A 57,671-nucleotide genomic window follows, 5' to 3' on the forward strand; every position below is an offset into this window, starting at 1 on the left:
GAAGCCGACCCAGCTACCGTTTGAAGCGACGGCAGTTGTGACGGTGTATAGCATCCACCGTTCCCGATTTCAGGAGGGCATTCATGTCCCTGTTCGTGTACTGGAAGACCGCAAGGGCAGACATGTGGTAGTTAAAGGAACGGTGGAGTATCCGTAAGCACTACAATCCTTTTGAAAATGGAGATGACGAGATGATCGATTTTCAATACATTCATCATGCCAGTTTGGCGGTGCGCGATATAGAAGTGTCGCGGCAGTTTTATTCAGATGTGCTGCAATTACAGGAGATACAGCGTCCACCGTTTGATTCGGTCGGGATCTGGTATGCGTTGGGCAGTCAGCAGCTACATTTGATACAACAGCCGCAAGGAGAGACGCTACGCAACGGCGGGATTGATTCGACAGATGGGCATGTGGCGATCTGGGTGGGAAGTTATCGCGGAACGCTGGAATGGCTGGATGCGCAGGGTGTGTATTATGAAGCAAGACCAAATAGTGTCGCAGGATTTGCTCAGATTTATATTTTGGACCCGGATCGGAATATTATTGAACTGGACGCTGCGTATGAGGAATGAACATAGATTACATGATGCAGTAGCAGTCATTATGTGATGGATCGTCCGCTAGCAAGATGTAGAATGAGCTGAGATTTTGTCCAGTATAGGCAAAAGAAGCGATCACATAGCAAACAGCCCCTTGATCATGTAAAGGGCTGTTTGCATAGAAACCAGATTGATCGTAGCATGGTCTGTTTTGGTCTATTCGAATAGTACTCTTATTACTCTGCTTTAACGGTAGACAGTGAAGTGGAGAGTTGCAGTCCAATCGTACCGGCATCTTCACTTTCAGGAATTATCGTGTGGAAAATATAACCGTTCTCGCCTTCCGGTTCCCAAACGATATAGTTGTACGTACCCTTCTCATTACTTACCTGTAACAATAGACGAGCCTGACTCATCGGACTTTCAGCCAGCTGATCGCCGCTGTATTCCTTGACTTCGCCATATTTTTGCAGCTCGGCTTTACCTTGTTTGCGTAGCTCATCCAGATTGAAATCGGCTGGCAAAGGCTCGATGGTTGCTGTGTTTTTGGGCTTATCTGTCAGCATCAATTGATTGGCACTGCTATCAAAAGTAAATCCGTCAAATACATACAAGGAATAACTGCTTCCTTTTTTCAAAGTGGCAGGGTATTTCTTCAGTTCTCCGGTTGCCATCAGTTCAAACGATTGAGATTCCGGGCGGTTGTCCATAGAACCGGCAGTACCGGAGCTAGTTGAACTTTCATTGTCCGTCGATGCGGGCGTGTCTGTACCTTCGCTCGTGGCAGGGGCATCGCCAGTGCCAGAGTTAGTTTCTGGAGACGTTGGTTCAGTCGTTGTAGCTGGTGTTGTAGTCGATTGCGGCGCTGTACTGTTGTTGGCGGTATCGCTACAGGCACCGAGCAACAATCCTAGTAGTACAGTTGCAGTCAGCGTCATGATTTTGCGGTTGGTTTCCATGTTGATACACTCCTTCGTATTGGAATCGTGGATAAGCATAGGACAACACGCCTTGTATGTATAGACGGGATGAACCTGTAAATGGTTACGGTTTCAGCCAAATTCATTGCATCAACATGAAAAAAGCCCGATTTGGTGCGCTTGTTCATGTTGGGGGCATGACACAAGCGAACGACCAATCGGGCAAGACATGTAAGGAAATCCGGGTGATACAACATCATTCAAACGAGCATGTTACGGCAGAAGGAATGACCAAGTGCAAGAAGCAAAAAAAGGTAATTCAGCGAGTGTAAAGCATGATCTCCATATGATACCGCGGCCTGTTGTCAGTAGTCGGTAAGTGGCAAGCACTCTTACCCCGACTGTGCCTGATCTTTTTTGCCAAATAACAGACTGGTCACATACTTGCGTGCATCGGCAGTCAGCAGTTGCAGCTGAGTGCTTTCCTTAGAGTTACCATTGCGGGCAAACAGGATCATCGCGCCGTCCAGAGTTTCACGGATAGCGAGTACCATATATCCCTGTGCCATCACTTCGTCGATCTGCATCTTTTCCTTTTCAAATTCGGCAAAAGCAGACATCAGATCACCCCTCCGCTCAGTTCTGTTTCCGGCATCGTCTTCAGCTCGGTTGTGGCAGGTGCTTCAAAGCGATTCCGGTGCAAATATTGTCCGCTACCCGGTGTGCCAACAAATGTCTTATCCCGAATCACAAATTCACCGCGGCTTAATACTGACACCGGTTCGCCAGTCACTTCCATGCCTTCAAAGGCACTGTAATCTACCTTCATATGATGCGTGGCAGCAGACAGCGTCCGCTTCACAGTCGGATCGAAAATGACGATATCCGCATCGCTGCCGATCGACAGTGTGCCCTTTTGCGGGAACATACCGAACAGCTTGGCGCTGGTCGTCGAGACCATGGATACAAATTGATTGAGTGAAATACGACCTTTGGCAACGCCCTCGGAATAGAGGATACTGAAGCGATCTTCAATGATCGGACCACCATTTGGGATTTTGGAAAAGTCGCCGCGTCCCAGTTCCTTTTGTCCTTTGAAGTCAAAGGAGCATTGATCTGAGCCGATCGTTTGCAGACTGCCATTCCACAGACAATCCCACAGCACATCTTGATTCCATTTTTCCCGCAGCGGTGGCGACCAGACATATTTGGCACCTTCAAAATCTGGCTTTTCCAGATCGGTCTGATCCAGTACGAGATATTGTGGGCAGGTTTCGCCGTAGATGCGCAGCCCTTGCTTGCGTCCTTCGGCGATTTTCAGCGCGGCATCAGCGCAGGTCACATGCACAACATATAGCTGCGAATCGGTTAGTCCAGTTAAAGAAATCGCGCGTCCGGTTGCTTCGCCTTCCAGCTCTGGTGGGCGAGTGAGCGCATGGTAGATCGGGTCGGTCTGTCCGGCAGCAAGCGCCTGCTCGATCAGGAATTCGATCACATCACCATTTTCGGCATGTACCATAACAAGTGCGCCTTCGCGGCGCGCGGTTTGCAGTGTTTTATACAGGGTGCCGTCATCCGCTTGAAAGCTGTTTTTGTACGCCATGAATACTTTGAATGATGTGATGCCTTCATGTTCCATGATGACTGGTAATTCGGTCAGCACCTCGTCATTGATCTCGGAGATCATCAGATGGAAGCTGTAATCAATCACCGCTTTATCCTGCGATTTGGCGTGCCACGTATCGACCGCACTTTGCAGACTTTTGCCTTTATTGGTCAGACAGAAATCGATAATGGTCGTGGTACCACCGAAGGCAGCTGCCTTTGTACCAGATTCAAAATCGTCCACAGTGGTCGTTCCGCCAAATGGCATATCCAGATGAGTATGCGGATCAATGCCGCCGGGGAAAATGTAACAGCCGGAAGCGTCGATGATCTCGGCGTCCGGCGCATCCAGCTGTACAGCAATGGTAGTGATGATACCGTTCTCGATCATCATATCGGCAGTATACGTTTCGGCTGCGGTAACAATGGTTCCGTTTTTGATGATTTTTTTCATCATATAACCTCCACGGTGTGAGAATCGTTGAGCGAGGCAATCGTGCGTTGACGTTCGTTCCACGTCATCGGCGGCAAGCCACTATCGATAGCAACCATATCAATCGCATCATCGACCGGACAGACGATCGAGCAGAGATTACAGCCAACGCAATCTTCTTCACGTACCTGCACGATGCTCTTACCTTCGGCATTGGTCAGCATATCGATACATTGATGCGACGAATCTTCGCACGCAATATGGCATTTGTTGCAATTGATACAGTTGTCCTGATTGATACGGGCAACGACTTGATAGTTGAGGTTGAGATCGCCCCAGTTGGAATATTTCTGCACCGAGCGTCCGACTAGCTCGGATACCGATGACAATCCTTTTTCGTCCAAATAATTGCTCAGTCCGTCGATCATATCCTCGACAATGCGGAAGCCGTGGTGCATGGCAGCGGTACACACCTGAATGCCTGTAGAACCCATTAGCATGAATTCGACTACATCCTGCCACGTACCGATACCACCGATGCCCGAGATCGGTACATTGATCTCTGGATTACGCGCACATTCAGCAACCATATTCAGCGCAATCGGCTTCACTGCCGGACCGCAGTAACCGCCATGCGCACCCTGACCGCCAACGTGTGGAATTGTATTCCACGTATGAATATCGACGCCAGCGAGACTGTTGATCGTATTGATCATGCTGATCGCATCCGCACCACCGCGAACAGCATGGCGGGCAACGACCGTAATATCTGTAATATTGGGCGTCAGCTTGACGATGACCGGAGTGGTCGCAACCTCTTTTGCCCAGTAGGTTTGTTTTTCGACCAGATCGGGCTGCTGCCCGGATGCTGCACCCATACCGCGCTCTGCCATACCGTGTGGACAGCCGAAGTTCAGTTCCAGCCCATCCACACCGACGTCTTCCACGCGCTTGACGATCTCGTGCCATTTCTCCTGATTTGGCTCCACCATCAGTGAAGCGATAATTGCATGATTGGGGAAACGCTTTTTCGTTTCATAGATTTCCTTCAAATTCACATCCAGCGGACGATCGGTAATCAGCTCGATATTGTTAAAGCCTGCAACCCGTTGACCGTTAAAGCTAACAGCCGCAAAGCGGGAAGAGGTGTTGATGATCGGATCGCCCAGCGTTTTCCAGACAGCACCGCCCCAACCCGCTTCAAAGGCGCGCTGCACCTGATAGCCGGTATTGGTCGGCGGCGCCGAAGCGAGCCAGAACGGATTCGGCGAACGGATACCTGCAAGATCAATACTCAAATCTGCCATAATGAAATCCCTCCAGTCATGTATAAGCCATTCCATACGGTCCTTGTTGTTGACAAAGATTACATTGCTGAGCCGATCACATGATCCTGCTGCGGCAACAATTGGCGAACGATCGCATGTGCCGCATCCTTGCCTTGTTGGGCAGCGGATACGACCATTGCTTCACCGCGTCCAGAACCGAAAATAATATCCCCGACAGCATATACTTTTGGATTGGATGTTTGATACGTTACATCGTCTACCTCCACCACGCCCCACGCATGATGCAGTCCGAATTGTTCAATCAGTCCTTTTTGCCGCTCCTGCCCAATCGCCGTTACGACGGCATCAACCGGTAATAGAAATTCCGAACCAGCAACCGGCATCGGAACGAGTCGTCCATCTTTGCCCGTTTCGCCAGTTAACGTCATCTGCACACATTCCAAATGAGTCACTTTACCGCTCTCATCGCCAACAATGCGCTTCGGTAAGGTTAGCCAGCGGAATTCCACGCCTTCCTGCTTGGCGAATTCATATTCAAAGTCGTATGCTGTCATCTCCTCGCGTGTGCGACGATAGATCATTTTTACATTGGCAGCGCCGAGACGAACCGAGCAGGTAGCGGCATCAATCGCCGTATTGCCTGCACCGATTACAGCGACATGTTGCCCGATCAGATTAACGGAGGGCAGACCGGTTTTGGTCTGTTCCACCAGCTTAATCGCATCGTACACACCATCCAGCTGTTCACCCTCGATGCCGATTGGCGGTACATAGCCCATACCAGCAGCCAGTACAATGGCATCATACTGCTCCAGCAATTCGTCGGCGCTAATATCGGTGCCGACACGGACGCCCGTTTTGATCTCTGCGCCCAGCTTCTGCACTTGCTCCACTTCCCATAAGGAGATGGATTGCGGCAGTCGGAAGGAGACGATGCCGTATGTATCCAATCCGCCCGCCAGATCGCGCGCTTCATAAATTACAACGTCAAAACCCTTTCTTGCTAGCTCACGAGCTGCCGATAGACCAGCAGGCCCGCCACCAACAACCGCAACTTTATAACCTGTACGTTGTCCCGGTTGGAACAACTCCGCATTGCTGGCAATTGCCCAGTCTGTCGCATAACGTTGCAACAATCCAATCTGAATCGGCGCAGAAGCATCGTTCAATACACATGCACCTTCGCACAATTCTTCGGTTGGACATACGCGTGCGCAGCTGGCGCCCACCGGATTCGATTCCATAATCGTCGTAGCGGCTCCGCGCAGATTATCTGTTGCAATTCTTTTTATAAAAGAAGGGATATTAATACTCGTCGGACACGCCTTGATGCAAGGTGCATCATAACAGTAGAGACAGCGATTCGATTCTTCCACCGCTCCTTTGCGCGATAAGCCTGGTTCAGCCTCGGCAAAATTATGCATAAACATATCCGGTGAAAATGCGGTAATAGGTGAAGAATGGTTCATCAGTCAGCCCCCTTGTACACAATATGAATCTGAAAAGTGATTTTTATGTTATTTATTATGACATTTATAAATGAATTCATGAAAAATAGTCATAAATAACGTCACATAAAATCACTTTATGTCCTATAATGAGAAAATAAAATATATAACGGATCAAATAAGTTATATATTCTAACATTTAATATACAAACTATAGTCAATTGTCGGTTTTATTACACTAGACAGACTGTCTAATTTCAAAAGTGTCTTTTTTGACGGGGTTGTGAACGCAGAAAGGGAACCATTCCGATTGATGGGGGGAACATACAATGAATGGACATCGCATGTTTACGCTGGAAGATGCTTTGCAACGACCATTGTTCGCGGAAGCACAGGTGGCAGGTGGAGCGCAAGGATTACATCGCACGATCCGCTGGGTGCATGTACTGGAGAGCGCCAACTTTGAGAGTCTGATTCATGGGGAAGAGATGATTTTGACAACAGGGCTTGGTTTTCATACAGACACCGAATCGGCGCTGGCTTTCATGCACAATCTGATTCAGAAGAAAGCAGCATGTCTCTGTATTGAGCTAGGCGACTACTTTCCCGATATTCCCGAAGCGATGGTAAAGCTGGCAGATGAGCATGATTTTCCCTTGATCGTATTTACAAAGACGGTCCGCTTTGTAGATATTACGCTCGATCTGCATTCGCTTATCATCAATCGCCACCACCGGATGTTGCAAGAGCTGGAGAGCATTTCGCGTGAATTTAATCGACTGACACTCAGTTCGCAAGGTACTGGCAAAGTGCTGCAATTGCTGCATAGAAGTACCGCGCATCAGCTCGTTTATTTGCAGCTGGATGGGAAACCGTTATTTTATCCGGCGCTATCACCGGAGCGTCAGCAGGAATTGCTAGAGCAGTTCACCCAGTTTAACGATGGAATGGATGGTGTGCCACATGATGCGGCTCCCTACTTTCGCCAGCTTGATACACGCACGCTTGTAATGAAGCCGGTCGGTGCACTGGATCAGACGTGGGCATATATTATGATGGTCTGTCCACATCGTCCGCAGGAATATGATTGTCTATTGCTCGATTCGGCGGCATTGTCGATTGCTCAGGAACTGCTGCGCACTCGGTATATGGAGGAACGCCGCCTCTTTTCTGAGAATTTGTGGGTAGAAGAATTGATCAACGGACGACTGGAAGATGAGAACCGACTCAAGGGGCTGGTCGGACCCGATTTTAATCTGATGAATGAGTTGTCTTACCGCGTCTGTCTGATTGAGATCGAGAATCCGCAGGATGTCCGCTGGAATAGCTCGGAGAATGAATGGGAATCGATCACCTTTCATCTGTCCATCGTGCTGCGCTCCATTCTTGAAAAATATATGTTCCATCCACTGATCACACTGAAAAATAACCGACTCACTGTGATCGCACTGGATCGCCAATCTCGCTTGCCGTCCAAGCCGCGTCTGGAGCAGGCGCTGCATGCTTTGCAGCATATTCGTTCAGACGATAAGCTCAAAGACCTCAATCTGATCATCGGCGTTAGCAAGCTGGGCAAATCGTTAAAAAACGCCTCCACCAGCTATCAGGAAGCGGTGCAGGCGTTGTATATGCACTCATGCTCACAGCATTCGTTGCTTTTTTATGAGGAGCTTGGTGTGTATCAATTGCTACTCAGTCTCAATGATGGCAAAATGCTGCAAACGTTCGTCCGCAACTATCTCGGTCCGCTCATCGATCATGACGAATCCAGAGGCAGTGAGTTGATGCTAACATTGCGCGTCTATCTAGATCACGATGGTTCCAAACAAATCGCCGCCCAGAAGCTGTTTATCGTGCGCCAGTCTCTATACTACCGATTGGATAAAATAACCGAGCTGCTGGGCGAGGATTTCATGTCACCGGAAAATCGCATTTCCATTCAAGTGGCGCTGCGTGCTTACCAACTGCTGTACCCGGACAAGCTGGCGCTACCTAATGTTCACTCATCACATGTTTGAAGGTGGAGATCAGGAAGTCCAGATCGTCGTCGGTGGACGAGAGTGGTGGGGCAAAGGTGAGCACATTGTTGAAGCCTGCGACCGTATCGCCATTTTTACCGATGATCAATCCGCGCCGCTTGCAGCCAGCGATGACGCTTTTGACAATATCGAGCGATGCAGGCTGACGGGTATCCTTGTCGGCAACCAGTTCTACGCCGCTCATCAGCCCGAAGCTGCGCACATCGCCGACGAGTGGATGCTCCAATAATTGAGATAACTCGTTATGCAGTCGTTGTCCCAATACGCGTGAGCGTTCGACCAATTGCTCATCTTCCATCAATTGCAGATTGCGCAGCGCCAACGCACATGCCGCCGGGTTACCGCCAAACGTATTCACATGGCGAAAATGCGAATACTCGTCCGATGAATCCTTGAATGCTTCATAAATATCCTTTCGTACCGCAGTTGCTGATAACGGCAAATATCCGCTTGTTAATCCTTTGGCAATCGTAACGATATCCGGCTTGATGCCGAAGTTATGGTGGCCGAACTTTTGCCCGGAACGTCCGAATCCGCAGATGACCTCGTCAATGATCAGCAGTACACCATATTTACGACAAATCTCCTGCACTTTATCCGTATAGACACGATGCGGTACAATGACACCCCCGCCGGTAATCGTAGGCTCCATAATGACCGCACCAATCGTCTCCGCACCTTCCCATATGATCATATCCTCAATCGCCTGCGCACATTGCAGATTAAATGCCTCTACCGATTGCCCGGCGGGACGACGATAGCTATCCGGTGGCGCTACGTGCAGGAAGCCTCCTGCCAGCGGTTCATACTTGTACTTGCGCTGCGCTTGCCCGGTCGCTGACAGCGCGCCAAAGGAATTCCCGTGATACCCACGATAGCGAGAGATGAATTTATGGCGATAATGCTGTCCGATCTGCTGATAATATTGCCGCACCATTTTAAAAGCCGCTTCATTCGCTTCCGACCCACTATTGGAAAAGAAGATCACATAATCGCCTTCCAGCCATTCATTCAACTTTTCCGCCAGCTGGATTGCGGGTAGATGACTTTGTGTTAGTGGGAAATAAGGCAATTGCAGCAATTGATGATATGCCGCTTCCGCCAGTTCTTTACGTCCATAGCCGACATTGACGCACCATAAGCCGGACATGCCATCCAGATAGCGCTGCCCATTCAGATCCGTTACCCATGAGCCTTGCCCGGATTCCACGATCATCGGCGGAGCGGATTCACTGTAAGGGGTAATGTTGTGCCATAGATACTGCCGATCCTTTTGCAGAGCGAGTTCATTTGCAGTTTCTGACTTGATCATGATGGGTATCCTCCTGGATTATTGGAATTTGGATCATTGCGATCATTTGGATTGAGTTGCCATATCCATAATTTCGTTTGTATACGCGGTTTGTGTATCAGCTGCCTTTTTGATGACACCGAATTGGAGAGCGATATCGGCAGTTTGCTTGAACATAGCATCATCGGTATAACCCATTTTCGATGCGTCAAAGCCTTCCGGCACGATCAGCTTGGACACTTCCTCCATCATTTTGAGCTGATGTTCTTTTGTCGTACTGCCGGATTCTGCTTGCTTCATCACAATATCCACGGCGCCTTCAGGATCTTTGATAGCATCCTGCCAGCCTTTCAGCGATGCACGTACAAATTTGGCGGCAGTCTCCTTGTTGTCCTGTAACCATTCGCTATTAGCAAATAGATTGTCTTCCAGCATGGCGACGCCTTCTTTGTTCATATCGATCACATTCATATCATCCGCTTTGACGCCTGACTCCAGTGCGACTTGATATTCGTTGTACGTCATTGCTGAAGCCGCATCCAGCTCACCATTCAGAAATTGATCCATCGTAAAGCCCTGTTTTGTAAAGCTCAGGTCTTTGTTAGGATCGAGCTTGTACTTATCGAACAGCGCCAGCAATTCAAACTCATTGCCGCCCATCCAGTTGCCGACTTTTTTACCTTTCAGATCAGCAGGGGAGTTGATATTAGCAGACTTTTTGGAGATCAGCACCAGACCACTTTTTTGAAAAATCTGGGCAATTTGCACGAGCGGCATCTCCTGCTCCTGACTAGTTAACAGACTTGCAACCCAATCGACGCCGATATCAGCAGACCCACCAGCAACTTGCTGTTCCGGTACGATATCCGGCCCGCCTGGCAGAATTTCGACGTTTAACCCTTCATCCTTGTAATAGCCCTTGTCCAGCGCCACATAATATCCAGCAAACTGCGCCTGCGGCACCCATTTCAGTTGCAGCTTAACGGTCACTGGCTCTGACGAACTGCCAGCGCTCTCTGATCCGGCAGCACTGGAGCTTTCATTAGAGCCTCCACAGCCCGCCAATATCAATGCCATACACAACACAACTACACCCATCATACCTGTACGCTTTTTCCAGCTCATGATCTTCATATTTCCAAGCCCCCTGTATCGTTGGATATACTGCTCCTGACCGGAAGTGGTCGAGAATTGCCAAGATGGAACCAGATCAAGACGAGGAGAAAAGAGTTGAGTTGAAATGATCTAAGAAGATCTAGGATGATCTAAGACGATTTAAGACGACCTAGGACGACCTAGGACGACCTAGAGATATCTAAAAATATCCAAGAAGATGTGGCAATCCATCCACCGTTTTATGTTTCATGTATCATCCTATTCGTTGCGAGGAATGCCAGCGGATAAATACTTTCTCCAATCGTTCCACAATCAGATAAAAGAGTACGCCCGCCACCGCAGCCAGCACGATGCATGACCAACCGAGTGGCATCTTCGCAACCTTGACCGAATTGGATAGTAAATACCCAAGCCCCTGCGAAGAAAAGAAAAATTCGCCCACAATCGCCCCGATCATACTAGCAGTCGTATTGATCTTGAGTGCCGTGAATACAAATGGCAGACTGTTCTGGATGCGCAAGTACCGGAATACCGCCGGTTTCCTCGCTGCATACGAATGCATCAGATCAAGTGCCAATGGATCGACTGAACTCATGCCTTTGTAAGCATTGATCGCCATCGCTGCCATCGTCGTTACCGTCACAATCGCTACTCGCGAACCGATGCCATCGCCAAACCATAGATTCATCACCGGAGCGAGCGCCACAATCGGTACGGCATTGAGGGCGGCTACAATAATCAGACTCGCCCCGCCCCAGCGCGGCCAAGCTGTCGCCAGCAGCGCAATGACAAAACCAAGCGCTGAACCGCATATCATTCCAAGTACCGCCTCTGTCAGTGTATAGCCGGTATATGCTAACAACATGCTTCCGTTCTCCTGCATGGATTCCGCAATCGCAGAGGGGAGAGGGAGCTGATACTTTTTTAGATCAAACAAGGAATGGAATACTTCCAGTTGCCACATGACTAGAAATCCAATGCCCGCCAGGATCGGTAACCAAACGTTTGAACTGTTAACGAACATCCGTCGTAACGAGAATGTTCGTTGCGCATCAGAACTGCCCATTTCAGTAGGAGTAGACACAGTATGCATACCCGCCGAGCGATTGCCGCTGTCATATCTACTTTCCATTACCGATCACCTCCCGCCGAACGAAATTCCGGTTGCCACGGCGCGACTAGTCGTTCGATCAAGCCAATCACCCAGTAGCTGAGAATGCCGAGCAATGCACCGACAACGACAGTTGCCCAGAACATATATACGTGAGAAGGACCATAATATAGATTACGCAGCATAATGACGCCAATCCCATGCTGTGCCCCCATCAATTCCACCAGAATTGCTCCCGTTACTGCTAGCGGCGCAGCGATTTTTAGACCGCTGAACAGACTCGGTAGCGCAGCAGGCAAACGCAGCTTCCAATAAACCGTCCATGGACGAGCGGCATACGAGTGCATCAGCTCCAGCGAAGACGGATTCACACTGCGCAGTCCGCGTAGCATATTCAGTGCCACCGGAAAAAAGGTAATATACCCGGAGATGATAATGCGCGATATGTATTCATCTCGCACGATGCCGTAGATGATAGGAGCAAGTCCAAGAATCGGAATCATCTGCGAAGCAATCGCATACGGAAAGGTCAATCGCTCTACCCAACGCGACAAACTCATCAGAATCGCTAGCAATACGCCCGCCGCCGCCCCGATCACAAAGCCGATACCCGCATTGCCAAAAGTCGCTCTGCCTTCCCGCAGCAGTGTTCCGCTATATTGAATACTTGTCAGCAACACTTCATGCACATACGGAAGCTTGGACTGAGCAAGCGGCACCTGCGCAAGATGGAGTAGTGCCCACGATCCGGCTTCCCACAACAGCAAAATGAGTGCAATCCAGACCAGTATCGGCAGCATTCGATGCCGCATCAGTAGCAGATTCATTTTCATGCCTGTCCTCACACTCCTTCAAAGCTGTTGCGAATATTGGCAATCAATTCGAAAAATTCCGGGCTATTGCGCATCTCAGCCGTACGTGGACGAGGTAGCGGAATATCCACCACCGCCGATAATCGCCCCGGATGCGGAGACAGTACGAATACCCGATCTGATAGGAAGACCGACTCTGGAATGCTATGCGTAACAAATACAATCGTATTCTGCACCTTATTCCAAATGGACAGCAGCTCCTCATTGAGTCGTTCTCGCGAGAATTCATCCAGTGCAGAGAATGGTTCATCCATTAGCAGAATTTCTGGCTCCATTGCCAGCGCCCGTGCAATCGCCGCCCGTTGCTGCATCCCGCCACTCAATTGCCACGGATACTTGTCAGCAAATTTACCCAGACCGACTAGCTCCAGCAGTTCCATCACCTTTTCCTCACGTTCCTTGCGCGGCACATTCATCATTTCTAGCGGTAACGCTACATTGTGCTTCACCTTACGCCAGTCATATAACACCGGACTTTGAAATACAATCCCGTACTTCCGCGCCAACCGAGCTTCCCGCGCACTGTTCCCAGCAACCGTTAATTCACCGGATGTCGGCTCCAACAAATCCGCCATCAAACGCAGCAACGTCGTTTTCCCACAACCAGATGGACCAAGTAAGGATACAAACTCGCCCTTGGCAATATCCAGACTAACCTGATGCAAAGCCAGCACCTCATTAGTGCCAGTACGATAACGCATCTCTACATCCTTGAGAGAAATTTCTGGCGTATCCGTCAACACCATCGAAGCGGGCAATGATGCAGAGTCGACAACCGATGAACTGGAAGAGGATACAGGATCCGTAGGTGCAAGAGAAGAATCAGTAGAATGAAAGACATTAGACGAAGCAGAGATAGAAGTAGAAGTAGAAGTAGAAATGGATGTAGATATAGCTGTAGAGGTAATTTTAGATGTAGGAGTAATAGCAGAGTGCCCAGCTACCGACTTTTGTGTGGTAGCCCAAATTGTAGATTCGCTGACTTTAGGTTTAGATGAAAAACTGGACAACGATGACATACCGAACAACGCGTTTGTGAACAGGTTGGACATGCTAAATCTCCTCCTGAAAAGCAATATGCCAAACATAAAATAACAACATGCTGAACACAAAATACCAACTCACGAAATACCAACTCACGAAATACGAAGAGTCATTCCAGATCGGCATAATATCGTGCCACAGATCAGCATACATTAGAATTTGCTGATGATCCTCACACACCCACAATCAACCACAAGAATAGTGAAACCAAGAAAACAGTCATATAAACTCATGGAATGTTAATTAATATGACTTGATAAGTGTGATTTGAATGATTATGTCACTTTTTTAATCATGAACAAAACGAAATAAGCTTTTTGGTAACAGAAACAAACCTTTATCGTACTCAATATGTTCTATTGACTAACATCATACTTTGCGGTTTTAATATTATCACTAGACAAAAAGTAATATAGCTTACATAAAATTACGTCAGTTTGTCTATTTGACCGTTCAGGGAGAACGATATTGTCTTATTTTGCAAACCTGTTGACGAATTGCATCCAAATAGCGTGCAATTTGTAAAATTATTACCGAACATTAAGTGTGCGCTTACAATCTAACATTCGTATTTTTTGATTGACAACAATTAAAGCGTATCCTAGAATGTAACAGGTAAGTCATCTTTATATGACAAAAACAACACGAATGCGGATAAGCAATAAAGTTTTCGACAGCTGCAATTCTTTCGTATAATCCTGTGAATGGGCACAGGAGTCTCTACGTGATCACCGGAATGATCTCTCTACGGAATTCAGAATATGGCTTGTCTTTCCTGGTCTATGATTAAAAGTGGGTACGTGTATTCCATGCGCGCATTAGCTGTACAATCAGATCCGGGAAGGCGGTCCAATCTGACCGTGAGACCCCGATGAGTAATCGTACAATCGGGGTCTTTTGTCGTTTTCTTTATCTATTTTCCACAAGGGGGACAAGTATTCATTATGGAGCGTTTCTTTAAATTGCGGGAGCATGGTACCAATGTGAAGACAGAACTCATCGCAGGTCTGACTACCTTCGTTACCATGGCGTACATTCTGTTCGTCAACAATCTGTTCCTGGGACCTGATGGTGCAGGCATCCCTGCACAGGGCGTATTTTTTGCCACAGCTGTAGGTGCCGGTCTGGTTACTATTCTAATGGGACTGGTGGCTAACATTCCGGTTGCGCTTGCACCGGGTATGGGGTTGAATGCCTATTTCATGACGGTCGTATTAAGCTCCAACGGTATGATCACGTGGCAGGCTGCACTGGGTGCGGTATTCCTGTCCGGTATTATCTTTATCATTTTGACTATTACCAAAGTCCGACAGTTACTATTAGTCGCTGTACCACACTCGTTGAAAATGGCGATCACAGTCGGTATCGGATTGTTTGTTACTATTATTGGTTTGAAGCTCGGTAACGTCGTTTCCGTCTCCGCTACAGTAAGCGGTATAACAGATGTAGCCCAGCTGGCTGCTCCTGTTACTGTAAAAGGCGGCGATTTCCAGCTTGGACTTAGCGATTTCGTGCATAACAAAGATACATTGTTGTCGCTGATCGGTCTGTTCCTGATCGGTGTCCTAATGGTTATGCGCATTCGCGGCGCACTGCTGATCGGTATCATTGTACTGACCATCATCGGTATCCCGATGGGATTGACGGATGTAAGTAGCCTGTCTCATGCACAATGGTTGCCTTCGTTTGACAACCTGGCGGTTGGACAGCTCGACATCAAAGGCGCGATCGGACTTGGTCTGTTCGAGATTGTCTTCATCTTTACCTTTGTAGAACTGTTCGATACCTTTGGTACGCTGGTTGGTACAGCTGAACGTGCCGGACTGTTCAAAAACCGCAAAGAAGGCGAGAAAAAAGTCAGCAAAGCGATGCTCGTCGATGCAGTCGGCGTTAGTGCCGGTGCTGTACTCGGTACAAGTACCATCACTTCTTATGTAGAAAGTACTTCCGGTGTAGCTGCTGGTGGTCGTACAGGTCTGACTGCTGTAACGACAGGCGTACTGTTCATTCTGGCGTTGTTTATCGCTCCACTCGCATTGATGGTTCCATCCGCAGCAACTGCTCCAGCATTGGTTGTCGTTGGTGTACTGATGATGAGCCAGGTGCGTAACATCGTTTGGGATGACTTCATGCAAGCTTTCCCAGCATTCCTGACGATCATCTTCATGCCATTCACCAATGGTATTGCGAACGGTATTTCCGCAGGTATCATTGCTTACGTGCTGCTTGGTTTCTTCTCCAACACATTCACAGGCCACAAAGTAAAAGTTCATTGGCTGATGTGGGTTCTGGCAATTATCGTTATTTGCCGTTACGTGTTCCTTGGATCAGAGTAACCAAGAACATTCTGTGTAAATAACGTAAACGTATCATCCTATTGCACTTAGGTCTCGCCTATTTGCACAGCTTAGTTTTACAGAACATGTATGCACAAAGCATATAATCTGGAGCACATGCATCTTCATTGACCAATGTCATACACAATCCCAAAAAGGCAATTTGCAGCACATCATTGTGCCTGCAAATTGCCTTTTTCTCATCCTACTGTTTGTAGCTGATTCCTTAACCCGATATAGTCCGTAACAACAAGTGATAATAATTATCATTTACAAACAACAACAGAATGAAGCAAAACACAAATAGAAAATATACACAAGGAGCGAAAAATCATGAAAAACCTGTACATATCCAAATACATACGTTACCGCAGTTCGCTATTGTTAATCGTAATTATGTTTGTGATTGGAGGTTGCTCGTCCATACAACCAACCAATAACGATTCATCTGCCTCGTCTTCAGAAACGACATCGGAAGCCAATGGAGAAGATACCAGCTCCAAGACAAGAACCTTTACTCATAAAATGGGTACGATCCAAGTCCCCGAATATCCCAAGCGCGTTATCGGACTGTATGTAGAAGATCAGCTGCAAGCGCTTGGTGTAAAGCCAGTTATGCAATGGGGATCGGGCGGACAGACGCGTAGCTATTTGAATCTTCAGGATGTACCGGTACTCGATGTAAGCGGCGGCGTTAATTTTGAAGCCGTATTGTCTGCTGATCCGGACTTAATCATTTTGTTTAACGATAGTCTCGCTGTCAAAGGCGGATATGAACAATTTTCAGCAATTGCACCTACGTATGTATTTGATGATGCCAACGAGAATTGGCGCGAAAGCTTAACAACGATCGGCGATTTGCTGCAAATGTCCGACCAAGCAACCGAAGTGATCAAACAGTATGATCAACAAGCAGCCGATTCAGCTCGTACATTACAACAAGCCATCGGCAACGAAACTGTCGCTCTGCTGCGAATCGAACAAAAAGGAATGCTTCTATATGGAGGTCCTAGTAAAGGCTTTACTGGTCCAGTCTTATACGGCGATCTGCAATTGCAGCCAGATCCGCTTGTGCGCGAATTAGCATGGGAGGATTACAACAAACAAATCACAATGGAAACGATCTCCGAATTGACCTCTGACCACATATTCATCGTCGTTGGCAATCAGGCAGAAGAACAAGCAGAACAGCTATACACTAACCCACTATGGCAAAATATCCCGGCTGTTCAAAAGAACCATGTACATGAAGTGGATTTCCTAACTTGGATGAGCAGTGGCCCCATAGCCAATACCTTGAAAATAAAACAGGCAACAGAATTGCTCCAAAATAGGAATCTTCAATAGAATGACATCATAGAAGCATACCTATTTAAAATCAAAAGCATATGATAAACACAAATAAACCAAACGACAAAACACAACATTACAATTATCAAATCAAACGATCAGGTATGACTATAAACTATTCAACCATATTCAGATGACTATACACTTGCGCCGTACTTATTCCTCTAATCTACGAACATGTTCGATCCCTATACAAATGTACGAGACTTATATAATAGATAAAAGATAATCCAACGAAAACAAAAGAGCAGAAGAGCGAACTATGTTTCGCTTTTCTGCTCTTTTATACTTTACAAAGGTTTGAATAAGTATAATTGATCATCATATAACATTATTAGGATGCGGAAATAAAATAAAGATAAAACAAAAGGAATACAAAACAACAAGCATGATACAAGACATAACCACTGTAAAAGCCGATATTTGAATACTATCTACATTACTCATAATAATTTAACAAATGTGAATATAGAGATCATAAGCGTACCAGAAGGGATACTCACATCAATAATAAAGGAAAATTACTGTTTTACCCGCATTTCTTAGTGCTTGGTTTCCGTATCCTATAGTACTCTATCTATTAGAAATTAATACTTCATCTATGCAAAATAATGTATCGAAAGTAATAGATGCATGAAGTTATAATACTCATCAAATTGTATATAGATGTTACTTTGATAAAAGGGTTGCTTTTTAGAATGTATTCATGGTAAGATCTAATTCCGGTCAATAAATGACTGGTTATCACCTGAATATGAGCTTCTATGTCACTCAGCTCCCATCAAACGGACTGAAAAACAACTTCAAAAAAAGTTGTTGACAGTAAGCTAGCAAGGTGGTAAGATATAAGAGTTGCTGTGAGAGACAATGCAGCACACGAAAGAGTTTGATCTTTGAAAACTGAACAACGAGTGAGTGAAGAACTTTGGTTCTTCAAACAATAGAGAACAGCAATGTTCTCGCCAGCAAGAATTGAGCAAGTCAAACACTTTTATGGAGAGTTTGATCCTGGCTCAGGACGAACGCTGGCGGCGTGCCTAATACATGCAAGTCGAGCGGAATCGATGAGAAGCTTGCTTCTTTGAGATTTAGCGGCGGACGGGTGAGTAACACGTAGGCAACCTGCCCTTTAGCCTGGGATAACTACCGGAAACGGTAGCTAATACCGGATACGTTCGATGTCCGCATGGACGACGAACGAAAGACGGAGCAATCTGTCACTGAAGGATGGGCCTGCGGCGCATTAGCTAGTTGGTGGGGTAACGGCTCACCAAGGCGACGATGCGTAGCCGACCTGAGAGGGTGATCGGCCACACTGGGACTGAGACACGGCCCAGACTCCTACGGGAGGCAGCAGTAGGGAATCTTCCGCAATGGGCGAAAGCCTGACGGAGCAACGCCGCGTGAGTGATGAAGGTTTTCGGATCGTAAAGCTCTGTTGCCAGGGAAGAACGTTTTCTAGAGTAACTGCTAGAGAAGTGACGGTACCTGAGAAGAAAGCCCCGGCTAACTACGTGCCAGCAGCCGCGGTAATACGTAGGGGGCAAGCGTTGTCCGGAATTATTGGGCGTAAAGCGCGCGCAGGCGGTCATGTAAGTCTGGTGTTTAATCCCGAAGCTCAACTTCGGGTCGCATCGGAAACTGGGTGACTTGAGTGCAGAAGAGGAGAGTGGAATTCCACGTGTAGCGGTGAAATGCGTAGAGATGTGGAGGAACACCAGTGGCGGAGGCGACTCTCTGGGCTGTAACTGACGCTGAGGCGCGAAAGCGTGGGGAGCAAACAGGATTAGATACCCTGGTAGTCCACGCCGTAAACGATGAATGCTAGGTGTTAGGGGTTTCGATACCCTTGGTGCCGAAGTTAACACATTAAGCATTCCGCCTGGGGAGTACGGTCGCAAGACTGAAACTCAAAGGAATTGACGGGGACCCGCACAAGCAGTGGAGTATGTGGTTTAATTCGAAGCAACGCGAAGAACCTTACCAGGTCTTGACATCGGAATGACCGGTACAGAGATGTACCTTTTCTTCGGAACATTCCAGACAGGTGGTGCATGGTTGTCGTCAGCTCGTGTCGTGAGATGTTGGGTTAAGTCCCGCAACGAGCGCAACCCTTATGCTTAGTTGCCAGCACATCATGGTGGGCACTCTAAGCAGACTGCCGGTGACAAACCGGAGGAAGGTGGGGATGACGTCAAATCATCATGCCCCTTATGACCTGGGCTACACACGTACTACAATGGCCGGTACAACGGGAGGCGAAGCCGCGAGGTGGAGCGAATCCTAAAAAGCCGGTCTCAGTTCGGATTGCAGGCTGCAACTCGCCTGCATGAAGTCGGAATTGCTAGTAATCGCGGATCAGCATGCCGCGGTGAATACGTTCCCGGGTCTTGTACACACCGCCCGTCACACCACGAGAGTTTGCAACACCCGAAGTCGGTGGGGTAACCGCAAGGAGCCAGCCGCCGAAGGTGGGGTAGATGATTGGGGTGAAGTCGTAACAAGGTAGCCGTATCGGAAGGTGCGGCTGGATCACCTCCTTTCTATGGAGAATCGTCTTCTGCAACGAAGACATTCAAATACGAAGCGAAATGCTTCAACCCCTCTTCGCAAGAAGAGGACAAGCCGGTCGGCTTGGAACTCACTCGTTGTCAGTTTTGAAAGAGCAACCACTCTTTCATTGATCCTTGAAAACTGGATACCGAAACGAAACATCGCGTTTTAGAAAACTGTTCTTACTGGACACTGTGTAAACAGGATCGGTAACGAAGAGTAATGAATAGGTTCTTCTTTTCATAAGAAGACCACCAACTAGGTTAAGCTAGTAAGAGCACACGGTGGATGCCTAGGCGCTAGGAGCCGACGAAGGACGTGGCGAACAACGATAAGGCCTCGGGGAGCTGTAAGCAAGCTTTGATCCGGGGATGTCCGAATGGGGAAACCTCACTGGATTCATCTCCAGTGACTCACATCTGAATACATAGGATGTGCAGAGGCAGACGAGGGGAACTGAAACATCTAAGTACCCTCAGGAAGAGAAAACAAGAGTGATTCCGTCAGTAGCGGCGAGCGAACGCGGAACAGCCTAAACCAAGAAGCTTGCTTCTTGGGGTTGTGGGACGTCTCTTTGGAGTGACAAAGGAATATGGTAGATGAAGAGGTCTGGAACGGCCCGCCGTAGAAGGTGAAAGCCCTGTAGTTGAAAGCATATTCCCTCCGAGACGGATCCCGAGTAGTGCGGGGCACGTGAAACCCCGTATGAATCTGCCAGGACCATCTGGTAAGGCTAAATACTCCCTAGCGACCGATAGTGAAGCAGTACCGTGAGGGAAAGGTGAAAAGGACCCCGGAAGGGGAGTGAAATAGAACCTGAAACCGTGTGCTTACAAAAAGTCAGAGCCCGTTTTAGGGGTGATGGCGTGCCTTTTGTAGAATGAACCGGCGAGTTACGTTCCCGTGCAAGGTTAAGGTGAGAAGCCGGAGCCGCAGCGAAAGCGAGTCTGAATAGGGCGACTGTAGTACGTGGACGTAGACCCGAAACCGGGTGATCTACCCCTGTCCAGGATGAAGGTACGGTAACACGTACTGGAGGTCCGAACCCACGCACGTTGAAAAGTGCGGGGATGAGGTGGGGGTAGCGGAGAAATTCCAATCGAACCCGGAGATAGCTGGTTCTCCCCGAAATAGCTTTAGGGCTAGCCTCGGAAGATGAGTCGCGGAGGTAGAGCACTGATTGGATGCGGGGCCCGCAAGGGTTACCAAGTTCAGTCAAACTCCGAATGCCGCAGACTTTATTCCGGGAGTCAGACAGTGGGTGCTAAGGTCCATTGTCGAAAGGGAAACAGCCCAGACCATCAGCTAAGGTCCCGAAGTGTGTGTTAAGTGGGAAAGGATGTGGAGTTGCCCAGACAACCAGGATGTTGGCTTAGAAGCAGCCACCATTGAAAGAGTGCGTAATAGCTCACTGGTCGAGTGACTCTGCGCCGAAAATGTAACGGGGCTAAACACACCACCGAAGCTATGGCTTGATGCATCGCATCAGGGGTAGGGGAGCGTTGAATGAGGATTGAAGGTGTACCGCAAGGAGCGCTGGACATCATTCAAGTGAGAATGCCGGTATGAGTAACGAAAAGATCAGTGAGAATCTGATCCGCCGAAAACCTAAGGGTTCCTGGGAAGGCTCGTCCTCTCAGGGTAAGTCGGGACCTAAGGCGAGGCCGAAAGGCGTAGTCGACGGACAACAGGTTGAAATTCCTGTACCACCGAAAGCCGCTATGAGCAACGGGGTGACGCAGGAGGGTAGTGACGCAGGCTGATGGATGCCTGTCTAAGCAGTGAGACTTGTGTGTAGGTAAATCCGCACACTCCAAGGTCAAGCTGTGATGGGGAGCGAAATGTACAGTAGCGAAGGTCATGATCTCACACTGCCAAGAAAAGCCTCTAGCCAGGAAGCAGGTGCCCGTACCGTAAACCGACACAGGTAGGTGAGAAGAGAATTCTAAGGCGCGCGGAAGAACTCTCGTTAAGGAACTCGGCAAAATGACCCCGTAACTTCGGGAGAAGGGGTGCCCCGGTAGTGTGAATAGCACGAGGGGGCCGCAGTGAAAAGGCCCAAGCGACTGTTTAGCAAAAACACAGGTCTGTGCGAAGCCGCAAGGCGAAGTATACGGGCTGACGCCTGCCCGGTGCTGGAAGGTTAAGGGGAGTGGTTAGTCTTCGGGCGAAGCTATGAACCGAAGCCCCAGTAAACGGCGGCCGTAACTATAACGGTCCTAAGGTAGCGAAATTCCTTGTCAGGTAAATTCTGACCCGCACGAATGGCGTAACGATTTGGGCGCTGTCTCAACGAGAGATCCGGTGAAATTTTAATACCTGTGAAGATGCAGGTTACCCGCGACAAGACGGAAAGACCCCATGGAGCTTTACTGCAGCTTGATATTGAACTGGGGTGCGATTTGTACAGGATAGGTGGGAGCCTTGGAAGAGGGAGCGCAAGCTTCCTTGGAGGCGCCGTTGGGATACCACCCTGATCGCATCTGAGTTCTAACCTAGTACCGTGATCCGGTACGGGGACCGTGTCAGGTGGGCAGTTTGACTGGGGCGGTCGCCTCCTAAAATGTAACGGAGGCGCCCTAAGGTTCCCTCAGAATGGTTGGAAATCATTCGAAGAGTGCAAAGGCAAAAGGGAGCTTGACTGCGAGACCTACACGTCGAGCAGGGACGAAAGTCGGGCTTAGTGATCCGGTGGTACCGCATGGAAGGGCCATCGCTCAACGGATAAAAGCTACCCTGGGGATAACAGGCTTATCTCCCCCAAGAGTCCACATCGACGGGGAGGTTTGGCACCTCGATGTCGGCTCATCGCATCCTGGGGCTGAAGTAGGTCCCAAGGGTTGGGCTGTTCGCCCATTAAAGCGGTACGCGAGCTGGGTTCAGAACGTCGTGAGACAGTTCGGTCCCTATCTGTCGTGGGCGTAGGAAATTTGAGAGGAGCTGTCCTTAGTACGAGAGGACCGGGATGGACGCACCGCTGGTGTACCAGTTGTTCCGCCAGGAGCATCGCTGGGTAGCTACGTGCGGACGGGATAAGCGCTGAAAGCATCTAAGCGTGAAGCCCCCCTCAAGATGAGATTTCCCAAGTTTAGTAAGACCCCTTGAAGACGACGAGGTTGATAGGTTGGGGGTGGAAGTGCAGCAATGCATGGAGCTGACCAATACTAATCGGTCGAGGGCTTATCCAAGATTCTAAACACGCGATGAATCGTTTCGGATTCAGTTTTCAGGTGATGAACACATCTGCACGTTTGGTGATGATGGCGGAGGGGTTCCACACGTACCCATCCCGAACACGACCGTTAAGCCCTCCAGCGCCGATGGTACTTGGACCGCAGGGTCCTGGGAGAGTAGGACGTTGCCAAGCGAAACAGTAAGACAGAGAAGAAAGACGTTGTCTAACCGATAACGTCTTTCTTTGTTTTGTCGTATATTTTTTACCGGAGTTTTTTTACTGGGGTTTGATTGATTTTGGTTGTATTTTAGTTATATTTTGGTTGCGGTTTGTTTTATTTTACTTCTAGGCATCTAGAGTTATTGCACGTTTGGTGATGATGGCGGAGGGGTTCCATACGTACCCATCTTAATTCTAAATGTAGTTAAGTGAAATATTGTTAATAGAGTTTTCTTTTTCAGGACTTTTTTCTTTAACTTAAAACAGCGTATGATCCAATAATATAAAGGGATCATACGCTGTTTTATATTTATTATTTAATCGGTGGTAACGATTGTATTGGGAGCTTCCAGTTTTTGAAACTGATTTAGATACGGTCGTAGTGCGACAGGGATGTAAATACTGCCGTCTTCCTGTTGATGATTTTCTAACAATGGGATCAGAATTCGTGGCGAAGCTACAGCTGTATTGTTTAGGGTATGGCAGTATTTTAGTTCGCCTTCTGCTGTACGATATCGAATATTGGCGCGCCTGGCTTGGAAATCATGCAAGTTCGACGACGAATGAGTTTCACCGTAAGCTTGTCGTCCAGGCATCCACGTTTCGATGTCGTATTGTTTGTATGTTTTTTGCGACATGTCTCCGATACAGACGGCGACAACTTGATAAGGAAGCTCTAGCAGTTGCAGAAGTTCTTCAGCATTGGCTGTAATCTCCTCATGAATCTGTGATGATAATTCTGCATTCGCTTCGCAAAGAATAACCTGTTCCACTTTTGCAAATTGGTGGACACGGTATAACCCTCGCACATCTTTACCAGCCGAGCCGACTTCACTGCGGAAGCTTTGTGAAGCAGCTGCCAGCTTGATGGGACCACTTTTCCAATCAATGATTTCATTCTGGTAATACGATACCAATGCAACTTCCGATGTACCGGTAAGCCAATGATCTTCGTTCTCAATTTTGAAGGTTTGATCCACACCTAGTGGAAAGAAGCCCGTATTTTGCAGTGCAGCACTGCGTACCATCATCGGTACTTCGAGCGGCGTGTAGCCTTTAGCCATCAATAAGTCGAAAGCTAATTGCTGAACTGCGCGATGCAGCAGTACGCCCATACCGGTAAGGTAATAGTTACGGCTGCCGCTGACTTTGACTCCTCTTGTTGTATCGAACAGTTGATGTAGTTCGCCCAGTTCGACGTGGTCTTTTACTTTGTAGTCAAACGTTGGTAGTGTTCCATGTTGGCGGAGTACGATATTGTCTTCATCCGATTGTCCATCTGGTGTGTCTGGCGATACGTAGTTTGGCACCAATTGGAGCAATGTTTGATAATGGTGCTGAATACTATCTGCTTGTTGTTCTAGGTGCTGTAGTTGGCGATTGATTTCTTTTACTTTTACGCGTAGCTGATCTGGATTTAGATCATGTTTGTTTTTTATTGGCAGATCAGTTCGTAAAGGGTTGACATTGTCCGGTTCCATTTTCAATAATCGAAGTGTATCTGGTGTATCTGGTGTATCTGGTGTATCTGGTGTATCTGGTGTATCTGGTGTATCTGGTGTATCTGGTGTATCTGGTGTATCTGGTGTATCTGGTGTATCTGGTGTATCTGGTGTATCTGGTGTATCTGGTGTATCTGGTGTATCTGGTGTATCTGGTGTATCTGGTGTATCTGGTGTATCTGGTGTATCTGGTGTATCTGGTGTATCTGGTGTATCTGGTGTATCTGGTGTATCTGGTGCTTTTAGCTTGGTGCCGATTTGTCGGGTTAGTTGGTTGCGTTGTTGGCGTAATTGTTCAATATGCTGCATGAGTTGATTGCGCGACTTGTATTGAGTTAGTAGTTCTTCAATCGAGACTTGAATATGCTTTTTGTCGGCAATTCGTTGTAACTGTTCTGGATGTTGTTTAATGTACTGAATGTCTAGCATGATTAATTTGCTCCTTTGTGGATGGGCAGTGGCTGCCGATTATTTTTAAAAACACAAAGAGCGCTCCTCATCAACTTGGGACGAGGAGCGCTCTGCTCGCGGTGCCACCCAATTTAACCGGAGAATATACCATCTCCGATCCACTCAGGTTCCGCTATAACGGGCGAATACCGTTTGACTTAGGGAACATAGCTGTTACCGAACGTTATACGGAAATACAGCTATTCCTTGACGAAAACGCCTCTGGGTTGGATTCCCTTCATTGGCCGTTTCAAAATATTAATTTGTGCTAGTGTACTTGATTGCAGCAAGATCGTCAAGCTATGATAAATGGAATAAACGTAAATTATACAGTTATCATTAGGAATGTTGGATGGAAAGAGGGTTTCAGCATGTTGGAAATTATACATATTCAGGAAGAACCTTTGGAATGGATGTCTTACCTTTCACCGACTACGGGAAGTCAGTTTATTGAACATAAGCAATTGCCTATTTATAAAGGTACAATCAGAGGATTGTCGGAATCTGTGAAGGTACTTATCGTTACATCTGATTTACAGGGAATTGTCGAAGATATAGCAGGAAATTTGGTGCAAGATGAGAACGAGCGTTTAGTGAGGGGAATTCAGCCACGCCTTCTGGGGGAGGCATTACCGGAAATGTTAGAATTGTTATTGGAAATGGAGGTGCCGCACATTTCGAAACAACAGGTTATGATTCTGCTTTGCGGTGATCTGTATACAGATATATGGAAAAGGGGTTCTAGTGGCAGTCCGATTGCGGTTTGGCAAGCTTTTCAGCAAAAATTTGTGAATATTGCTGCCGTGTCGGGGAATCACGATATTTTTACAGATGAAGAGAAACGAGATTTGAACACCAGAGTTCAAGCGGCGTGGATGCTTCAGCCGCAACTGCACACTATATGTGGTTTACATGTCGCCGGGCTGGGTGGCATTACAGGTAGAGCAGATAAGCCCAATCGTATGTCAGAAGCCGATTTTTCAAAACAATTGAGTAGATTGCTGAAAAAGTCACCAGATGTATTGATGATGCATCAGGGACCAGATGATCCACTCAATAGTCGATCAGGACATGCAGGTGTACGAATGGAAGTGGAGAAATCTGATCCTGTATTATTGTGCTGCGGACATGTAGGTTGGGATACACACAAAGCACAAGAACACTATACTCGCTTACAAAATGGAACCCAGGTACTGAATGCAGACGGAAAAGTATTTATACTAATTGCTGAACATGAACATGAACATGAACATGAACATGAACATGAACATGAACAAGGATAAAGAAGGTTTGAACATGAGTGAAAATAAATAGACAGCTATGCTTTGAAACGTAGCTTATATACCATAACTGTTCTGCTCTTGGCAAAACGGGATTTTATGGTATAATACTATAAAGTCAAAGAAAGTCAAAGTCAGCGCACGCATACAGCAATGTATTATTCACGAAATGGATGTGATCCTGCCAAGAAACGTTGTTTTCACTTATTACGGGGATTATACAATATGTTCGTTTCTGACCATAAAAGATATGGTTAAGTGTTGTTTATGCAGACTTTGATATTAACATTGGCGAATTCATGTTTTAACTATACATGGAGGAGGATACAATGCGTAATATCTCCGACATTATCGAACAATATTTGAAACGCATGCTTCAGGAAGGTGAAGGTGCATTGGAGATCCAGCGTAATGATCTGGCTGATCAGTTTTCCTGCGTACCGTCGCAGATCAACTATGTAATCAGTACACGTTTTACGCTGGAAAAGGGCTATCTGGTGGAAAGTAAACGAGGTGGCGGTGGATATATCCGTATTCGCCGGATCGAACTTCCATCACACTCTACTATTCATACGCATATTCATGAAAGTATTGGTCAGGCGATGAGCCAGACGGCAGCGGAAGGATTGATCTATCAGCTGTTTGAGGCGCGTCTAATCTCCAAGCGCGAAGCTGAAATGATGCGTGCTGTGGTGTGCAGGGATGTGATTTCACTCAATCTTCCCTATCGGGATGAAGTCCGTGCACGAATGATGAAGGCCATGCTGATCTCATTGCTTGGGTCTTGATCATAGGGAAGAAGGGAGGCATAGCAATATGATTTGTCAGGAATGCCAGCAACGGCCGGCTACCCTTCATTTTACCAAGATCGTAAATGGCGAGAAAACTGAATTCCACATTTGCGAACACTGTGCCCGTGAAAAAGGGGAGTTGATTCCAGGCACTTCTGGAGGATTTTCCATTCATAATCTGTTATCTGGACTGATGGATTTTGATTCCAGTAATAAAGCAAAAGCGGCAGGAACACCTGCTCAACAGCTGCAATGTCCAGAATGTGGCATGACGTATGCTCAGTTCCGCAAGCTAGGACGTTTTGGATGCAGTTCTTGCTATCCTACGTTTGACCGTCAGCTTGATCCGTTACTGAAACGCGTGCATGGCAGTACCGCTCATGCGGGCAAGCTGCCTGAGCGTGTTGGAGGGCAGATTAAGGCAAGACGTCAGGTGCATGAGCTGCGTCATGAGTTGCAGCAGCGTATCGCTGAAGAAGAATTTGAACAGGCTGCCCAGTTGCGCGATCAGATTCGTGAGCTGGAAAAGCAAATTTCACAGGAGTCGTAAGGAGGAATGACGTATGCCGGGTCTCCGTTTTACTGAAAAGCCTTTGAGCGAATGGATGCAAAAGGGCGGAGATTATTCGGATGTTGTCATCAGTAGCAGGGTGCGTATCGCCCGAAATCTGGTGCATCAGCCATTCCCGATTGTGTCTTCCGTTGAACAGGCGGAGCAGGTACGCCAGCAGCTCACAGCTGCGCTGGAGGATGAAGGTGTACAAGCGCTTGGACCGTTCGAGCCGATCGTCCTAAACGAGCTGAATGATGTCGACAAGGAAGTGCTGATGGAGAAGCATTTGATCAGTCCTAGTTTGATCAATGATTCCAAAGCAGGTGCGGTACTGTTAACAGATGATGAGGCGGTCAGCATTATGCTGAACGAGGAAGATCATCTGCGCATTCAGTGTCTGTACCCAGGCTTTCAATTACAGGAGGCATGGCAACGGGCGTCACAGATCGATGATGCTTTTGAAAAGGTCGTCGATTATGCGTTTGATGATCGACGTGGTTATCTGACCAGCTGCCCAACCAATCTGGGAACAGGCTTACGCGCATCGGTTATGCTTCATCTGCCAGCGCTGGCGATTCTCAATCAGGTTGGTCGTATTTTATCGGCGGTATCGCAGGTAGGCTTGGCGATTCGTGGATTGTACGGCGAAGGCAGTGAAGCGATCGGGAATATCTTTCAAATTTCTAACCAGATTACACTTGGATTGTCTGAGGATGAGATTATCGACAATCTGCGCAGTGTAGTCATGCAGATTATTGAATATGAACAGCATGCACGCAGTCGGCTGTTAACTGAATCTAAGCTGCGTATTACGGATCGCATTATGCGCTCTTATGGCATTTTGTCTTATGCAACGATGATGGATGCCAAAGAAGCATTTCAGCGAATCTCCGATGTGCGGCTTGGCGTGGATCTCGGATTGATTGATCAAGCATCGGTCGTTCAAATGAACGAATTACTGATTATGACACAACCGGGTTTCCTTCAGAAAACGTTCGGTGTTAAAATGGGATCAGGAGAACGCGATATGTACAGGGCGCAGCTGATCCGCGATACATTGGGTAATGTACATGTAGAAGACTAAACCGTGGAGGTGCTTCAATATGATGTTTGGCAGATTTACGGAGCGAGCGCAAAAAGTCCTAGCATTGGCTCAGGAGGAAGCGGTTCGTCTCGGTCACAACAACATCGGTACAGAGCATATTTTGCTTGGATTGATTCGTGAAGGCGAAGGCATCGCTGCCAAAGCGCTGATCGGTCTGGGTCTTGGACTTGAGAAAATTCAGGATGAGGTAGAATCGCTGATTGGCCGCGGTCAAGAGCAACCTACTAATATCGCGTATACCCCGCGTGCGAAAAAAGTCATCGAGCTGTCGATGGACGAAGCGCGCAAACTTGGTCATACGTATGTTGGCACAGAGCATATCCTGCTCGGTCTGATCCGTGAGGGTGAAGGCGTTGCAGCTCGCGTATTGAACAATCTGGGCATTAGCTTGAACAAAGCGCGTCAACAAGTGTTGCAGCTGCTGGGCAGCAATGAGGCAGTATCTAGTCATCATGGTACACCTGCAAATGTCAGCACACCGACGCTGGACAGTCTGGCACGCGATCTGACGGCTATTGCCAAGGATAGCAATCTGGACCCAGTTATTGGACGTAGCAAAGAAATTGAACGCGTTATTCAAGTTCTGAGTCGCCGTACCAAGAATAATCCAGTATTGATCGGTGAACCAGGTGTTGGTAAAACAGCTATCGCCGAAGGTCTGGCACAAAAAATCATCAACAACGAAATTCCGGAAACACTGCGTGACAAACGCGTCATGACATTGGATATGGGTTCGGTTGTTGCCGGAACCAAATATCGCGGTGAGTTTGAAGACCGCCTCAAAAAAATTATGGACGAGATTCGTCAAGCGGGTAATATCGTACTGTTCATTGATGAGCTGCATACACTGATCGGTGCCGGTGGCGCAGAAGGTGCGATTGACGCATCTAACATTCTGAAGCCTGCACTGGCTCGTGGTGAGCTGCAATGTATCGGTGCGACTACGCTGGATGAATATCGTAAATATATTGAAAAAGATGCTGCTCTGGAACGTCGTTTCCAACCGATTACGGTGGATCAACCGTCGCCGGACGAAGCAGTTCAGATTCTGATGGGTCTGCGCGATCGTTACGAAGCGCATCACCGTGTAAAAATTACTGATGAAGCGATCGAACAGGCAGTTAAACTGTCGGATCGTTATATCACCGACCGCTTCCTGCCGGACAAAGCGATCGACTTGATCGACGAAGCAGGTTCCAAAGTACGACTGAATTCGTATACCATTCCGCCAAGCTTGAAACAACTGGAAAGCCGTCTCGAAGATATCCGCAAGGAAAAAGACGCGGCTGTACAAAGTCAGGAGTTTGAAAAAGCGGCAGCACTGCGCGATACCGAGCAAAAGATTCGCGAAGAGCTGGATACAACGAAGAACCAATGGAAAGAAAAACAAGGTCGTACTGATTCTGAAGTTACCCCGGAAGATATCGCTGATATCGTAGCGAACTGGACAGGTATTCCGGTAACGAAACTGAAAGAAGAAGAAACCGATCGTTTGCTCAATATGGAAAGCTTGCTGCATGAGCGTGTAATCGGTCAGGATGAAGCTGTCGTTGCTGTTAGCCGTGCGATTCGTCGTGCGCGTGCTGGACTGAAAGATCCGAAGCGTCCTATGGGTTCATTTATCTTCCTCGGCCCTACTGGTGTTGGTAAAACGGAGCTTGCTCGTGCGCTCGCAGAATCGATGTTTGGTGATGAAAATGCAATCATCCGCATCGATATGTCCGAGTACATGGAGAAACATTCGACTTCACGTCTGGTCGGTGCGCCTCCGGGATATGTAGGCTATGAAGAAGGCGGTCAATTGACCGAAAAAGTACGTCGTAAACCATATTCTGTTGTCCTGCTGGATGAGATCGAGAAAGCTCACCCGGAAGTGTTCAACATCCTGTTGCAAGTACTGGAAGATGGTCGTTTGACTGATTCCAAAGGTCGTGTTGTCGATTTCCGCAATACGCTGATCATTCTTACTTCCAACGTAGGTGCAGAAGCGATTCGTCGCAATACGACACTGGGCTTTACTGCAGCGGTTGATTCCGGTGCTGAGTACAACAACATGAAGGGCAAAGTGACTGACGAATTGAAACGTCACTTCCGTCCAGAGTTCTTGAACCGCATCGACGATGTGATCGTATTCCACTCGCTGGAAGAGAAGCACATTGCCGAGATCGTTACGCTCATGTCCGAAGAGCTGCGCAAGCGTCTGCGTGAATATGCAGTCGACTTCACACTCACGGATTCCGCAAAAGCATTCCTTGCCAAAGAAGGATTTGATCCTGCTTACGGTGCGCGTCCACTGCGTCGTGCTATTCAGAAGCATATTGAGGATCGTCTGTCCGAGGAGTTGCTCACTGGTAGCGTGAAAAAAGGCGATACCTTGCTGATCGACGAAAAAGAAGGTACGCTGTCTGTTGACAAGGTAACGCCTTCCGAAGAAAGCGATAGTGTTTCTGCAAACGAAGCGAAATCCTGATTGTACTGGATTGCAGCGTTTGATGGGAAATGGTAATGTTGGATTTTCCAACTTATCCTGCACTGAATATAGCAACTTTACCCGCTACCATGCGTATGTATAGACGCTGAGGCGATACGAAAGCATCGTTAAAATAAAGGTTGGTTCCAGAGGCAAATATGCCCTCGGAACCAGCCTTTTTAATGTTATAATGTAAATAGATTGCAAAATCCTGTCTGTTGCAGAACAGATGGTTCTCAAAATTCAACGTGATTGAGCGTATATATAGAAAGGGACGTCCATGGCAAAAGTAAAAACAAAATTTTTCTGTACCGACTGCGGCTATGAATCGCCCAAATGGTATGGCAAATGTCCGGGATGCCAATCCTGGAATACAATGGTGGAAGAAAAGGAAACGTCAGCTGTCAAAACACAAGGCATGAATTCCAGCCTGTTCCAAACGCCAACATCGGTGAAGCCGCAAGCGATTACCGAAGTAGAAGCAGGTCAGGAGCCGCGCATTCAAACCGGTATCCATGAGTTGAATCGTGTACTTGGTGGCGGTGTAGTGCCGGGTTCGCTCGTGCTGGTTGGCGGTGATCCGGGAATTGGTAAATCGACGCTGCTGCTGCAAACGTCGCATGCACTAGCGGTCAAAGGGCTGCGAGTGCTGTACATTTCCGGTGAGGAATCAGTACGCCAGACGAAGCTGCGTGCAGAGCGTCTTGGTGCGTTATCCAATGAATTGTTTGTATTGTGCGAAAGTAATATGGAGATTATCGAGGAAGCGATTGATAACCTCAATCCGAATTTCCTTGTCATTGACTCCATTCAGACGGTGTACCAGCCGGAAGTTACGAGCGCACCGGGTAGCGTGTCCCAAGTGCGTGAATGTACGTCACGCTTTATGCGGATTGCCAAAATTCGTGGTATCGCTACTGTGCTAGTTGGTCATGTGACCAAAGAAGGTGCAATTGCGGGACCGCGCATGCTAGAGCATATGGTAGACTGTGTACTTTATTTTGAGGGCGAGCGTCATCATACGTACCGGCTGCTGCGAGCGGTGAAGAACCGGTTTGGCTCAACGAATGAGATGGGTATTTTTGAAATGCACGAGGAAGGTCTGACCGAGGTATCCAATCCGTCGGAGCTGTTCTTGTCGGAACGGTCGGCAGGAGCGGCAGGTTCTACTGTTATCGCAAGTATGGAAGGCACAAGGCCGATGCTAGTAGAGATTCAGGCGCTGGTAGCGGCAACGCATTTTCCTTCACCACGCCGGATGGGTACGGGCATCGACAACAATCGGCTCGCGCTAATTATCGCTGTATTGGAAAAGCGCATGGGCTTGTTTTTGCAAAATCAGGATGCTTATCTGAATGTAGCTGGTGGTGTACGACTGGATGAACCGGCGGTCGATCTGGCAATTGCGGTCAGTCTGGCTTCCAGTTTCCGCGATGCACCAACCAAGCCAGAGGATGTTGTGTTTGGCGAGATTGGTCTGACTGGTGAGGTTCGCGGCGTATCGCGTGCAGAACAACGGGTCAAGGAAGCAGCGAAGCTAGGCTTCAAACGCGTCATCATGCCGGAGAAAAGTCTCAAAGGCTGGACACATCCAAAAGATATTAAGTTGATTGGAGTTAATACAATAGCGGAAGCATTAAAAGCTGCGTTGGACTAGGAGGAACAGTTGATGAAGGAGCTCAGCCAGGCTGAGAAAATTAATCGGTTATTGAAAATGGTTGCACCCGGCACCGCATTCCGCGACGGTCTGGAAAATGTGCTGCGTGCCAAAACGGGCGGACTGATCGTCGTCGGCTCAACATCGCAGGTCATGAATGTAGTCGATGGTGGATTTTCCATCGATTGCGAGTTCTCACCCAACTACTTGTATGAGCTGGCGAAGATGGATGGAGCGATCATTCTGAGTGATGATCTGAAGCGGATCTTGTATGCCAATACGCAGTTGATTCCTGATTCGTCTATCTCGTCGATTGAGACGGGGATTCGTCACCGGACAGCTGAACGTGTTGCCAAACAGACAGGGGAGCTGGTCATTTCCATTTCCCAGCGTCGCAATATCATTACATTGTACAAAGGTAATTTGCGGTATGCGCTCAAGGAAATCGGTGTGATTTTGACCAAAGCGAATCAAGCGATTCAGACGCTGGAGCGGTATCAAGTGGTGCTCAAGCAGGCGTTGACCAATCTGACAGCTTCTGAATTTGAGCAGATGGTGACGATTGCTGAGGTAATCGGCGTCGTACAGCGTGTCGAAATGGTACTACGTATTCAGACCGAAATCAGTCGCTATGTCACGGAACTCGGGGCGGAAGGTCGTCTGATCTCGATGCAGATGGATGAACTAGTTGGTAATACGGAAGAAGAATTCCGCTTACTGCTCAAAGATTATGGTCGCGATATTAGCGATGAGCGTTTGGACGAAATCGTTAACGGATTGAAGCGGATTACCGATAATGAACTAATGGACGTCAATCAAATCGTCAAAATGCTTGGCTACCCGATGGCGGCTGCTCAATCCGAGGAAGTGGTGCCATCGCGCGGCTATCGTGTGTTGAACAAGATTCCACGTTTGCCAAATGTGATCATCAACAATCTGGTAGAGCGTTTTGCTGCTTTGCATCATGTCATTTCCGCGAGCATTGACGAGCTGGATGAAGTGGACGGTATCGGTGAAGTACGCGCACGTACGATTCGTGCTGGTCTGGAACGCATCCAGGAGCAAGTATTTATTGACAGACAAATCTAAAAGCGATAGAATCGTAGAGTTAATTGGTTAATATATCCATCTTTGAGGTGACAAGACAAAATGATAACAAAATCAATTCCAAACCTGTGTACGCTGTTTAACCTGGGACTTGGAATGTTGGCTATTTTACTGGCGCTACACGATAACTATAGCCTTGCGGCAGTCATGGTTATTGTAGCGATGTTAATGGATGGTCTGGACGGACGGATGGCACGCGCGCTCAATGCGCAGAGCGAGTTGGGGAAGGAACTGGATTCCCTGTCTGACCTTGTTTCATTTGGTGTAGCTCCAATCGTCATCATGTACGATATGGTATTCAAAGACATTAACCCTGTTCTCGCGATCTCTGCTGCTCTGATTTTTCCGATGTGTGGAGCGATGCGACTAGCCAGATTTAATGTCAAAGCCGGTGTACCGGGTTATTTTACCGGATTGCCGATTCCAGCGGCTGGTGGCGTATTAGCAACGCTCTCGCTATTCCATAATGAAGTATCTACTCCTTATATGATTATCAGTACCTTTATGCTGTCGTATCTGATGGTCAGTCAGGTGAGATATCCGAATTTCAAAAAAGTCGGTATTCCCAAAAAAGCTCTCTGGCTCGCACCGATTGTAGTTGCTGCCGGTGTAGTTATTGCAATTATGTTCCCTGATCAGGTATCCAAACTGATCTTCGTACCGCTAGCAGCATATGCGCTGTATGGCTTCAAACAGAATATTCGAAGACTGATGCGCCGTCATGCCCGCCGTGATGATGAGAATCGCTCCAAGGAATCGCTTCGTTAAGCGGTTGACGGCTCAGCAGATAGATAATGAAAAAGCATTTATTTCTCTACTTCTAAAGGGGAATGAATGCTTTTTTTATGCACTTTATTACAACAAAGGGGATGGTCAGATGCTGGAACAATGGATGTCATGGATGGCAATAATAGGAGGGAAACCAGATAGTGTAGGGATGATGGCAATTCATATTGGGATCATTGTAGTAGCAGCGGTATTGTTATCATTGCTGCTTCGTCGTCTGCTGCTGTTGATTGAACGTCAACGCGTGCAAGTACTGGCATTACCAGCGGAAAAGGTGCTTGCCGCCTCGTTCGGCTTGCTCATCGGTTTGCTGATTGGCTGGCTGGGCGCGCTTGTCATTGCATGGTGGCCGAGTGTGTACGAGGTTGTCCGAACCTTTCTAATGCTTACGCTAGGTTATCTAGGGCTTCGTACTGGTTATGAACGTGCTGGCGAATTATTGTATACAGAACGTAACCACGTACGGCATCACGTTCAGCATCCGACACACAATTCTAATTATAATATGCCGGAAAGTAAGGAACAGACGGTCAAACCATTGCCGACTGATAAGAATCACGCAGATATGCTCATTTCCAGAATGCCAGCCATTAGCATAATGGATGCCAATATTGCTATTGATGGCAGAATCGAAGGGATTATCGCTTGCGGATTTATACAGGGAATCGTGATCGTACCTGATTTTATCGTACAGGAACTACAATTCATTGCCGATTCTGCGGATACACTACGTCGTCAACGAGGCAAAAAAGGGCTGGATACACTTACTCGTTTACGAGAGCAACCAGGAATTGAATTGGAAGTAGCATCGACTCATTACTCGGACAGTGTACGTGCAGATGAGCGACTCGTACAGTTGGCAGCAGCGCGCAAGGCGGCGCTCATTACGAATGATCGGAATTTACAGCAAATTGCCGAACTACATGATATCCGCATATTGTCGGTCAACCGTCTTGCTGCTCTACTCAAGCCACAACTCGTTGCTGGTGAACTGTTATATGTACAGATGACTCGCTCCGGCAAAGAACCGGGACAGGGCATTGCCTATTTGGATGATGGGACAATGATTGTCGTTGAACAGGGAAAAGATCATATCGGGCAAGAACTAGAAGTGATTGTAACAAGTGTACTGCAAACATCCAATGGTAAAATGGTCTTTGCACGTCCACATACAGAAGAACATATAGAGCAACACGACGATTAGAGAGCAAGCGTGAACGAAACGACGCCTGCGCGGGGAAATACCATGCTCCATGCTGACAATGGGAGTGTGTGCATACGTGTCAGCGGTATTGGCTGTTGTGCTGTTGGTGTCGCCGGGTATATTATTAAGAAATGGAATTCGCACGCTTTGCAATCATACAGGTGTGGATAGCAACCGGTAAGGATGGGGAGTATGACAAATAAAGCTGGAATCATCGTCGTAGCGGCGGGCAAAGGCTCGCGTATGGGTACGGTGGAGAGCAAACAGTATCTGAAGCTACAGGATAAACCGATTATGATACATACACTGGAAGTGTTTGAACGCTCGGCTGTTGCGGAAGAGATCGTCATCGTTACGGGGGCGGAGGATGTAGAGCGTTGCCGGGAATGGGTACAACAATATGGACTGCACAAAGTTCGAGCTGTTGTCGTTGGTGGACATGATCGTCAGGAATCGGTGTACCGTGGCTTGGAGCAGATTCAGTCTGACTGGGTAATGGTGCATGACGGGGTACGTCCATTTATTACGGAACAGCATATCGAGCAGTGTCTGGAAGCGGCACAGCGTGCAGGTGCGTCTGTATTGGCGGTGCCAGTGAAGGATACGATCAAGCAGGTCGATCAGCAGTTGCATATTACAGGTACACCGGATCGCAGTACATTATGGGCGATTCAGACACCGCAGACGTTTCGTTCAACCGATTTGCGGGATGCACATCAGCAGGCGGAAGAACAGCATTTTCGCGGTACAGATGATGCAATGTTGGTAGAACGACTCGGTATTCCGGTAACCGTAGTGGAAGGTAGCTATAGCAATATTAAGCTGACGACACCGGACGATCTGGATTATGCTGCTTATTTATTGACACACAAGGGAGAGAATTTATCATGATTCGTATAGGTCAAGGATTTGATGTGCATCAGCTGGTCGAGGGCCGCCCGTGCATCATTGGTGGAGTGACCATTCCATATGAAAAAGGACTGCTCGGTCATTCCGATGCAGATGTGCTGTTGCATACGATTGCCGATGCAGCGCTGGGCGCACTGGCGCTGGGTGATATTGGCAAGCATTTTCCCGATACCGATCCAGAATTCAAGGATGCGGACAGTGTGAAACTGCTACAGCATGTATGGCGACTTATCCGTGAGCGCGGTTACGTACTGGGCAATGTCGATGCAACCATTATCGCACAAAAGCCGAAGATGGCTCCGTATATTCCGCAGATGGCGGAAGTGATTGCTTCCGTACTACAAGCGGAGATTGATCAAGTAAACGTCAAAGCAACAACAACCGAATGGCTCGGCTTTGCTGGACGGGGTGAAGGAATTGCTGCTCAGGCAGTCATTTGTCTGGTGAAGGAAGCCTAACACTAGTTTCACGAATCAAAAGAAGTACAGCTCATTGGTGTACAAGTAACACCAATAGACTCTAATCTGAATGTTGTTCAACCAGGGAGGAACTAAAGATGTCTAACGAAATACGCGTACGCTATGCACCAAGTCCAACCGGACACCTGCATATCGGTAACGCTCGTACTGCTTTGTTTAATTATTTGTTTGCCCGCAGTCAAGGTGGCAAGTTTATTATTCGGATTGAAGATACCGATGTGAAGCGCAACGTAGAGGGCGGCGAGGAGAATCAGCTGTCTTATCTGAAATGGCTCGGTATCGAATGGGATGAAAGTATCGATGTAGGTGGCAACTATGGTCCATATCGTCAGACCGAGCGTCTGGATCTGTATCGTCCATATTGGGAAGACCTGCTCAACCGTGGCTTAGCTTACAAATGCTACTCCACTGAGGAAGAACTGGAGCAGGAACGCGAAGAGCAAATTGCCCGCGGTGAGACGCCGCGTTATTCTGGTAAACATCGCAATTTGAGTGATGAGCAGCGCGCTGCCTTTGAAGCCGAAGGACGTGTACCAAGCATCCGTTTCCGTGTACCAGAAAATAAAACCTATACCTTCAACGATATCGTCAAAGGCGAAATTTCGTTTACAACAGAAGATACAGGCGACTTTGTTATTGTTAAAAAAGACGGCATTCCGACGTACAACTTTGCCGTTGCACTGGATGATCATCTGATGGAGATTTCTCATGTACTGCGCGGGGAAGACCATGTATCCAATACACCGCGTCAATTGATGATCTATGAAGCATTAGGCTGGGAACCGCCGCAATTCGGTCATATGACCTTGATCGTCAATGAAAATCACAAAAAGCTGAGCAAGCGTGATGAGTCGATCATTCAGTTTATCGAGCAGTATGATCAACTGGGTTATCTGCCGGAAGCCCTGTTCAACTTTATCGCCCTGCTGGGCTGGTCGCCAGAAGGAGAAGAAGAAATTTTCTCACATGATGATCTAATCCGTATTTTCAATGCGAAACGTCTATCCAAAAGCCCGGCTGTATTCGATACGAACAAACTGGCGCATCTGAATAATACGTACATCAAACATGCCAATACCGACCGCATTACTGCGATGGCGATTCCACATCTGCAAAAAGCGGGTCGTTTGCCAGCTGAGTTGAGCGAAGAACAACAAGCATGGGCGCATGATCTGGTGGCACTGTATCAGGAGCAGCTGGTTGCCGCTTCTGATATCGTAGGACTGTCCGAAATGTTCTTCCGTTCGGATCTGCAATTGGATGCCGAAGCCCAGCAGTTGCTGAGTGAAGAACATGTGAAACCGGTATTGCAAGCATTGTTGGACAAAATCCAAGCATCATCCGAGTTCAGCCCAACTGTAGCGGCAACGCTGATCAAAGAAGTGCAAAAGGAAACGGGTTACAAAGGCAAGCAACTGTTTATGCCAATCCGCGTTGCACTGACTGGCGAAATGCATGGCCGCGATCTGAACCATACCATTTACCTGCTTGGTCGGGATCGTGTAATCGAACGTCTTCAATCCCAGATTGCAGGCGCTTGATTGTCGACTGAATTGCATATTGTTTAATCCGCCGCAGTCCGTTATAATGATCACCTAAAGCAGCAATTGTGATGAACATCTGAATATAACTAATTTTATCCATATAATGGCAATGAGCAGGAAAAGTAAGTCTGAAATCGAAGTTCCAGAGAGGATGACCCTGTTGCAAACAGACAGGTGGCTGAGAATCATCCACTTCGGACAGACTGAACATGCACCTGTGAGCCGCAAAGCCGAACATTCCCGTTGTCTTTCCCTCAATTTGAAGAAAAGAGCAGCGTAAATAAGTAGGCTTTGCCGTCTGGTCTTACGTTACGGACTGCATAAGTTGGGATAACTCTACCGTCTGCCGATCAATCATATTGTGCAGAACATGACGTTCTCCCAAGCAGAGTGGAACCGCGTAAATCGACGCCTTTGCAGCCTTCGGGCTGCGGGGGCGTTTTTTAATGAGCGTAAGCAAGGAGAGGTAAACCAATGCTGACCAATTTAAGATCTGATGTCCGCGCTGTATTTGATAATGATCCCGCTGCGCGTGGCTGGTTTGAAGTCATCTTTACCTATTCAGGACTACATGCAATCTGGGGACACCGGCTTGCTCACTGGTTTTATGGCAAAAAGTTTTTTACGATTGCCCGTGTCATTTCGCAGCTTAGTCGTTTTATGACTGGAATCGAGATCCATCCGGGCGCAACGATTGGTAAGCGGCTGTTTATTGATCATGGTATGGGTGTTGTCATCGGCGAGACATGCGAGATCGGCGATGATGTTGTTGTTTATCAAGGCGTAACATTGGGCGGTACAGGCAAAGAAAAAGGAAAGCGCCATCCCACGATTGGTAATAGCGTCGTGATCGGCTCCGGTGCCAAAATTCTCGGTTCCTTCTCCGTCGGCTCCAATTCCAATATCGGCTCCAACTCTGTTGTACTGCGCGAAGTACCGCCGAATAGCACAGTAGTCGGAATTCCCGGCAAAATCGTTATTCAAGACGGCAAGCGTGCGGATCGTCTGAGTCACCAGATGCCCGATCCGGTTGCATCAAGACTGGCAGAGCTACAAGCCGAGATTGATCGACTCAAGCAGGAGCTGGAACAGCAGCAACGTCAGATTGATCACAGACTGATGGCAGGACGCGATCATAACCGACATTCGTCATAAATGCGGAATATGGTAACATGGTGCCTATAGTAGCTTGGATCATAGAACGATCAAGTAGACATTCAAACATATCGTGTATACAGGGAAGGGATGAACGTATGGCATTGCAAATTTACAATACCATGAACCGCAAGAAAGAAGAGTTTGTTAGCCAGATCGCTGGCGAAGTGAAGATGTACGTATGCGGTCCGACCGTTTATGACTATATCCATATCGGAAATGCACGTCCGATGATCTTTTTTGACGTCGTGCGCAGCTATTTGGAAAATCAAAATTATAAAGTCGATTATGCAGTGAATTTTACCGATGTCGATGACAAGCTCATTCGCAAAGCGGAAGAATTGAATACGACCGTCATCGAAGTGGCTGAACGGTTTATTGATGCTTATTTTGCCGATCTGGAAGGGTTGGGTATTCGCCGCGCTACCATCCATCCGCGCGTAACCGAGAATATGGATATTATTCTGGACTTTATCGGTACACTGGTCGACAAAGGCTACGCCTATGCCAAAGAAGGCGATGTCTATTTCCGTACACGCAAATTCCCGCAATACGGACAACTGTCGCATCAGAAGCTGGATGAACTGCAATTCGGTATTCGTATCGAAGTCGATAAACGTAAGGAAAATCCCGAAGACTTCGTACTGTGGAAAGCAGCCAAACCGGGTGAGATTTTCTGGGAAAGTCCATGGGGGAATGGTCGTCCGGGCTGGCATATCGAGTGCTCTGCGATGGCGCGTCATTATCTGGGCGATACTCTGGATATTCACGGTGGTGGACAAGATCTTCAGTTTCCACACCATGAATGCGAATGCGCTCAATCTGAGTCGGTGACAGGCAAGCCGCTATCCAACTACTGGATGCATAATGGCTTTATCCGTATCGACGATGAGAAAATGTCCAAATCGCTTGGTAACGGTATTCTGGTCAAAGACCTGCGCGCCGCACACAAGCCAGCAGCGATCCGTTATCTGATGCTGTCTACTCACTATCGTAATCCGCTTAACTATACCGACGATACGATGACACAGGCAGAAAATAGCGTAGAGCGTATCTCCAATGCCGTTAGCAATGTGCAGCACCGTCTATCCTCTTCGGATACCGTATCTCCAGCAGATGCACAGCTGACAGCTCGTGTAAACGAAATCCGTGCTCTATTCCATGAGAAAATGCAGGATGACTTCAATACGCCGGATGCAATCACTGCTGTATTCGAATGGGTGAATGAAGCGAACCAACTGCTGCAACGCGAAGTAGTACAAAAAGCGTCGCTGGAAGCATTGTTGGCACTGTTTAACGAAATGAACGAAGTGCTGCGTCTGTATTGGGCGGAAGAACAACTGCTCGACGAAGATGTAGAGCAACTGATTGCGGAACGCGTCGAAGCCCGTAGCAACAAAAACTGGGCACGTTCGGATGAAATTCGTGATCTGCTGTCCGCACAGGGCATCATTCTCGAAGATACGCCGCAAGGCATGAGATGGCGCCGCAAATGATGGGAGGAATGACATCATGACCTCTCCAGAACAGGATCAACCATTTGAAGGCTGGTTTCCATTCCCGCCTTCTCGTCCGTTAGAGCAGTTGCCACCGCTGGCGCTAGCTTATCTGGGCGATGCTATTCACGAAGTAGCCGTCAGACAGTATATCTTGTCTGGCAAAAATCTGCGTCCCAATCATATGCACCGCTTATCGACAAGCTTTGTTTCCGCTGGCGCTCAGGCTCGTATGCTTCTGCATGTAGAACCGATGCTGACCGAGGATGAAGCTAGTATCGTTCGTCAGGGACGCAATGCCAAATCCGGTACATTGCCCAAAAATGCTAGCGTGCTGGATTACCGTTATGCAACAGCATGGGAATGTCTGATTGGCTATCTGTACTATCGCGGACAACAACAGCGCATTCTGGAACTAATTACGACAGCAATCCATCATCTGGAGCAACAACCGAAAGTATAATTTAGTCGAGCTATCGAGCTATCGAGCTATCGAGCTATACAGAATAAAATGAGATCGCTGCTTATGCACAAGCCTACAAAGCGGGTAATAAGCAGCAACGTGAATTGTAGTACACAGGAGGAAACAGGATGGAAGAAGAATATATCGCCGGTAAGCATTCCGTAACGGAAGCACTGCGTGCCGGAAGAAGTATTAATAAAATATGGATCGCCGACGGCGCACAGAAAAACCTCGTGCAGCCTGTTGTAGCGGAAGCACGCGAAAAAGGGATCGTAATCCAGTACGTCGATAAGCGTAAACTGGACAGCTTCGTACCTGGCGTACAGCATCAGGGTGTCATTGCTCAGGCAGCACCTTATGAATACGCTGAGGTTGAAGATATTTTGGCAGCAGCACATGCCAAAGGAGAAGCTCCCTTTATCCTGCTGTTGGACGAGATTGAAGACCCGCACAATCTGGGCTCGATTTTGCGTACAGCAGATTGCACCGGTGTGCACGGAGTTATCATTCCTAAGCGTCGCTCGGCAGGTATTACTGCTACCGTATCCAAAACATCTGCGGGTGCAGTGGAATATGTACCAGTGGCACGCGTAACCAATCTGGGACAAACGATTGATCGACTCAAAGAGCAAGGTGTGTGGGTCGTCGGTACGGACGTCAACACCGACAGTAGTCTGTATCAGGCTGACGTATTTACAGGTCCAGTTGCTGTTGTTATCGGCAATGAAGGTAAAGGCATGGGCAGACTCATCCGCGAAAAATGCGATGTGCTGGTGCAGCTCCCGATGCAGGGACAGATCAATTCACTGAATGCATCCGTCGCTGCTGGCGTTGTGATGTACGAAGTGCTCCGCCGCCGTCAGGCATTGGGTTAGACCTATGAATGATCTTCGCGATGTTCTGCTGGTAGATGGTTATAACATGATCGGATCGTGGCCCGAACTGGTAGAACTGGCGGAGAGCAGCCTACAGGAGGCTCGCGATCGACTGCTAGAACGGTTGGCAAACTATCAGGCATATTCCGGTCAGCGTGTCGTTGCTGTATTTGATGCTTACCGTGTGCCCGGGCTGGGCAAGTCATACGAGCAAGGACGCGTCGAGCTGTACTTTACCAAAGAAAAGGAAACTGCGGACGAGGCGATCGAGCGCTTTGTTGGTCAGTTGCGCCATCGGCGTAGGCAAATCTATGTGGCGACGAGCGATATGACCGAGCAACATGTGATTTTTGGTCAGGGTGCGTTACGTATATCTGCACGCGAATTGCTGATCGAAGTTCAGATTGGCGAACGCGAGATTCGGCAGCGCATCAAAGACCAACGATTGGATGGCAGTCGCAACACACTGGATGGCAAACTCAATCCACAGCAAAGGCTGATGTTTGAAAAATGGCGCAGGGGAGAGTAGGCTGTCACTCTGATGATAGCTTATCTACGAACTTGTGTTCCGGTTTGGGGTAGAATCGGTAAATAAGCGTGTAATCTCCCGTCAAATGGGGCAAAATCGGTTGACGATGTGAGGTTACATAATATATACTGATGCTATATTTTATAGGGTAACGGAGACCTTGCGTTGCAACCGGAGGGATTGTTTGTGAGTGTCGACCTCAAAGATATCATGGTATCACCATATGATTACCAGAGCGATGAAGAGCTTGTGGAAGCTGTCCGTCATGGCGATTCCGAAGCGCTGGAGTACTTGATTACCAAGTACAAGAATTTTGTCCGCGCCAAAGCCCGTTCGTATTTTCTGATTGGTGCTGACCGCGAGGATATTGTACAGGAAGGCATGATCGGCCTGTACAAATCAATCCGCGACTTCAAAAACGATAAGCTATCTTCGTTCAAAGTCTTTGCCGAGCTGTGCATCACCCGCCAGATTATTACGGCGATCAAAACAGCAACCCGGCAAAAGCACATTCCGCTGAACTCCTATGTCTCTCTGGACAAACCGATCTATGATGAAGATTCCGACCGTACACTGCTCGATGTGATCTGCGGCTCACCGATGTCCGATCCCGAAGAACTGGTGATCAACAAGGAAGAATTTACGGGTCTTGAAGATAAGATGTCCGAAATTCTGAGCGATCTGGAACGCAAAGTACTAATGCTGTATCTGGATGGACGTTCCTATCAGGAAATCGCGGTTGATCTATGCCGCCACGTTAAATCCATCGACAATGCACTGCAGCGTGTCAAACGCAAACTGGAACGGTATCTTGAAGTGCGGGACGAGCAATAAAGCCCGAGGCAACCAAGTGAAGACTCTGTGACGGAGTCTTTTTTATTTTGCCGGACATCCCTGTAAAATACGGCGCTGGTCGTCGGAAATGTCGCTGTCGGAACAGAACAAAAAATGTTATTTTTTTGCAAAGCAAAACAGTAATATTCGTTGACAGTGTAAGGGTGCTGTGCTAAAGTGTTTTAGGTAGGCCAAAAATCGCCTGTTTTTAAGTGTGCCAATCTTTAATTCGTTTAAAGAATGGCGTTCCTGAGAGCATGCGTAACCACCCTGACCACATGGGGATGAAGAACGTTGGCAGGCTCTAGGTCTGGATATTTTCTTCGATTCACCAGATCGTCTTTTGGAGGTGTAGTCGTGGCACGAAGCTTCAAGTCTTTGTTTTCCTTTTTCTCCGAAAGCTGGGCTGAACTTAAAAAGGTTCGCTGGCCTAATCGTAAAGAGCTGATAAACTATACACTGATTGTTATCGGTACGATTTTGTTTGTTGGCATTTATTTTTGGGTTTTGGACATCGGCATTTCCGCTGTGATCGAAGCGATAATTTAAGAAGGGTTCCAGGTGGCTTGATATGGAAAAAAGATGGTACGTCGTTCATACCTATTCCGGGTATGAAAACAAGGTCAAAGCCAATTTGGAAAAACGCGTTGAGTCTATGGGCATGGAAGACAAGATTTTCCGGGTTCTTGTTCCAATGGAAGAAGAGCTGGTAAACAAAGACGGTAAGAAAAAAACCGTTATGCGTAAAGTTTACCCCGGTTATGTACTTGTTGAAATGATCCAGACCGATGATTCTTGGTATGTAGTACGCAATACGCCTGGTGTAACCGGCTTTGTCGGTTCGACAGGTTCAGGCTCTAAGCCGACTGCGCTGCTGCCAGAAGAAGTGGAACAGATTCTCAAACATATGGGTATGGAAGAGCCGAAGGAGAATATCGACTTCGACATCAAAGAATCCGTGCGCATCAAAGTTGGACCGTTTGCGAATTTTGTTGGCTCCGTGGAAGAAATTTTGGTGGACAAGAGCAAGCTCAGAGTGCATGTTAACATGTTCGGACGGGAAACCCCGCTTGAGCTGGATTATACTCAAGTGGAAAAGATATAAGTAGGTTTCTAGGATGACACAGGGAATTGAAACAGAGCAATCTGTTTTGGTTCTGACCGGTGCTTCCGGTTTTACCGCAGTCTGTGCGGCGCAAGCCCGCAATTGCGGCGTTTTTCGTGGGAGGGCAGCGATGTCCGTCTACCACTATTCGCAAGGAGGTGTTTTACATGGCTAAAAAGGTAATCAAAATGGTAAAACTGCAAATCCCAGCTGGTAAAGCGAACCCGGCTCCTCCAGTAGGTCCGGCATTGGGTCAAGCAGGTGTCAACATCATGGCATTCTGTAAAGAATTCAACGCTCGTACAGCAGATCAAGCAGGTTTGATCATTCCGGTTGAGATCACAGTGTTTGAAGATCGTTCTTTCACTTTCATCACCAAAACTCCACCGGCTGCAGTTCTTCTGAAAGTTGCTGCTAAGATCGAAAAAGGATCTGGCGAACCGAACAAGAAGAAAGTTGCAGTTGTTAAACGTTCCGCAGTTCGTGAAATTGCTGAACAAAAAATGCCTGACCTGAACGCAGCTTCAATCGAAGCAGCAATGCTGATGGTTGAAGGTACAGCACGTAGCATGGGTATCACAATCGAAGACTAATATGTATTAGTTTTTACTGCACTCCTTCGGGAGGCAGTCTATGCCGAATCATATGATTTGACATATGTGGGAGGAATATCCGCTAATACCACAAAGGAGGAATATTAAATGGCTAAACATGGTAAAAAGTATCTGGAAGCTGTTAAGCTGATTGACAGCGAAGCTACTTACGAGCCGGCTGAAGCAGTTGCTTTGGTTAAAAAGGCAGCTACTGCAAAATTCGACGAAACTATCGAAGCAGCAGTACGCTTGGGTGTTGACCCTCGTAAACAAGACCAAGCTGTTCGTGGTGTAGTTGTACTGCCACACGGTACTGGTAAAACTCAACGTGTTCTCGTATTCGCAAAAGGCGAAAAAGCAAAAGAAGCGGAAGCTGCTGGCGCTGACTTCGTAGGCGATCAGGACATGATCAACAAAATCCAACAAGGATGGTTCGACTTTGATGTCTGCGTAGCTACGCCAGATATGATGAGCGAAGTTGGTAAACTGGGTCGTCTGCTGGGTGGTAAAGGTCTGATGCCTAACCCTAAAGCAGGTACAGTTACATTCGACGTTACCAAAGCTGTTCAAGAAATCAAAGCTGGTAAAATCGAATACCGTCTGGACAAAGCAGGACAAATTCACGCGCCAATTGGTAAAGTATCTTTCACTGAAGAGCAACTGAACGAGAACCTCAAAGCTCTTGTTGACGCTCTGAACCGCGCTAAACCAGCTGCGGCAAAAGGTATCTACCTGAAAAACATTGCGGTATCTTCCACAATGGGACCAAGCGCGCGCGTAAACGCTACGACTTACAGATAATTAAGTGTTGACATCTGTCAACGCATTTGATAATCTGTAAAAGTTGTGATTACGTACGAACTTTGTTTGTGCTATTACATTCGAATACGTTTAACCGTAGACAGTAGGTGCCGCTTGCGGCTTAATTTCCTACCGAGGTGTTCTGATAGAATAACGGGATGAACGGTTGTCGCTCAGGCGGCAACCGGCACATTCCGCCTTATCAAGCCTTCGTGATTCTACGGGGGCTTTTTTAATGCCCGTAGGAACACTTTTTCGCGACTCATTCAGGAGTGTACGGAGAAGCAAGAATACGATCAGGAGGTGTCCACACTTGGCAAACGCAAAAGTAATCCAGGCAAAACAGGAAGCGGTAGAAGCAGTAGCAACAAAGCTGCGCGAGAGCGTATCGACTGTTGTCGCTGATTATCGTGGTCTGAACGTAGCTCAAGTTACAGAATTGCGCAAACAACTGCGTGAAGCTGGCGTTGAATTCCAGGTATTGAAAAATACACTGGTTCGTCGCGCAACTGAATCTGCTGAATTGACTGAACTGAACGAAGTGCTGAGCGGTCCTACCGCTATCGCTTTCAGTAAAGACGATGCAGTAATCGCAGCGAAAATTCTGAACGACTTTGCTAAAACCAACGATGCGCTTGAATTAAAAGGCGGCGTTGTAGAAGGTCGCGTAGTAAGCGCGGACGAAATCAAAGCGCTGGCAGCACTGCCATCCCGCGAAGGTCTCTTGTCCATGCTGCTTAGCGTGCTTCAAGCTCCAGTGCGCAACTTTGCACTGGCAGTCAAAGCTGTATCCGAGAAAGAAGAGCAAAGCGCGTAAGCGACTGTTTCTTCCGCCTCACGCCCATGCGGCGTAAAACAGGCTGATCATAGCCACAACAAATCCAAATAAAACCAACATGGAGGGTTTATAAATGAGTCAAGAGCAAATCCTTGAAGCCATCAAAGGCATGACTGTACTGGAACTGAACGATCTGGTAAAAGCAATCGAAGAAGAATTCGGCGTAACTGCAGCAGCTCCAGTAGCAGCAGCAGCTGGCGGCGCGGTAGCAGAAGCTGAGCAAACTGAGTTTGACGTAGTACTGACTTCCGCTGGTGCTTCCAAAATCAACGTAATCAAAGCAGTTCGCGAAGTAACTGGTCTGGGTCTGAAAGAAGCTAAAGAAGTAGTAGACAACGCTCCTAAAGCAATCAAAGAAGGCGTTGCTAAAGAAGAAGCTGAATCCATCAAAGCAAAACTGGAAGAAGCTGGCGCATCTGTAGAATTGAAATAAGAGAGTTTCTCTTGTTTCTTACAAACCCCTTGAATTCGTTCAAGGGGTTTGTTTTGTAAAAAAGGAACAGGGAAAGGGTGAAGGAATGATATGGGAGATCATTATTATTCCAGTCAGCCAGGAGCTGCACACGAACGTCGCAAGCTCGATACGGAGCTGCGCGGACGAAAGTTTACCTTTGTCAGCGATGCCGGTGTCTTTTCCAAAACAGGAATCGATTATGGTAGCCGTGTATTGATCGAGGCACTGGATATTCCGGAGCATGCCAACGTATTGGATGTAGGATGCGGTTATGGACCAATAGGTCTGTCAGCAGCGATTCTTGCTCCCAAGGGGCATGTTACTATGCTGGACGTCAATGAACGTGCTGTACAGCTGGCACAGGAAAATGCCAGACTAAACAACATTCATAACGTAGATGCGAAAGTCAGCGACCGTTTGGAAGCTGTATTCGGACAATCCTTTGACGTGATCATCACCAATCCACCGATCCGTGCGGGCAAAGAAACCGTGCATTCGATTTTTGAACAGGCACATGAGCATCTGAATCCAGGTGGTTCACTGTGGATCGTAATCCAGAAAAAGCAGGGCGCACCATCTGCCTGGGCGAAGCTGGAACAGCTGTTTGAAACCGTGGAGGAAGTAACGAAGGATAAAGGGTATCGCATCTTCAAAGCAACCAAATAAAAAACCTGATCACCGGGCAAGGGTGAGCAGGCTTGAACAATTTGTAAATGAAATGGGCAATAATTGTGACGCAGTACGGTTGACTGCATATGCTTAATATGATATTATTATGAAATGTCAGTATTAAGATGCCCTTTTTGGCTTTAGTTTTCTGCAAATGTCGAAAATTATGTACCATGAAGGGTGTTTCATATTGTCCATAAACGTATAATAATCGTTCTTCCGATGAATTTCAACCGGAATTGCAAGTGTAGACGCTGGATCACATCCGTTGATAGCTGATGGTGCTCTTTTTTCGAACCATTCGATAAGGGCTTTTCTCTATTTCTGGGTGTGAACTTCTGTGTTATGAACTTATTATACGTGATCCAAACAGCAGTTCGCAATGAAATTTTTAAGTGAGTAGACATTAAGGGGTGAGTATAAGTTGGCAGGACATCTTGTTCAATATGGTCGACGCACTCGGCGAAGTTATGCACGAATTAACGAAGTTCTTGAAGTACCAAACCTGATCGAAATCCAACAAAAATCTTATCAGTGGTTTTTGGATGAAGGATTGCGTGAAATGTTCCAGGATATCTCGCCGATTCAAGATTTCACTGGCAATCTGGTGCTTGAGTTCATCGACTACAGCCTGGGTGAGCCTAAATATACAGTAGACGACGCGAAAGAACGCGACGTTACGTATTCAGCTCCACTGCGGGTCAAAGTCCGTCTCATTAACAAGGAAACGGGTGAAGTCAAAGAGCAGGAAGTATTCATGGGTGATTTCCCGCTGATGACGGAAACCGGCACCTTTATTATCAATGGTGCAGAACGGGTTATTGTCAGCCAGTTGGTTCGCTCTCCCAGCGTCTATTTCAGCACTAAAGTCGATAAAAATGGTAAAACATCATATACAGCTACCGTTATTCCTAACCGCGGTGCATGGCTGGAACTGGAAATGGATGCGAAGGACATTGTTTACGTCCGTATTGACCGCACCCGTAAGATCCCTGTAACAGTATTGCTGCGCGCGCTTGGATTCGGCAGCGACGCTGAAATTTTGGACCTGCTTGGTAATGACGAATACATCCGCAATACTTTAGATAAAGACAACACTGACTCTACCGAGAAAGCGCTGATCGAGATTTACGAGCGTCTTCGTCCGGGCGAGCCGCCAACATTGGATAACGCAAAAAGCTTGCTGGTCGCACGCTTCTTCGATCCAAAACGCTATGATCTGGCGAATGTTGGTCGTTACAAAATCAACAAAAAGCTGCATATCAAAAACCGTCTCTTCAACCAAAAACTGGCTGAGACGCTGATTGATACGAATACTGGAGAAATTATTGCAGAAGCTGGACAAGTGGTAGATCGTCGTCTGTTGGACGAAATCATGCCATATCTCGAAGGCGACCTGAATTTCAAAACGTATCACGTAGCTGGCGGCGTTCTGGATGCTAACGATATCCCGATGCAAAACATCAGTGTCTTCTCCCCGCTGGAGGATGGCAAGGTAGTATCGGTAATCGCTAATGGCATCATCGACAAATCCGTCAAAAATATCACACCAGCTGATATTATCGCATCGATCAGCTACTTCTTGAACTTGCTGCAAGGTATCGGCGATACCGACGATATTGACCATCTGGGTAACCGTCGTCTGCGCTCCGTAGGTGAATTGCTCCAGAACCAGTTCCGCATCGGTTTGTCCCGTATGGAACGTGTAGTTCGTGAGAGAATGTCCATTCAGGACGCTAACGTCATTACACCACAGGCACTGATCAACATACGTCCGGTCATTGCATCGATCAAAGAGTTCTTTGGTAGCTCTCAGCTGTCCCAGTTTATGGACCAAACGAACCCGCTGGGCGAACTGACGCACAAACGTCGTCTGTCCGCACTCGGACCCGGTGGTTTGACGCGTGAGCGCGCAGGCTTTGAAGTCCGCGACGTCCATCCAAGTCACTACGGTCGTATGTGTCCAATCGAGACACCGGAAGGACCGAACATTGGTCTGATCAACTCTCTGTCCACATTTGCTCGTATTAACGAATACGGCTTTATCGAAGCTCCATATCGTCGTGTTGACCCGAAAACGCATCGCGTAACCGAGCATATCGACTATATGACAGCTGATGAAGAGGACAACTATGTGATCGCTCAGGCGAATGCGCAGCTGACAGAAGACGGCTCCTTTGCAGACGAGATGGTTATCGTCCGTTATAACAAACAGGCAGATAACATTCTCCCTATGCCAAGTGAACGCGTTGACTACATGGACGTATCTCCTAAACAGGTTGTGTCCGTGGCAACAGCACTCATTCCGTTCCTGGAAAACGATGACTCCAACCGTGCGCTCATGGGTTCCAACATGCAGCGTCAAGCGGTGCCACTGCTTATTCCGAAGGCGCCTCTGGTCGGTACGGGTATGGAACACAAAGCTGCCAAAGACTCCGGCGTATGTATCGTCACGAAATTTGACGGTATCATCGAGCGTTCTACAGCTAGCGAAATCACGCTGCGTCGTATTGAGAACGTAGATGGCAAAGAAGTCAAAGGTGACCTTGTTAAGTATAAATTACACAAATTTATGCGTTCGAACCAAGGTACGTCCATTAACCAACGTCCGATCGTCAAAACTGGCGATATTGTCAAAAAAGGCGATATCCTGGCAGACGGTCCTTCCACGGAGATGGGCGAGATCGCACTCGGTCGTAACGTTGTCGTCGCATTTATGACCTGGGAAGGTTATAACTACGAGGATGCGATCCTGCTGAGCGAGAAGCTGGTAAAAGAAGATGTATACACTTCGATTCACATCGAGGAATACGAATCCGAAGCCCGCGATACCAAACTCGGACCTGAAGAAATTACACGCGACATCCCGAACGTCGGTGAAGACGCGTTGAAAAATCTTGACGAGCGCGGAATTATCCGCATCGGTGCTGAGATTGCTGCTGGCGATATCCTCGTTGGTAAAGTTACTCCAAAAGGCGTAACTGAGCTGACTGCGGAAGAACGTCTCCTGCATGCGATCTTCGGTGAGAAAGCTCGTGAAGTTCGCGATACGAGCTTGAGAGTACCTCACGGTACGGACGGTATCGTTGTAGACGTGAAAGTATTTACCAGAGAAAACGGTGACGAATTGCCACCGGGTGTGAACCATCTGGTACGTGTCTACATTGCGCAAAAACGTAAAATCTCCGAAGGCGATAAAATGGCCGGACGTCACGGTAACAAAGGGGTCGTAGCCCGCATTCTGCCGGAAGAAGATATGCCGTTTATGCCGGATGGTACACCTGTACAGGTTGTACTAAATCCGCTGGGCGTACCTTCCCGTATGAATATCGGTCAGATTCTGGAAGTCCATATCGGTATGGCAGCGATGAAGCTGGGTATTCACGTCGCTACACCGGTATTCGATGGCGCGAACGAGTACGATGTATTTGACACTATGGAAGAAGCTGGTATGCAACGTAATGGTAAAACTGTCCTTTACGATGGTAGAACTGGTGATGAGTTTGAGCGTGAAGTCACTGTCGGCGTCATGCACATGATCAAACTCGCTCACATGGTCGATGATAAAATTCACGCCCGTTCCACTGGTCCTTACTCGCTCGTTACGCAACAGCCGCTGGGTGGTAAAGCTCAGTTCGGTGGTCAGCGTTTCGGTGAGATGGAAGTTTGGGCGCTGGAAGCTTACGGCGCTGCATACACCCTGCAAGAAATCCTTACAGTCAAATCCGATGATGTCGTTGGTCGTGTAAAAACGTACGAATCGATCGTCAAAGGCGAAAACGTTCCTGAACCGGGCGTTCCTGAATCATTCAAAGTATTGATCAAGGAGCTGCAAAGCTTAGGTATGGACGTTAAGATTCTCAATGAGGAAGAAAACGAAATTGAGATGAGAGAGCTGGATGACGAAGAGGAAAACACCAATGATAAACTGAGCCTGAACTTGGAAGGCTCCGAAGTCGGCGTAGATTAATATCACTTGTCATATTCCCAACATTGTCCGATGGCAAATGCAGGCGGACCGGAGTTATTCCGGTTCAGCCTCATTCGTCGGACGGTGCATTGGGTTTTGTGCGGAATACAGAGCTTTACAATAAATAGGATTTGGCCTTAGGAGGGGTGTCTTTTGATAGACGTTAACAATTTCGAATTTATGAAAATTGGGCTTGCTTCCCCAGACAAAATTCGTTCTTGGTCCCGCGGAGAAGTTAAAAAACCGGAGACAATCAACTACCGTACGCTCAAACCGGAAAAGGACGGTCTGTTCTGCGAACGCATTTTCGGACCAACCAAAGACTGGGAGTGCCATTGCGGTAAATACAAACGCGTACGTTACAAAGGCGTCGTTTGTGACCGTTGTGGCGTTGAAGTAACACGCGCCAAAGTACGTCGCGAGCGCATGGGTCACATCGAACTGGCAGCACCTGTATCGCATATCTGGTACTTTAAAGGTATCCCGAGCCGTATGGGTCTGGCACTGGACATGTCCCCACGTTCCCTCGAAGAAGTAATCTATTTTGCATCTTATGTCGTTACTGATCCAGGCGAGACACCACTGGAGAAGAAACAACTGCTGTCCGAAAAAGAATACCGCAGCTATCGTGAAAAATATGGCTACGGATTCCATGCAGGTATGGGTGCGGAAGCGATCAAAAAACTGCTTCAAGATCTCGATTTGGATAAAGAACTGGAATTCCTGCGTGAAGAGCTGCGTACCGCTCAAGGTCAACGTCGCAACCGTGCGATCAAACGCCTTGAAGTTGTCGAAGCATTCCGTAATTCCGGCAACTCTCCAGACTGGATGATCATGGACGTACTGCCGGTAATTCCACCGGAAATTCGTCCAATGGTACAGCTGGATGGCGGACGTTTTGCAACATCCGACCTGAACGATCTGTATCGTCGTGTTATCAACCGTAATAACCGTCTGAAACGCCTGCTGGATTTGGGCGCTCCTGACATTATCGTACAGAACGAGAAACGTATGCTGCAAGAAGCGGTAGATGCTTTGATCGATAACGGTCGTCGTGGACGTCCAGTAACTGGTCCAGGTAACCGCCCATTGAAATCCCTCAGCCACATGCTGAAAGGTAAACAGGGTCGTTTCCGTCAAAACTTGCTCGGTAAACGTGTCGACTATTCCGGTCGTTCGGTTATCGTCGTAGGTCCTTACCTGAAAATGTACCAGTGTGGTCTTCCAAAAGAAATGGCACTGGAACTGTTCAAGCCTTTCGTTATGAAAGAGCTGGTCAACAAAGGTCTGGCACACAACATCAAGAGTGCGAAACGCAAAGTTGAGCGCGTAAGCCCTGAAGTGTGGGACGTTCTGGAAGAAGTAATCAAAGAACATCCAGTTCTGCTGAACCGTGCACCGACGTTGCATAGACTCGGTATCCAAGCGTTTGAACCGATTCTGGTTGAAGGTCGCGCGATCCGTCTGCATCCGCTCGTATGTACGGCATACAATGCCGACTTTGACGGTGACCAAATGGCGGTTCACGTTCCATTGTCTGCTGAAGCACAAGCGGAAGCACGCCTGCTGATGCTGGCATCTGGTAACATCTTGAACCCTAAAGATGGTAAACCAGTTGTTACACCATCCCAGGATATGGTCCTCGGCTCCTACTATCTGACTATGGATAACATGGAAGCCAAAGGCGCTGGTATGATTCTGCGTACGGTTAATGAAGCCGTATCTGCGTACCAACGTGGCACAGCTTCCTTGCATGCTCGTGTTGCGATTCCAGCAAGTGCACTGGGTAAAACCAGCTTCACGGACAAGCAACAAACCGGTATGTTGATTACAACGGTTGGACGGATCATCTTTAACGAGATTTTCCCTGAATCGTTCCCGTATATCAACGAACCAACTCGTGCCAACCTGTATCAAGGTATCCCGGATCACTACTTCATTTATGAAAAAGGTACAAACGTACTGGAATTCATGAAGGCTGTTCCACAAACCGGCGCTGTCGGCAAAGAGTACCTCGGTACAATCATTGCACGTTGTTTCGAAATCTATCATACAACACTGACTTCGGTCATTTTGGATAAAATCAAGCAACTTGGTTTCACATACTCTACTCGTGCTGGTATTACCGTTGGTGTGGCAGACGTTGTCGTTCCACCGGAAAAAACCGCATTGCTGGCTGAATCCGATAAAAAAGTTGCAGTTATTACCAATCAGTACCGTCGTGGTCTGATTACAAATGAAGAGCGCTACGACCGTGTTATCGAAATTTGGTCCCGTACCAAAGACGAGCTGACCGATATCCTCATGAAATCGATGGATCGTTACAACTCCATCATGCTCATGGTTGATTCCAAAGCCCGGGGTAACAAATCGCAGATCACCCAGCTGGGCGGTATGCGTGGTCTGATGGCCAACCCATCCGGTCGGATCATCGAACTCCCAATCAAATCGAACTTCCGTGAAGGTCTGACGGTACTCGAGTACTTCCTATCCACTCACGGTGCGCGTAAAGGTCTGGCGGATACAGCCCTTCGTACAGCTGACTCCGGTTACCTGACTCGTCGTCTCGTTGACGTTGCCCAGGACGTAATTGTTCGTGAAGACGATTGCGGAACTGACAAAGGCTTTATCGTTGGTCGTATCCAAGATGGCAAAGAAGTAATCGAAGATCTGTACGATCGTCTGGAAGGACGTTATTGCTTCGAAACTGTTCGTCATCCAGAAACAGGCGAAATCATCGTTGGTCGCAATGAACTGATTGACTCTGACAAAGCGGAAGCAATCGTTGCAGCTGGCATTAACAAAGTACAGATTCGTTCCGTACTGAGTTGCCGTACTCGTCATGGCGTATGTAAAAAATGTTATGGTCGTAACCTGGCAACTGGTAAACACGTGGAAATCGGTGAAGCGGTTGGTATTATCGCTGCCCAATCCATCGGTGAGCCTGGAACACAGCTTACTATGCGTACGTTCCACACCGGCGGTGTTGCCGGAGACGATATCACGCAAGGTTTGCCTCGTATTCAGGAGCTGTTTGAAGCCCGTAACCCTAAAGGTCAGGCGACAATTAGTGAGATCGATGGCGTTGTCAAAGAAATCCGCGAAGCCAAAGACCGTCGCGAAATCGAGGTTGAAGGCGAAGCAGAAACCAAAGTGTACTCCGTTACCTACGGTTCCCGCCTGAGAGTAAGAGAAGGCATGGAGATCGAAGCAGGGGACGAGCTGACTGATGGTTCGATTGACCCGAAAGAAATGCTGCGTATCAAAGGTATCCGTGGCGTTCAAAACTATATCTTGCAAGAAGTACAACGCGTATATCGTAACCAAGGTGTAGAAATCAACGATAAACACGTTGAAGTTATGATCAGACAGATGCTGCGTAAGATCCGTATCGTTGATAACGGTGAAACGACGCTGCTGCCAGGTTCGTTTGTTGATATCTACGAATACGAAGATGCCAACAAAGTAGCAATCGTGGCAGATCGTGAACCAGCTGTTGCCAAACCGGTACTGCTCGGTATTACAAAAGCATCTCTGGAAACAGACTCCTTCTTGTCTGCTGCATCCTTCCAGGAGACAACTCGTGTCCTGACAGATGCTGCAATCAAAGGTAAAGTCGACAAACTGCTCGGTCTGAAAGAGAACGTAATTATCGGTAAACTGATTCCTGCCGGTACAGGTATGAACCGTTACCGCAGTGTTCAATTTGAAGAGCCGGAACAGATAGAAGGAAACGAAGAGAATCTGGAAACTGTAACGGTTGAGTAGTAGATACAAGGCATGTTGATCGTCACATGACAGCATGCTAACGGTGATTGGTTTTTTTACAATCACTATCACAAAATAGAGTCTGACTGGAAAATGGAGCAATCCTTTTTCTGGTCGGGCTTCCGTTTTGTGGTTAATGTCGCGAAAGTGATGGAGACAAAATAATCTTTTCGCCACAATTGATTTATGTGTTGACACCTTGCCTATGATAATGCTACTATATCAAAGGTGCGTGAGTAGAACGTTGATCCCTGTTCTTTTGGAGGGAATCGTAAGATGACTAATGATAAAGGATTACAGGATGCCCGGATCAAGATTGGCACAAAGCAGACAATGCGAATGGTCGAACTTGGACAGGCTGAAGAAGTCTATGTTGCGCAGGATGCAGAACAGCATCTGATCACCCGAATCGTACAACTTTGCAACAAACATTCCGTCAAAGTCACTTATGTGGAGACGATGAAGGAACTGGGCAATGCGTGCGGAATTGAAGTGGGCAGTGCGATGGCTGTCATTCTTAAATAAAAGCAAGTCAGGAATGTTTTTGCAGGTCGAGTGGCAGGCAAAAACTTTTCATTTGTTCTTTTATGAACCGCCTGGGTCTGTGGGCTTAACAGACGGTTTACAAAAGTTCCAAACATATTGGAAGGAGGTGGCAATACAATGCCAACTATTAATCAATTGGTCCGTAAAGGACGCCAAGCGAAAATCGAGAAATCGAAATCTCCTGCACTGCAAAAAGGGTTTAACGCTCTGAAACGTCAAGAGACAAACCTGAGTGCTCCACAAAAACGTGGTGTTTGCACTCGTGTAGGTACGATGACTCCGAAAAAACCGAACTCCGCGCTTCGTAAGTATGCTCGTGTACGTTTAACTAACCGTATCGAGGTTACTGCTTACATTCCAGGTATCGGTCATAACCTGCAAGAGCACAGCGTAGT

45 protein-coding genes, 3 rRNA genes, 1 riboswitch and 1 other annotated feature (2 of these 50 cut by a window edge) are annotated in these 57,671 nt (G+C 47.7%); of the genes, 37 read left to right on the forward strand and 11 right to left on the reverse strand.

The features are described 5' to 3' along the window. Positions 1-157, forward strand: the final stretch of a protein-coding gene (locus tag ACDE64_RS02890) for a hypothetical protein (protein WP_411348968.1). 212 nt of this gene lie to the left of the window's left edge; only the last 157 of its 369 coding nucleotides appear in the window; its start codon lies beyond the left edge, outside the window; the stop codon is at positions 155-157. A 34-nt stretch (positions 158-191) separates the two neighbouring features. Then, the gene (locus ACDE64_RS02895; RefSeq protein ID WP_411348969.1) at positions 192-575 is read left to right on the forward strand and encodes a VOC family protein; all 384 of its coding nucleotides are present in this window, start codon (positions 192-194) and stop codon (positions 573-575) included. Positions 576-778: 203 nt separating this feature from the next. Here ACDE64_RS02895 and ACDE64_RS02900 read toward each other — a convergent pair whose 3' ends face one another. The 5 genes from ACDE64_RS02900 to ACDE64_RS02920 all read right to left on the reverse strand — a co-directional run bounded on the left by ACDE64_RS02900 (position 779) and on the right by ACDE64_RS02920 (position 6,258). Further along, the gene (locus ACDE64_RS02900; RefSeq protein ID WP_411348970.1) at positions 779-1,501 is read right to left on the reverse strand and encodes a hypothetical protein; all 723 of its coding nucleotides are present in this window, start codon (positions 1,499-1,501) and stop codon (positions 779-781) included. Positions 1,502-1,854: 353 nt separating this feature from the next. Further along, positions 1,855-2,082, reverse strand: coding sequence for a hypothetical protein (locus tag ACDE64_RS02905; protein WP_411348971.1), 228 nt, complete (start codon positions 2,080-2,082; stop codon positions 1,855-1,857). Next, complete coding sequence (hydA, locus tag ACDE64_RS02910) at positions 2,082-3,521, reverse strand: dihydropyrimidinase (protein ID WP_411350222.1); 1,440 nt, start codon at positions 3,519-3,521, stop codon at positions 2,082-2,084. Before hydA ends, ACDE64_RS02905 begins: the two co-directional genes overlap by 1 nt. Next, on the reverse strand, positions 3,521-4,807 hold the full coding sequence (gene preA, locus ACDE64_RS02915; protein ID WP_411345063.1) for an NAD-dependent dihydropyrimidine dehydrogenase subunit PreA: 1,287 nt from the start codon (positions 4,805-4,807) through the stop codon (positions 3,521-3,523). The genes hydA and preA overlap by 1 nt, the downstream gene beginning before the upstream one ends. A 59-nt stretch (positions 4,808-4,866) precedes the next feature. Next, positions 4,867-6,258 (reverse strand): NAD(P)-dependent oxidoreductase, encoded by a 1,392-nt coding sequence (locus ACDE64_RS02920; protein WP_411348972.1) that lies wholly within the window; start codon positions 6,256-6,258, stop codon positions 4,867-4,869. A 308-nt stretch (positions 6,259-6,566) separates the two neighbouring features. On the opposite strand from ACDE64_RS02920, the gene ACDE64_RS02925 reads away from it, so the two are divergent. Next, on the forward strand, positions 6,567-8,255 hold the full coding sequence (locus ACDE64_RS02925; RefSeq protein WP_411348973.1) for a PucR family transcriptional regulator: 1,689 nt from the start codon (positions 6,567-6,569) through the stop codon (positions 8,253-8,255). Here the strand turns inward: ACDE64_RS02925 and ACDE64_RS02930 are convergent. From ACDE64_RS02930 to ACDE64_RS02950, 5 genes are all read right to left on the reverse strand, one after another. Beyond that, positions 8,230-9,588 (reverse strand): aspartate aminotransferase family protein, encoded by a 1,359-nt coding sequence (locus ACDE64_RS02930; RefSeq protein ID WP_411348974.1) that lies wholly within the window; start codon positions 9,586-9,588, stop codon positions 8,230-8,232. The genes ACDE64_RS02925 and ACDE64_RS02930 overlap by 26 nt on opposite strands. A 42-nt stretch (positions 9,589-9,630) precedes the next feature. Beyond that, positions 9,631-10,701: an ABC transporter substrate-binding protein gene (locus ACDE64_RS02935; protein ID WP_411345067.1), complete on the reverse strand. Its 1,071-nt coding sequence runs from the start codon at positions 10,699-10,701 to the stop codon at positions 9,631-9,633. Between the two features lie 235 nt (positions 10,702-10,936). Continuing rightward, complete coding sequence (locus tag ACDE64_RS02940; protein WP_411348975.1) at positions 10,937-11,815, reverse strand: ABC transporter permease; 879 nt, start codon at positions 11,813-11,815, stop codon at positions 10,937-10,939. Next, a complete protein-coding gene (locus ACDE64_RS02945; RefSeq protein WP_411348976.1) occupies positions 11,815-12,627 on the reverse strand; it encodes an ABC transporter permease in 813 nt (270 codons plus the stop codon). Before ACDE64_RS02945 ends, ACDE64_RS02940 begins: the two co-directional genes overlap by 1 nt. 8 nt (positions 12,628-12,635) lie before the next feature. After that, positions 12,636-13,718, reverse strand: a complete 1,083-nt coding sequence (locus ACDE64_RS02950; RefSeq protein WP_411348978.1) for an ABC transporter ATP-binding protein — start codon at positions 13,716-13,718, stop codon at positions 12,636-12,638. A gap of 660 nt (positions 13,719-14,378) precedes the next feature. Then, positions 14,379-14,478, forward strand: a riboswitch (purine riboswitch). 176 nt (positions 14,479-14,654) lie between these two features. Here ACDE64_RS02950 and ACDE64_RS02955 point away from each other — a divergent pair. From ACDE64_RS02955 to rrf, 5 genes are all read left to right on the forward strand, one after another. Continuing rightward, a complete protein-coding gene (locus ACDE64_RS02955; RefSeq protein ID WP_411348979.1) occupies positions 14,655-16,046 on the forward strand; it encodes an NCS2 family permease in 1,392 nt (463 codons plus the stop codon). Between the two features lie 333 nt (positions 16,047-16,379). After that, positions 16,380-17,393, forward strand: coding sequence for an ABC transporter substrate-binding protein (locus ACDE64_RS02960; RefSeq protein WP_411348980.1), 1,014 nt, complete (start codon positions 16,380-16,382; stop codon positions 17,391-17,393). A 993-nt stretch (positions 17,394-18,386) separates the two neighbouring features. Next, positions 18,387-19,939: ribosomal RNA gene (locus tag ACDE64_RS02965) — 16S ribosomal RNA — on the forward strand. A gap of 271 nt (positions 19,940-20,210) precedes the next feature. Continuing rightward, positions 20,211-23,137 (forward strand): 23S ribosomal RNA (locus ACDE64_RS02970). A gap of 62 nt (positions 23,138-23,199) precedes the next feature. Continuing rightward, positions 23,200-23,316: ribosomal RNA gene (gene rrf, locus ACDE64_RS02975) — 5S ribosomal RNA — on the forward strand. The 16S, 23S and 5S rRNA genes sit together here, the layout of an rRNA operon. 344 nt (positions 23,317-23,660) lie before the next feature. Here rrf and serS read toward each other — a convergent pair. Further along, on the reverse strand, positions 23,661-25,274 hold the full coding sequence (gene serS, locus ACDE64_RS02980; RefSeq protein WP_411348982.1) for a serine--tRNA ligase: 1,614 nt from the start codon (positions 25,272-25,274) through the stop codon (positions 23,661-23,663). A 392-nt stretch (positions 25,275-25,666) separates the two neighbouring features. Between serS and ACDE64_RS02985 the strand changes: the two genes are divergently transcribed. From ACDE64_RS02985 to rpsL, 29 genes are all read left to right on the forward strand, one after another. After that, positions 25,667-26,578, forward strand: coding sequence for a metallophosphoesterase family protein (locus ACDE64_RS02985; protein WP_411348983.1), 912 nt, complete (start codon positions 25,667-25,669; stop codon positions 26,576-26,578). A 326-nt stretch (positions 26,579-26,904) separates the two neighbouring features. Further along, positions 26,905-27,363 carry a CtsR family transcriptional regulator gene (locus ACDE64_RS02990; RefSeq protein WP_367064363.1) on the forward strand — a complete coding sequence of 153 codons (459 nt, stop codon included), beginning with the start codon at positions 26,905-26,907 and terminating at the stop codon, positions 27,361-27,363. A 28-nt stretch (positions 27,364-27,391) separates the two neighbouring features. Next, positions 27,392-27,916: a UvrB/UvrC motif-containing protein gene (locus ACDE64_RS02995; protein WP_411345077.1), complete on the forward strand. Its 525-nt coding sequence runs from the start codon at positions 27,392-27,394 to the stop codon at positions 27,914-27,916. Positions 27,917-27,929: 13 nt separating this feature from the next. After that, the gene (locus ACDE64_RS03000; protein ID WP_411348984.1) at positions 27,930-29,003 is read left to right on the forward strand and encodes a protein arginine kinase; all 1,074 of its coding nucleotides are present in this window, start codon (positions 27,930-27,932) and stop codon (positions 29,001-29,003) included. Positions 29,004-29,022: 19 nt separating this feature from the next. After that, positions 29,023-31,494, forward strand: a complete 2,472-nt coding sequence (gene clpC / locus ACDE64_RS03005; RefSeq protein WP_411348985.1) for an ATP-dependent protease ATP-binding subunit ClpC — start codon at positions 29,023-29,025, stop codon at positions 31,492-31,494. Positions 31,495-31,774: 280 nt separating this feature from the next. Next, a complete protein-coding gene (gene radA, locus ACDE64_RS03010) occupies positions 31,775-33,151 on the forward strand; it encodes a DNA repair protein RadA (RefSeq protein ID WP_411345080.1) in 1,377 nt (458 codons plus the stop codon). 12 nt (positions 33,152-33,163) lie between these two features. Further along, positions 33,164-34,240 (forward strand): DNA integrity scanning diadenylate cyclase DisA, encoded by a 1,077-nt coding sequence (gene disA / locus ACDE64_RS03015; protein ID WP_411345081.1) that lies wholly within the window; start codon positions 33,164-33,166, stop codon positions 34,238-34,240. A 60-nt stretch (positions 34,241-34,300) separates the two neighbouring features. Beyond that, positions 34,301-35,026, forward strand: coding sequence for a CDP-diacylglycerol--serine O-phosphatidyltransferase (pssA, locus tag ACDE64_RS03020; RefSeq protein ID WP_411345082.1), 726 nt, complete (start codon positions 34,301-34,303; stop codon positions 35,024-35,026). 109 nt (positions 35,027-35,135) lie between these two features. Beyond that, the gene (locus ACDE64_RS03025; RefSeq protein ID WP_411348986.1) at positions 35,136-36,248 is read left to right on the forward strand and encodes a PIN/TRAM domain-containing protein; all 1,113 of its coding nucleotides are present in this window, start codon (positions 35,136-35,138) and stop codon (positions 36,246-36,248) included. Between the two features lie 192 nt (positions 36,249-36,440). Then, positions 36,441-37,139 (forward strand): 2-C-methyl-D-erythritol 4-phosphate cytidylyltransferase, encoded by a 699-nt coding sequence (gene ispD, locus ACDE64_RS03030; protein ID WP_411348987.1) that lies wholly within the window; start codon positions 36,441-36,443, stop codon positions 37,137-37,139. Then, positions 37,136-37,615 carry a 2-C-methyl-D-erythritol 2,4-cyclodiphosphate synthase gene (ispF, locus tag ACDE64_RS03035; protein WP_411348988.1) on the forward strand — a complete coding sequence of 160 codons (480 nt, stop codon included), beginning with the start codon at positions 37,136-37,138 and terminating at the stop codon, positions 37,613-37,615. The genes ispD and ispF overlap by 4 nt, the downstream gene beginning before the upstream one ends. A gap of 98 nt (positions 37,616-37,713) precedes the next feature. After that, the gene (gene gltX, locus ACDE64_RS03040) at positions 37,714-39,177 is read left to right on the forward strand and encodes a glutamate--tRNA ligase (protein WP_411348989.1); all 1,464 of its coding nucleotides are present in this window, start codon (positions 37,714-37,716) and stop codon (positions 39,175-39,177) included. A gap of 477 nt (positions 39,178-39,654) precedes the next feature. Continuing rightward, a complete protein-coding gene (cysE, locus tag ACDE64_RS03045; RefSeq protein WP_411345087.1) occupies positions 39,655-40,335 on the forward strand; it encodes a serine O-acetyltransferase in 681 nt (226 codons plus the stop codon). A 98-nt stretch (positions 40,336-40,433) separates the two neighbouring features. Beyond that, positions 40,434-41,831 (forward strand): cysteine--tRNA ligase, encoded by a 1,398-nt coding sequence (gene cysS, locus ACDE64_RS03050; protein WP_411345088.1) that lies wholly within the window; start codon positions 40,434-40,436, stop codon positions 41,829-41,831. Between the two features lie 16 nt (positions 41,832-41,847). Further along, positions 41,848-42,294, forward strand: a complete 447-nt coding sequence (locus tag ACDE64_RS03055; RefSeq protein WP_411348990.1) for a Mini-ribonuclease 3 — start codon at positions 41,848-41,850, stop codon at positions 42,292-42,294. A 128-nt stretch (positions 42,295-42,422) separates the two neighbouring features. After that, complete coding sequence (rlmB, locus tag ACDE64_RS03060) at positions 42,423-43,169, forward strand: 23S rRNA (guanosine(2251)-2'-O)-methyltransferase RlmB (RefSeq protein ID WP_411345090.1); 747 nt, start codon at positions 42,423-42,425, stop codon at positions 43,167-43,169. Between the two features lie 4 nt (positions 43,170-43,173). After that, positions 43,174-43,698 (forward strand): NYN domain-containing protein, encoded by a 525-nt coding sequence (locus ACDE64_RS03065; protein ID WP_411345091.1) that lies wholly within the window; start codon positions 43,174-43,176, stop codon positions 43,696-43,698. A gap of 186 nt (positions 43,699-43,884) precedes the next feature. After that, positions 43,885-44,532: an RNA polymerase sporulation sigma factor SigH gene (sigH, locus tag ACDE64_RS03070; protein WP_411348991.1), complete on the forward strand. Its 648-nt coding sequence runs from the start codon at positions 43,885-43,887 to the stop codon at positions 44,530-44,532. Positions 44,533-44,889: 357 nt separating this feature from the next. Then, positions 44,890-45,081 (forward strand): preprotein translocase subunit SecE, encoded by a 192-nt coding sequence (gene secE / locus ACDE64_RS03075; protein ID WP_367064381.1) that lies wholly within the window; start codon positions 44,890-44,892, stop codon positions 45,079-45,081. Between the two features lie 22 nt (positions 45,082-45,103). Next, positions 45,104-45,637 (forward strand): transcription termination/antitermination protein NusG, encoded by a 534-nt coding sequence (gene nusG / locus ACDE64_RS03080; RefSeq protein ID WP_411345092.1) that lies wholly within the window; start codon positions 45,104-45,106, stop codon positions 45,635-45,637. A gap of 167 nt (positions 45,638-45,804) precedes the next feature. Then, positions 45,805-46,230 (forward strand): 50S ribosomal protein L11, encoded by a 426-nt coding sequence (gene rplK, locus ACDE64_RS03085; RefSeq protein ID WP_026136396.1) that lies wholly within the window; start codon positions 45,805-45,807, stop codon positions 46,228-46,230. A 108-nt stretch (positions 46,231-46,338) separates the two neighbouring features. Further along, on the forward strand, positions 46,339-47,031 hold the full coding sequence (gene rplA / locus ACDE64_RS03090) for a 50S ribosomal protein L1 (protein WP_411345093.1): 693 nt from the start codon (positions 46,339-46,341) through the stop codon (positions 47,029-47,031). Positions 47,032-47,107: 76 nt separating this feature from the next. Further along, positions 47,108-47,274: a sequence feature (ribosomal protein L10 leader region), on the forward strand. 70 nt (positions 47,275-47,344) lie between these two features. Continuing rightward, positions 47,345-47,848: a 50S ribosomal protein L10 gene (rplJ, locus tag ACDE64_RS03095; protein ID WP_411345094.1), complete on the forward strand. Its 504-nt coding sequence runs from the start codon at positions 47,345-47,347 to the stop codon at positions 47,846-47,848. Between the two features lie 94 nt (positions 47,849-47,942). Continuing rightward, positions 47,943-48,302 carry a 50S ribosomal protein L7/L12 gene (gene rplL, locus ACDE64_RS03100; RefSeq protein WP_411345095.1) on the forward strand — a complete coding sequence of 120 codons (360 nt, stop codon included), beginning with the start codon at positions 47,943-47,945 and terminating at the stop codon, positions 48,300-48,302. Between the two features lie 90 nt (positions 48,303-48,392). Further along, positions 48,393-48,989, forward strand: coding sequence for a class I SAM-dependent methyltransferase (locus ACDE64_RS03105; RefSeq protein ID WP_411348992.1), 597 nt, complete (start codon positions 48,393-48,395; stop codon positions 48,987-48,989). 427 nt (positions 48,990-49,416) lie between these two features. Continuing rightward, positions 49,417-52,962: a DNA-directed RNA polymerase subunit beta gene (rpoB, locus tag ACDE64_RS03110; protein ID WP_411345097.1), complete on the forward strand. Its 3,546-nt coding sequence runs from the start codon at positions 49,417-49,419 to the stop codon at positions 52,960-52,962. Positions 52,963-53,115: 153 nt separating this feature from the next. Then, complete coding sequence (gene rpoC / locus ACDE64_RS03115) at positions 53,116-56,730, forward strand: DNA-directed RNA polymerase subunit beta' (RefSeq protein ID WP_411345098.1); 3,615 nt, start codon at positions 53,116-53,118, stop codon at positions 56,728-56,730. Positions 56,731-57,006: 276 nt separating this feature from the next. Then, a complete protein-coding gene (locus ACDE64_RS03120) occupies positions 57,007-57,255 on the forward strand; it encodes a ribosomal L7Ae/L30e/S12e/Gadd45 family protein (protein ID WP_411345099.1) in 249 nt (82 codons plus the stop codon). Positions 57,256-57,393: 138 nt separating this feature from the next. Continuing rightward, a protein-coding gene (gene rpsL, locus ACDE64_RS03125) for a 30S ribosomal protein S12 (protein WP_188777916.1) crosses the window boundary here: on the forward strand, positions 57,394-57,671 show its 5' portion. Its footprint extends 142 nt past the window's final position; 278 of the gene's 420 nt are visible here — the first part of the coding sequence; its start codon is at positions 57,394-57,396; the stop codon falls past the right edge of the window.

The sequence above is a fragment of the Paenibacillus sp. WLX2291 genome (assembly GCF_046603665.1).
GTDB lineage: Bacteria > Bacillota > Bacilli > Paenibacillales > Paenibacillaceae > Saccharibacillus.

Bases quoted from the DNA above. Each gene is read 5' to 3' on its own strand.
- ACDE64_RS02940 (WP_411348975.1), bottom strand. From the start codon at position 11,815: ATGGAAAGTAGATATGACAGCGGCAATCGCTCGGCGGGTATGCATACT.
- hydA (WP_411350222.1), bottom strand. From the start codon at position 3,521: ATGAAAAAAATCATCAAAAACGGAACCATTGTTACCGCAGCCGAAACG.
- rlmB (WP_411345090.1), top strand. From the start codon at position 42,423: ATGGAAGAAGAATATATCGCCGGTAAGCATTCCGTAACGGAAGCACTG.
- ACDE64_RS02900 (WP_411348970.1), bottom strand. From the start codon at position 1,501: ATGGAAACCAACCGCAAAATCATGACGCTGACTGCAACTGTACTACTA.
- ACDE64_RS02955 (WP_411348979.1), top strand. From the start codon at position 14,655: ATGGAGCGTTTCTTTAAATTGCGGGAGCATGGTACCAATGTGAAGACA.
- clpC (WP_411348985.1), top strand. From the start codon at position 29,023: ATGATGTTTGGCAGATTTACGGAGCGAGCGCAAAAAGTCCTAGCATTG.
- ACDE64_RS02995 (WP_411345077.1), top strand. From the start codon at position 27,392: ATGATTTGTCAGGAATGCCAGCAACGGCCGGCTACCCTTCATTTTACC.
- ACDE64_RS02990 (WP_367064363.1), top strand. From the start codon at position 26,905: ATGCGTAATATCTCCGACATTATCGAACAATATTTGAAACGCATGCTT.
- ACDE64_RS02905 (WP_411348971.1), bottom strand. From the start codon at position 2,082: ATGTCTGCTTTTGCCGAATTTGAAAAGGAAAAGATGCAGATCGACGAA.
- disA (WP_411345081.1), top strand. From the start codon at position 33,164: ATGAAGGAGCTCAGCCAGGCTGAGAAAATTAATCGGTTATTGAAAATG.
- ACDE64_RS02985 (WP_411348983.1), top strand. From the start codon at position 25,667: ATGTTGGAAATTATACATATTCAGGAAGAACCTTTGGAATGGATGTCT.
- rplL (WP_411345095.1), top strand. From the start codon at position 47,943: ATGAGTCAAGAGCAAATCCTTGAAGCCATCAAAGGCATGACTGTACTG.
- ACDE64_RS02945 (WP_411348976.1), bottom strand. From the start codon at position 12,627: ATGAAAATGAATCTGCTACTGATGCGGCATCGAATGCTGCCGATACTG.
- ACDE64_RS02895 (WP_411348969.1), top strand. From the start codon at position 192: ATGATCGATTTTCAATACATTCATCATGCCAGTTTGGCGGTGCGCGAT.
- ACDE64_RS03065 (WP_411345091.1), top strand. From the start codon at position 43,174: ATGAATGATCTTCGCGATGTTCTGCTGGTAGATGGTTATAACATGATC.
- rplK (WP_026136396.1), top strand. From the start codon at position 45,805: ATGGCTAAAAAGGTAATCAAAATGGTAAAACTGCAAATCCCAGCTGGT.
- ACDE64_RS03105 (WP_411348992.1), top strand. From the start codon at position 48,393: ATGGGAGATCATTATTATTCCAGTCAGCCAGGAGCTGCACACGAACGT.
- ACDE64_RS03000 (WP_411348984.1), top strand. From the start codon at position 27,930: ATGCCGGGTCTCCGTTTTACTGAAAAGCCTTTGAGCGAATGGATGCAA.
- ispF (WP_411348988.1), top strand. From the start codon at position 37,136: ATGATTCGTATAGGTCAAGGATTTGATGTGCATCAGCTGGTCGAGGGC.
- cysS (WP_411345088.1), top strand. From the start codon at position 40,434: ATGGCATTGCAAATTTACAATACCATGAACCGCAAGAAAGAAGAGTTT.
- serS (WP_411348982.1), bottom strand. From the start codon at position 25,274: ATGCTAGACATTCAGTACATTAAACAACATCCAGAACAGTTACAACGA.
- ACDE64_RS03025 (WP_411348986.1), top strand. From the start codon at position 35,136: ATGCTGGAACAATGGATGTCATGGATGGCAATAATAGGAGGGAAACCA.
- gltX (WP_411348989.1), top strand. From the start codon at position 37,714: ATGTCTAACGAAATACGCGTACGCTATGCACCAAGTCCAACCGGACAC.
- ACDE64_RS02925 (WP_411348973.1), top strand. From the start codon at position 6,567: ATGAATGGACATCGCATGTTTACGCTGGAAGATGCTTTGCAACGACCA.
- preA (WP_411345063.1), bottom strand. From the start codon at position 4,807: ATGGCAGATTTGAGTATTGATCTTGCAGGTATCCGTTCGCCGAATCCG.
- ispD (WP_411348987.1), top strand. From the start codon at position 36,441: ATGACAAATAAAGCTGGAATCATCGTCGTAGCGGCGGGCAAAGGCTCG.
- ACDE64_RS03055 (WP_411348990.1), top strand. From the start codon at position 41,848: ATGACCTCTCCAGAACAGGATCAACCATTTGAAGGCTGGTTTCCATTC.
- ACDE64_RS02960 (WP_411348980.1), top strand. From the start codon at position 16,380: ATGAAAAACCTGTACATATCCAAATACATACGTTACCGCAGTTCGCTA.
- ACDE64_RS03120 (WP_411345099.1), top strand. From the start codon at position 57,007: ATGACTAATGATAAAGGATTACAGGATGCCCGGATCAAGATTGGCACA.
- ACDE64_RS02920 (WP_411348972.1), bottom strand. From the start codon at position 6,258: ATGAACCATTCTTCACCTATTACCGCATTTTCACCGGATATGTTTATG.
- pssA (WP_411345082.1), top strand. From the start codon at position 34,301: ATGATAACAAAATCAATTCCAAACCTGTGTACGCTGTTTAACCTGGGA.
- radA (WP_411345080.1), top strand. From the start codon at position 31,775: ATGGCAAAAGTAAAAACAAAATTTTTCTGTACCGACTGCGGCTATGAA.
- ACDE64_RS02950 (WP_411348978.1), bottom strand. From the start codon at position 13,718: ATGTCCAACCTGTTCACAAACGCGTTGTTCGGTATGTCATCGTTGTCC.
- ACDE64_RS02930 (WP_411348974.1), bottom strand. From the start codon at position 9,588: ATGATCAAGTCAGAAACTGCAAATGAACTCGCTCTGCAAAAGGATCGG.
- cysE (WP_411345087.1), top strand. From the start codon at position 39,655: ATGCTGACCAATTTAAGATCTGATGTCCGCGCTGTATTTGATAATGAT.
- rplA (WP_411345093.1), top strand. From the start codon at position 46,339: ATGGCTAAACATGGTAAAAAGTATCTGGAAGCTGTTAAGCTGATTGAC.
- ACDE64_RS02935 (WP_411345067.1), bottom strand. From the start codon at position 10,701: ATGAAGATCATGAGCTGGAAAAAGCGTACAGGTATGATGGGTGTAGTT.
- nusG (WP_411345092.1), top strand. From the start codon at position 45,104: ATGGAAAAAAGATGGTACGTCGTTCATACCTATTCCGGGTATGAAAAC.